The organism is Paenibacillus sp. AGC31, from assembly GCF_057334655.1.
Map to the genome: position 1 here is coordinate 1 of NZ_JBHFJH010000027.1, position 57,671 is coordinate 57,671.

The 57,671-nt window shown below is 45.5% G+C and carries 44 protein-coding genes (1 of these 44 running past the window's edge); 29 read left to right on the forward strand and 15 right to left on the reverse strand.

All coding sequences use genetic code 11. The features are described from left to right. Nucleotides 1-319: IS3 family transposase (locus ACE04G_RS11825; protein ID WP_486094461.1), on the reverse strand; the 319-nt coding region annotated here is incomplete at its 3' end. A gap of 164 nt (nt 320-483) precedes the next feature. Next, entirely contained in the window at nt 484-804 is a 321-nt protein-coding gene (locus ACE04G_RS11830) for a transposase (RefSeq protein ID WP_486094462.1), read from the reverse strand. An 842-nt stretch (nt 805-1,646) separates the two neighbouring features. Between ACE04G_RS11830 and ACE04G_RS11835 the strand changes: the two genes are divergently transcribed. The 5 genes from ACE04G_RS11835 (at nt 1,647) to ACE04G_RS11855 (ending at nt 5,653) form a co-directional block, all read left to right on the forward strand. Continuing rightward, complete coding sequence (locus ACE04G_RS11835; RefSeq protein ID WP_449004277.1) at nt 1,647-1,976, forward strand: hypothetical protein; 330 nt, start codon at nt 1,647-1,649, stop codon at nt 1,974-1,976. 34 nt (nt 1,977-2,010) lie between these two features. Next, nucleotides 2,011-2,247 carry a hypothetical protein gene (locus ACE04G_RS11840; RefSeq protein WP_449004276.1) on the forward strand — a complete coding sequence of 79 codons (237 nt, stop codon included), beginning with the start codon at nt 2,011-2,013 and terminating at the stop codon, nt 2,245-2,247. A 123-nt stretch (nt 2,248-2,370) separates the two neighbouring features. Further along, on the forward strand, nt 2,371-3,489 hold the full coding sequence (locus ACE04G_RS11845; RefSeq protein WP_449004275.1) for an IS110 family RNA-guided transposase: 1,119 nt from the start codon (nt 2,371-2,373) through the stop codon (nt 3,487-3,489). Nucleotides 3,490-3,989: 500 nt separating this feature from the next. Continuing rightward, nucleotides 3,990-4,733, forward strand: coding sequence for an NAD(P)-binding domain-containing protein (locus ACE04G_RS11850; RefSeq protein ID WP_449004274.1), 744 nt, complete (start codon nt 3,990-3,992; stop codon nt 4,731-4,733). Nucleotides 4,734-5,305: 572 nt separating this feature from the next. After that, nucleotides 5,306-5,653, forward strand: coding sequence for a hypothetical protein (locus ACE04G_RS11855; RefSeq protein WP_449004272.1), 348 nt, complete (start codon nt 5,306-5,308; stop codon nt 5,651-5,653). A 118-nt stretch (nt 5,654-5,771) separates the two neighbouring features. On the opposite strand, the gene ACE04G_RS11860 is transcribed toward ACE04G_RS11855, so the two are convergent. Both ACE04G_RS11860 and lacZ read right to left on the reverse strand, forming a co-directional pair. After that, nucleotides 5,772-6,458: a hypothetical protein gene (locus ACE04G_RS11860; protein WP_486094463.1), complete on the reverse strand. Its 687-nt coding sequence runs from the start codon at nt 6,456-6,458 to the stop codon at nt 5,772-5,774. Between the two features lie 151 nt (nt 6,459-6,609). Beyond that, nucleotides 6,610-9,729: a beta-galactosidase, LacZ type gene (lacZ, locus tag ACE04G_RS11865; protein WP_449004270.1), complete on the reverse strand. Its 3,120-nt coding sequence runs from the start codon at nt 9,727-9,729 to the stop codon at nt 6,610-6,612. 81 nt (nt 9,730-9,810) lie between these two features. Here lacZ and ACE04G_RS11870 point away from each other — a divergent pair, with 81 nt between their 5' ends. From ACE04G_RS11870 to ACE04G_RS11935, 14 genes are all read left to right on the forward strand, one after another. Beyond that, nucleotides 9,811-10,689 carry an AraC family transcriptional regulator gene (locus ACE04G_RS11870; protein WP_405131608.1) on the forward strand — a complete coding sequence of 293 codons (879 nt, stop codon included), beginning with the start codon at nt 9,811-9,813 and terminating at the stop codon, nt 10,687-10,689. A gap of 240 nt (nt 10,690-10,929) precedes the next feature. Continuing rightward, complete coding sequence (locus ACE04G_RS11875) at nt 10,930-11,865, forward strand: helix-turn-helix domain-containing protein (protein ID WP_449004269.1); 936 nt, start codon at nt 10,930-10,932, stop codon at nt 11,863-11,865. 27 nt (nt 11,866-11,892) lie between these two features. Next, complete coding sequence (locus ACE04G_RS11880; protein ID WP_221819146.1) at nt 11,893-12,381, forward strand: DinB family protein; 489 nt, start codon at nt 11,893-11,895, stop codon at nt 12,379-12,381. Nucleotides 12,382-12,572: 191 nt separating this feature from the next. Beyond that, entirely contained in the window at nt 12,573-12,860 is a 288-nt protein-coding gene (locus ACE04G_RS11885) for a hypothetical protein (RefSeq protein ID WP_101314123.1), read from the forward strand. 333 nt (nt 12,861-13,193) lie between these two features. Beyond that, the gene (locus ACE04G_RS11890; protein WP_221819147.1) at nt 13,194-13,397 is read left to right on the forward strand and encodes a hypothetical protein; all 204 of its coding nucleotides are present in this window, start codon (nt 13,194-13,196) and stop codon (nt 13,395-13,397) included. A gap of 946 nt (nt 13,398-14,343) precedes the next feature. Beyond that, the gene (locus ACE04G_RS11895; protein ID WP_221819148.1) at nt 14,344-14,865 is read left to right on the forward strand and encodes a GNAT family N-acetyltransferase; all 522 of its coding nucleotides are present in this window, start codon (nt 14,344-14,346) and stop codon (nt 14,863-14,865) included. A 436-nt stretch (nt 14,866-15,301) separates the two neighbouring features. After that, nucleotides 15,302-16,147 (forward strand): rhamnulose-1-phosphate aldolase, encoded by an 846-nt coding sequence (gene rhaD, locus ACE04G_RS11900; RefSeq protein WP_221819149.1) that lies wholly within the window; start codon nt 15,302-15,304, stop codon nt 16,145-16,147. Between the two features lie 278 nt (nt 16,148-16,425). Continuing rightward, nucleotides 16,426-18,243 carry an APC family permease gene (locus ACE04G_RS11905; RefSeq protein ID WP_036669004.1) on the forward strand — a complete coding sequence of 606 codons (1,818 nt, stop codon included), beginning with the start codon at nt 16,426-16,428 and terminating at the stop codon, nt 18,241-18,243. Nucleotides 18,244-18,586: 343 nt separating this feature from the next. Then, complete coding sequence (locus ACE04G_RS11910) at nt 18,587-19,552, forward strand: carbohydrate ABC transporter permease (RefSeq protein ID WP_221819150.1); 966 nt, start codon at nt 18,587-18,589, stop codon at nt 19,550-19,552. Then, a complete protein-coding gene (locus ACE04G_RS11915; RefSeq protein WP_221819151.1) occupies nt 19,549-20,370 on the forward strand; it encodes a carbohydrate ABC transporter permease in 822 nt (273 codons plus the stop codon). The genes ACE04G_RS11910 and ACE04G_RS11915 overlap by 4 nt, the downstream gene beginning before the upstream one ends. Nucleotides 20,371-20,729: 359 nt before the next feature. Further along, nucleotides 20,730-22,103 carry an ABC transporter substrate-binding protein gene (locus ACE04G_RS11920; protein WP_221819152.1) on the forward strand — a complete coding sequence of 458 codons (1,374 nt, stop codon included), beginning with the start codon at nt 20,730-20,732 and terminating at the stop codon, nt 22,101-22,103. Nucleotides 22,104-22,294: 191 nt separating this feature from the next. Beyond that, nucleotides 22,295-23,449, forward strand: a complete 1,155-nt coding sequence (locus ACE04G_RS11925) for a copper amine oxidase N-terminal domain-containing protein (protein ID WP_221819153.1) — start codon at nt 22,295-22,297, stop codon at nt 23,447-23,449. A 571-nt stretch (nt 23,450-24,020) separates the two neighbouring features. Next, nucleotides 24,021-29,177 carry a 5'-nucleotidase C-terminal domain-containing protein gene (locus ACE04G_RS11930; RefSeq protein ID WP_449004266.1) on the forward strand — a complete coding sequence of 1,719 codons (5,157 nt, stop codon included), beginning with the start codon at nt 24,021-24,023 and terminating at the stop codon, nt 29,175-29,177. 296 nt (nt 29,178-29,473) lie between these two features. Next, nucleotides 29,474-29,686, forward strand: coding sequence for an immunity 17 family protein (locus ACE04G_RS11935; RefSeq protein ID WP_076216916.1), 213 nt, complete (start codon nt 29,474-29,476; stop codon nt 29,684-29,686). Between the two features lie 253 nt (nt 29,687-29,939). Here ACE04G_RS11935 and ACE04G_RS11940 read toward each other — a convergent pair whose 3' ends face one another. Together ACE04G_RS11940 and ACE04G_RS11945 are read right to left on the reverse strand one after the other, a co-directional pair. Next, nucleotides 29,940-32,528: a glycine betaine ABC transporter substrate-binding protein gene (locus tag ACE04G_RS11940; RefSeq protein WP_221819155.1), complete on the reverse strand. Its 2,589-nt coding sequence runs from the start codon at nt 32,526-32,528 to the stop codon at nt 29,940-29,942. Continuing rightward, complete coding sequence (locus ACE04G_RS11945) at nt 32,494-33,723, reverse strand: quaternary amine ABC transporter ATP-binding protein (protein WP_105597692.1); 1,230 nt, start codon at nt 33,721-33,723, stop codon at nt 32,494-32,496. The genes ACE04G_RS11940 and ACE04G_RS11945 overlap by 35 nt, the downstream gene beginning before the upstream one ends. Nucleotides 33,724-34,224: 501 nt before the next feature. Here ACE04G_RS11945 and ACE04G_RS11950 point away from each other — a divergent pair. Further along, on the forward strand, nt 34,225-34,800 hold the full coding sequence (locus tag ACE04G_RS11950) for a GbsR/MarR family transcriptional regulator (RefSeq protein WP_221819156.1): 576 nt from the start codon (nt 34,225-34,227) through the stop codon (nt 34,798-34,800). Between the two features lie 127 nt (nt 34,801-34,927). On the opposite strand, the gene ACE04G_RS11955 is transcribed toward ACE04G_RS11950, so the two are convergent. Next, entirely contained in the window at nt 34,928-36,559 is a 1,632-nt protein-coding gene (locus tag ACE04G_RS11955) for an AraC family transcriptional regulator (RefSeq protein ID WP_449004265.1), read from the reverse strand. Between the two features lie 185 nt (nt 36,560-36,744). Next, nucleotides 36,745-38,031, reverse strand: a complete 1,287-nt coding sequence (locus tag ACE04G_RS11960) for a DUF5050 domain-containing protein (RefSeq protein ID WP_221819158.1) — start codon at nt 38,029-38,031, stop codon at nt 36,745-36,747. 269 nt (nt 38,032-38,300) lie between these two features. Here ACE04G_RS11960 and ACE04G_RS11965 point away from each other — a divergent pair, with 269 nt between their 5' ends. Beyond that, the gene (locus ACE04G_RS11965) at nt 38,301-39,287 is read left to right on the forward strand and encodes a Gfo/Idh/MocA family protein (protein ID WP_221819337.1); all 987 of its coding nucleotides are present in this window, start codon (nt 38,301-38,303) and stop codon (nt 39,285-39,287) included. 3 nt (nt 39,288-39,290) lie between these two features. Here ACE04G_RS11965 and ACE04G_RS11970 read toward each other — a convergent pair whose 3' ends face one another. From ACE04G_RS11970 to ACE04G_RS11980, 3 genes are all read right to left on the reverse strand, one after another. Next, nucleotides 39,291-40,085, reverse strand: coding sequence for a MurR/RpiR family transcriptional regulator (locus tag ACE04G_RS11970; protein WP_260632583.1), 795 nt, complete (start codon nt 40,083-40,085; stop codon nt 39,291-39,293). Between the two features lie 137 nt (nt 40,086-40,222). After that, nucleotides 40,223-41,056: an ABC transporter permease subunit gene (locus tag ACE04G_RS11975; protein ID WP_339307285.1), complete on the reverse strand. Its 834-nt coding sequence runs from the start codon at nt 41,054-41,056 to the stop codon at nt 40,223-40,225. Next, on the reverse strand, nt 41,049-41,954 hold the full coding sequence (locus tag ACE04G_RS11980) for an ABC transporter ATP-binding protein (protein ID WP_339307287.1): 906 nt from the start codon (nt 41,952-41,954) through the stop codon (nt 41,049-41,051). Before ACE04G_RS11980 ends, ACE04G_RS11975 begins: the two co-directional genes overlap by 8 nt. Before the next feature lie 445 nt (nt 41,955-42,399). Between ACE04G_RS11980 and ACE04G_RS11985 the strand changes: the two genes are divergently transcribed. Together ACE04G_RS11985 and ACE04G_RS11990 are read left to right on the forward strand one after the other, a co-directional pair. Next, nucleotides 42,400-44,235 (forward strand): HSP90 family protein, encoded by a 1,836-nt coding sequence (locus ACE04G_RS11985; protein ID WP_339307289.1) that lies wholly within the window; start codon nt 42,400-42,402, stop codon nt 44,233-44,235. After that, entirely contained in the window at nt 44,235-45,284 is a 1,050-nt protein-coding gene (locus ACE04G_RS11990) for a hypothetical protein (RefSeq protein WP_339182761.1), read from the forward strand. Before ACE04G_RS11985 ends, ACE04G_RS11990 begins: the two co-directional genes overlap by 1 nt. A 152-nt stretch (nt 45,285-45,436) precedes the next feature. Here the strand turns inward: ACE04G_RS11990 and ACE04G_RS11995 are convergent, their stop codons facing one another. The 4 genes from ACE04G_RS11995 to ACE04G_RS12010 all read right to left on the reverse strand — a co-directional run bounded on the left by ACE04G_RS11995 (nt 45,437) and on the right by ACE04G_RS12010 (nt 50,101). Further along, nucleotides 45,437-47,644: a serine hydrolase domain-containing protein gene (locus ACE04G_RS11995; RefSeq protein WP_449004264.1), complete on the reverse strand. Its 2,208-nt coding sequence runs from the start codon at nt 47,642-47,644 to the stop codon at nt 45,437-45,439. Nucleotides 47,645-47,694: 50 nt separating this feature from the next. Next, nucleotides 47,695-48,465, reverse strand: a complete 771-nt coding sequence (locus ACE04G_RS12000) for a DUF3169 family protein (RefSeq protein WP_221819165.1) — start codon at nt 48,463-48,465, stop codon at nt 47,695-47,697. A 1-nt stretch (nt 48,466) separates the two neighbouring features. Continuing rightward, on the reverse strand, nt 48,467-48,676 hold the full coding sequence (locus ACE04G_RS12005; RefSeq protein WP_449004263.1) for a helix-turn-helix transcriptional regulator: 210 nt from the start codon (nt 48,674-48,676) through the stop codon (nt 48,467-48,469). Between the two features lie 174 nt (nt 48,677-48,850). Then, nucleotides 48,851-50,101, reverse strand: a complete 1,251-nt coding sequence (locus ACE04G_RS12010; protein ID WP_449004262.1) for an MFS transporter — start codon at nt 50,099-50,101, stop codon at nt 48,851-48,853. A 123-nt stretch (nt 50,102-50,224) separates the two neighbouring features. Between ACE04G_RS12010 and ACE04G_RS12015 the strand changes: the two genes are divergently transcribed. The 6 genes from ACE04G_RS12015 to ACE04G_RS12040 form a co-directional block, all read left to right on the forward strand. Further along, the gene (locus ACE04G_RS12015; RefSeq protein ID WP_449004261.1) at nt 50,225-52,108 is read left to right on the forward strand and encodes an ABC transporter substrate-binding protein; all 1,884 of its coding nucleotides are present in this window, start codon (nt 50,225-50,227) and stop codon (nt 52,106-52,108) included. A 163-nt stretch (nt 52,109-52,271) separates the two neighbouring features. Further along, complete coding sequence (locus ACE04G_RS12020) at nt 52,272-53,471, forward strand: outer membrane lipoprotein-sorting protein (RefSeq protein ID WP_449004260.1); 1,200 nt, start codon at nt 52,272-52,274, stop codon at nt 53,469-53,471. Nucleotides 53,472-53,863: 392 nt separating this feature from the next. Continuing rightward, nucleotides 53,864-55,051: an alanine racemase gene (gene alr, locus ACE04G_RS12025; RefSeq protein ID WP_449004259.1), complete on the forward strand. Its 1,188-nt coding sequence runs from the start codon at nt 53,864-53,866 to the stop codon at nt 55,049-55,051. Between the two features lie 260 nt (nt 55,052-55,311). Next, the gene (locus tag ACE04G_RS12030; protein ID WP_017690037.1) at nt 55,312-55,593 is read left to right on the forward strand and encodes a CopG family ribbon-helix-helix protein; all 282 of its coding nucleotides are present in this window, start codon (nt 55,312-55,314) and stop codon (nt 55,591-55,593) included. Between the two features lie 3 nt (nt 55,594-55,596). Further along, nucleotides 55,597-55,947 (forward strand): type II toxin-antitoxin system PemK/MazF family toxin, encoded by a 351-nt coding sequence (locus tag ACE04G_RS12035; RefSeq protein ID WP_024630714.1) that lies wholly within the window; start codon nt 55,597-55,599, stop codon nt 55,945-55,947. Nucleotides 55,948-56,182: 235 nt separating this feature from the next. Further along, nucleotides 56,183-57,671 carry the 5' portion of an alpha-galactosidase gene (locus tag ACE04G_RS12040; protein ID WP_339182779.1) on the forward strand. Its footprint extends 701 nt past the window's final position, so 1,489 of the gene's 2,190 nt are visible here — the first part of the coding sequence; it begins with the start codon at nt 56,183-56,185; its stop codon lies off the right edge, out of view.

The following is a 57,671-nucleotide window of genomic DNA, read 5'->3' on the forward strand; positions in this document are numbered from 1 at the left end:
AAGCTACAATTTCGTTGTTGAACAAGTCTTGAATGACAGACAGATAAACGAATGTGTTTCCATCCGAAATATAAGTAATATCCGTCACCATTTTTTGCTGGGGGGCTGTGGCATGAAATTTGCGCTTCAGGCGATTCGGATAAATCACAGATGGCGTATAGCTGGACTTCTTCCGCTTCTTACGAATGACCGATTGGATCGATAGTTCCCGCATGATTCGCCATACTTTCTTGTGATTAACGTTCAGACCAGCCTCCCAGAGCGCCGTTGTCATGCGAGGATAACCAAACTCTCGGTTTGCAAAATGAATAGCCATCATGTGTTCTTTGATCTCACGATCACGGTCTTGTCTTGCGTCTCGCTGCGGCTGTGTTGCTCGCCATTTGTAATAACTGGAACGGGGTATTCCTGTAATCGATAATAGGCGTGTAATGCTATGCGAGCAGCGCAATTCGTCAATGATATCGTAGTTCTCCCGTTGGCTCAGCGCTTCTCCTTTACTAGATTTGGATACCGCTTTTTTAAATAATCCACCTGTGCTTGAAGGTAGTCACGTTCTTCTTCTACACTGCTAAAGGCAGTACGGGGACGTCCTTTCATTGGATTCGGAACATTGTTTTTTCGCTCATCGAACGATTCCCCGTTTTTCCACTTTTTCACCCACACCTTCAGTTGTGAACAGTTTCGAATTCCTTCGCGTTCAGCTACCACTTTATAACTTGAAGACCCTTCGACATAGGATCTAACCGCATTCAATTTAAATTCTTCGGTATACGTCTGAAATGTTTGTCCTTTTTTGATCATAAAAATATCCCCTCCAAGTGTCACCTGAACCCTCATGATAACATGAAGGTTTTTTTGAGTGTCTATTTAAAGGGGATAATACCAATAATAGGTGGTAGTTTAGTTTTTTTATAATAAAGAAGGTGCATTATTATGGATAATGAACAACGATTAAGCGATTTAGAGAAAAGAATGGACTCAAAAGAGAAAAAATGGAGGATAATTAAAATATCCTTATTGTCATCTTTGTCATATGCCTCTTAAAAGAGTGAGTTTAAATAATTACATTACATTGGAATTGACAAAGGCTCCGACAATCACTAGATGGAGTTTATATAAAGGTAGGAGTAGATTATTCACTTTACGCCATACTTTCCACTGGCTTTTAGTGAACCGTTAAAATTATCAAAATCAGATTTCTGAAACAAATATCGAGTTGACTAGTACAGAATAGTAATAGAAATACCCTGCACTTTGCAAAAATTTTCTGACCATCGGAAAAAGTTTCGTAATAGAGAATGGCTGTACCGTATGGCCAGAATTAATTGAGTAGAATGGAGGGTTAATTTTATAAATTATTAAGGATTTATTAGAGTGGATCAATATGATTAAAGCGAGTATCGTTGCTCTTGAAAAGGTTGTGCGTTATGCATTGCAAAACGCTAAAGAACGAATAGTAGACTGATATCCAGAGACATCGTAAAAGTGACTCCCGTTGACATGATGCTAACGGGAGTCACTTTTACTATATAATATATTCATATATGATTAGTTTAAATTGGGGGTTTTATGAGTTATGTTCTCTATCTATTGAATTATAGACATAACTTTTGGAGGTTATCATTATGAAACATATAAAATGAATGGTGACTCCAGCAACGACATTAACAGTAATCAATAATGAGGATTTCGCAGGTACTACAAATACGCATCGGTTTGATATTCCGGCAGGATTGGGTTATGTGAAAGTGAGTTTTAAAAACACGGGTTCGAAACACTTCACGTTTACGATCAATGAAGGATCTACTAGTGGAACCAAGATAACGTCCGGCAGTGTCCCAGCAGATGGAAAAGAGCATACATACTATAGTGATAAAGCGTTGTCGACGGGTTGGTATTATGTGAGTACCTCTTCTGCGCAAGGGATGTCTGGCACATTAGATGTTTCTCTGGGAACTGATGCTTATAAATGATTCGGGAATTTACTCTAAAGGAGGAGGAAATGATTTGAGAAAGGGTACAAAGTGGACATTGTTGATTCTGGGTTTGATGCTCGCTGCAATTTTTATCAACTTTATTATGAATCTATATAGCTTTGCTTATGCACTGATTACCGTGCTTTTACTTGCCTTTATGGGATGGGGTTTCTTAGCAAAGTTAAAGAACGACGTTCGTCAGCATGAAGACCATCATAGAAGAGAGCACCAATCTGCGATCGATGACATTGATCGATACACCAGGTAATAACTAACTAGCTATGATGAACGTAACCGCAAAAATAGCCCTCCATATTGCTTCACATCGTAGGTTAAAATGGAAAGTAAGAATCACCATTTCAGAGCTACACAGCAAAGGAGAGCTATCCCTATGAAGTCTACCACAAAATTCATCGGTTTAGATGTATCCAAAGAAAAAATTTCTGTCGCTATTGCTGACGAGGGTCAAGACAAGCCGCGGTATTACGGAACCATTGCTCATACGCCTGCTGCCTTACGCAAGCTCATCAAAGAACTGGGTCCGGCGAGCTCCCTGTCGTTTTGTTATGAGGCTGGTCCTACAGGTTATGAAACCTACCGCTGGATCGAATCCATGGGAGCCACCTGTGTCGTCATTGCCCCTTCACTCATCCCGAAACGCTCCGGCGATCATGTGAAAACAGATTTACGAGATGCCGAGCAAATGGCACGTCTATTCCGTGCAGGCGAACTTACGCCGATTTACGTTCCAGCACGTGAAGATGAGGCATTGCGTGAATTGGTTCGTGCACGCGAATCGGCGAAAGAAGATGCTCACCGGGCCCGTCAACGTGTACTCAAGTTCTTACTGCGCCACCAGATCCATCCACCGGAGAATATCAAACGTCGCTGGACGAAAAAATATCGCGTATGGCTTGGACAACTGACGTTCCCGCATGCACCCATGCAGATCGCGTTTACAGAGTATCTTCATGCCATGGAAGAGATTGAGCAACGCATCGGTCGACTGGAAAAAGCCTTGATTGAAGAGGAGGCGACCAGTTCCAAAGCCGATTTGATTCAGATTTTACAGTCTCTGCGTGGTATTGGGTTTCTTACAGCGGTCACGCTTGCTGCGGAGATCGGTTCCTTTGCTCGGTTCCGTTCCCCTGCTCAGCTCATGGCTTACTTAGGTCTGGTTCCACGTGAGCATTCGTCTGGAGCCCGTACCCAACGTGGCTCGCTCACCAAAGCAGGAAATGGACGATTGCGTCGCACCTTGATTGAATCGTCATGGAGTTACCGCCATCGGCCTGCGATTAAAGGGGACTTGGCCCGCCGTTTGGAAGGTCTGCCTGCGGACATACAGCTTATTTCATGGAAAGCCCAGGAAAGGCTGCATCGAAAATTTCGCCGTTTAGTTTATGGATTGAACAAGCACAAAAATGTCGCGGTCACCGCAGTGGCCAGGGAACTGACCGGGTTTATTTGGGCAGTTGCCCGAACATTAGAGCTACCGAACGCTCAGTAATCTGTTTTTCATCTTGAAGAGACGGATGGTTTAAAAGGAAAAAGGGAAAAATCGAAGCCTTAGGCCCGGGAGTTCATGGAAGGTTCAGGAGAGAATGTACGAGATTCGTTTGCACTAGGCTTGTAAGGGGCTGAACGTGCGTGGCTAGCTTGTAACCGCTCTCCTTGACGAAGGCATACCATGTGGTAACCAACCCACGGATAGCAGCGTGCCAACCGTCGCTCGCATATGGACTCCCGCGCTTAGGGCTTCGGAGAAAAGCAGCTTTTTGTGCTGGGCTTGACAAAAACGTTCATAGCAACGAAAAAAAGAACATATCTTACTTAGGATCAAAGTTACGTTACATGCAACCTACGCTGCAATGAGTAAAGGCTCCCATGAGGGAGTCTTTTTAATGTTGATGTTTTCTTCTATTGCTAAACAGACAGTTGTTAAGTAAAATAAACATATGAACAAGTGATCATATATTAATACATAAAACGATATTGGGGATGATACATATGTACGATGTATTGGTTATCGGAGCTGGGCAAGCAGGTTTGGCAGCAGGTTACTATCTTCAGAGGTCGGGGTTAACCTTTTTAATCGTTGACGCTGCCTCAACTGTTGGGGAATCTTGGCGTAAACGGTACGATTCCTTGCGTCTTTGTACCCCACGAATGTATGATGGGTTACCTGGAATGCCGCTTAGTGGAAATGAAAATAGCCTGCCAAGCAAAGATGAAATTGCAGATTATTTTGAAAACTATGCTAAACAAATGGAGCTTCCAATAAAGTTAAACTGTGAAATCTCCCGTCTCACGAAGCAAGATGAGGTGTACTATGCTGAAACCAATGATGGAATAATTGAAGCGCGCAATATTATCGTTGCCACGGGGCCTTTCCAGACCAAGAATGTTCCTCATTTTACGAAATCATTATCCGAGAGTGTAATTCAGCTTCATTCATCAGAGTATAAAAATATCTCTCAATTGCTTCCTGGAACAACAGTAGTTGTAGGCGGAGGCAATTCAGGTGCTCAAATCGCTGTAGAGTTAACATCAGATGAACAACAAACCGTATACATATCCATAGCTCGAAATATTACCTTTAGGCCTTTGCATATTCTGAAACGAAGTATATTCTGGTATTTTGAAAAGCTCGGAATATTACGTGCAAGTGCAGATCGTATGGTTGGAAAATGGTTGCGAAATCAGCCTGAATACGTCTATGGCTACGAGTTTAAAGAATTGATGACCCAGTGAAAAGTTAACATGCGCTCACGTGCCATTAATGCAATAGATGACCGCATCCTATATGAGGATGGTAGTGAGACACGAATAGACAATATTATCTGGGTGACTGGGTTTAAGCGAAATGATAGTTGGATCGATATCAATACTGCTTTGGATTCCCAAGGTGTAATTATACACGAGAGAGGTGTATCACCGGTTGCTGGACTGTACTTTGTAGGGCTACCTTGGCAAACATCACGGGGTTCAGCACTGTTGGGATGGGTTAAATACGATGCTCAGAAAATCGTTAGTCATATCAAAGGTAAGTCACATTAAACTATATAAATTGAACTAATCATTTACACGATAACGGAGAGGACAGAAAAAACCTGGAAAAGCAAAGCGTTCGCCTTTATCCCCGGATTTTCCCCTTCGGAAAAGGAATCAAAAAAATCTGGGGATAACAGCGATTGGAAGGTTATTCTGTCATCGTAGTGTCTGTGTAAATAACTTTAGTTCAACTTATATAGATTAGATATCAGGAATGATTAGCGAATATCATAACTCACATTTTTGGGTATATTCCTAAAAGGAGGGATTTTATGAAACTATTTAAATTACCATTGATTCTTTGTATTATATTAATTGTATCTATTTTGTCAGCTTGTGGTGCGGATGATAGGTTACACGGAAAGAGCGATAACTGGGATGTTTCTCTACAGAGATCAACAGGGAGCTATAGTATTACTTATATAGGTGATGAAAAGCGTATAAAAGATTTTGTGTTTGACCTTACCGGCAATAATATAGAACAACAGGGGAAAGCGCTTGAAGAACAAGGGGTACCATTCAGTATGTCGGGAACGGTTACTGAGGCGGAGAAAACGAAAGACCCAATTACCTTTAGAATGAGTTGGAACAATCAGAGCGAGATTGTAACTTTTGAGTAACTCTCGCATTCGGGAGGTGTTCATCATTGGTTTGGTGGCAATTACTGAATCACTCCTATAGTACTTATCACACGTCAGGCCGTTCCTTCATGGAGCGGCCTTTTTGCACAATCGCATCTCATTTCTCAACAGTTATTTTGAAAATCGAGTGATCATGATCCTGTACGCTGAAGCGATATTCCAATCCGTTGCGAACCGTCCTTCCATCAAAATCAGGCTGATTCACATCGCGATCCAATAGTCCGATATCCTGGATGACATCTTGTGCATCGTTATACGAGTACTCACTATTGGTTGTGAGAATGAGTGTGGCGATAGCAGTCAAAAGAATTCCACCTGTTGGTTTACGCGTATCACCAGTTCTGTATAACCTGACTTCCTGTATGCTCTCATCTGCATTCACTGCACCAACCAAGCGCAATTCGTCATTAAATACATACTCGAAAGAGCCAGTGCCCTGCTCGGAAGAGTCCAGTAAATTCAAGCGGGTAATACTCAAACCATGCAGTCGGTATTTGCCTACAGCGCCATTAAACTTGTTTTTAAATTCATCGGCAGTCATGTGGAAGCCAGAGAGTTTAATCTGGGATGAAGGGGTCTGATCTATTTCAGACTGAGTAGAGTTCGAAGATAAAGTCAGCGTCCCATACAAACCTATTAAAGCAATCGCAAAACAGGCCGTCGTTAGAAAAATATATCTGATCGGCAACCTATTACCTTTGCGAATAGATAAGATCATCAGAATAAGAAATCCCACAAAAGTAATAAAGCCAAGAATGAAGAGAGTGGTAAACAGATATTGCAAATTCTCACCTCGTAATAGAGTAATAGCTGGAAAAAATCTTTCTTGCACCTCATTCATTATAATGTTCCCATGGAAAACTTCAAACTCTCACTACCCACTGCCCCAACAAAAAAAGCACTGCCGGCATACTGCCAGCAGTGCTTGCTTGGTGTTATACAGGTCTTACCGTAAAGGTGAAGTGATACGCGCGGTTGGCTGGCAAGGTGTATTCAGCGTGGGTACGTGCTCCCCAGCTGTCATCTCCGCCAACACCCATTTGTTTGTAATTGATGCGAGCGACAGTCTGCGTGCTTTGAGGTAATTTGTACACATGGTCGTTTGCTTCCAGTTCCTCCGGTGTCCACGGCAACGCATTAATTTCAAATGGTATGGTGGCTTCAACATGAAGGCCAAGCTGACCATCCGCTGACGTAATTTCAGCAAAGCGTACATCCATTTTGTTACCACACTCTTGTGGTTTCAGATATGGAACAAATTGATCTCGAACCGCACCTGTGTAATAACCGAGACGTGCACTGGTCAGACGGTCTGCGTAGTTGTCATGCGGTCCTCTGCCGAACCAGGATATCGTATCCAGACTGTTATTCAGTTGCATCAGCATACCGAATTCCGGTAGATCAGGTAAGTCTACGCCTGGAATAAGGGTTTGACTGATTTCCAATATACCATCCACATCAATTCGGTATGTGATGGACAGCGTACATCCCGGATGTTGAACCCACGTATAATCGGTCGTCACGAGAATGCCTTGCTCGTCTGCATGGTGCTCGAAGCGAATTAATCTGTTGGTAGCGTGAGCATCTCTCCAGAACGCAGAACGCTCATTCAAGCGGTTCCCCAGATCATTGTCTGTCATGGCTCTCCAGAAATTTGGCCGAACAGGTGCGAGCAATTGTTCCTGATTGTTGATTTGATAGGACGTTAACGCGCCAGTGGCTGGATTGAAGCTCAAGTTGGCTTGGCCTGTAGTCACTTTCAATTCATCTTGCAGATCCTGTACCTGCAGCGCATTGCCTTGCCCTTGGTGTACCGGTTGGATTGGACGTAATCGCGGAGATACCACGAATTGATCCCAAGCAATCTCATGACCTACTCCTGCCCATTTGGTTGCCACTTTGGTAACCAGAGATACAGTCAGCACTGCTTCCTGGAACAGATCGGACGATGGCGTGTAAGGGATGCGGACTTCAGCCGATTCACCAGGAGGTACCGCGATGTCCAACGTGCCATTCTCTACAGACTTTCCATCGTGTGTTACTGTCCATACGAGCGAATATTCGCTCAGATCCGTGAACAGGAACTGGTTTCGGATGCGCAGCAGGCCGTCTTTGACATCAACGGTTTCCATACGAACGTTCTGATAACATTTCTTCACTTCTTCCAGCTTCGGTGTAACCGTCTTATCGGCCAGAATCAGTCCGTTCCCGCAGAAATTGCCATCATGAGGGGATTCACCGAAATCGCCGCCATAAGCATAATATTCTACACCATCTGCCGTAGTGGTACGAATGGACTGATCGACCCAGTCCCAGATGAAAGCACCCTGCAACACATCATATTTATCGAACAACTCCCAATACAGATGCAGACCTCCACAGGAGTTACCCATGGCATGGCTGTATTCGCAGATAATATAAGGTTTCTTCGGACCCTTCATGCGCGCGTATTGCTCCACATCTTGTGGGCTGATATACATTGTCGATTCAATATCACTTGCCGAATCAGAAGGGCGATAATGGAAGGTGCCTTCATAATGAACGAGACGGGTTGGATCGACTTGTTTCAGATAATCGTACATGGCGATGAAGTTATCGCCGCCGAAGGATTCATTACCCAGAGACCAGATAATAACAGACGGATGGTTTTTGTCCCGCTGGAACATCGAGTTACAGCGATCTATTACATTACTACGCCATTCCGGTTTACTCGCGGGAATATTGTTTTCATTCATTTCCTTTTGCCCATAGTACCAAGTACCGTGGGTTTCCAGATTCGTTTCGTCAATGACATAGAGGCCGTATTCATCACACAGTTCGTACCAGAGTGACTGATTCGGATAATGGGATGTACGCACCGCGTTAACGTTATAGGACTTCATCAGCTCGATGTCACGGATCATGTCTTCCCGCCCAATAGCCCGACCGGTATCCGGTGAAAATTCATGACGATTGACGCCTTTGAACACAATGCGTTTACCGTTGATTTGCATCAGGCCGTCCTTCAGTTCAAACTTGCGGAATCCGATCCGGCTGCGAACAGCCTCCAGTGTTTCACCCGATTCATTCTGAATGGACAGCACAAGTGTATATAGATGAGGGGTCTCGGCGCTCCATAGAAGCGGATTGATAACCTCTGCTGACAACTGGAATGAAAGTTCATCCACACCCTGGAAAGTAACGGCCGCAGTAAGGGGTTGCTTCAGTACAGTCTGCTGCTGTGCATCATAGAGCTGCGCCTGAACGGACAATCCGCTAGGGGGCTGCGCGGCATTATGGTTAAATAACTTCAGGTCCAGAAGTAGCTCCGCATCCTGATACGCGTCATCCAGTTCAGTACGAACAAAGAAATCGGCGATCTGAACTGGTGAAGGTGAATGCAAATATACACCACGGAAGATTCCGCTTAACCGCCAGAAATCCTGATTCTCCAGCCAGCTTGCATCACACCAGCGATATACCTCTACAGCGAGCTTGTTCTCACCTTCGGTCAGATACGGAGTGATATCAAATTCTGCTGGTGTGAACGTGTCTTCGCTATAACCGACCAGCTCCCCGTTCACCCATACATAAAAGGCCGATTCAACACCCTCAAAGTGCAGCAGGACAGGCCGGTCTTTCCAGTCTGCAGGAACAGTAAACGTACGGATATATGAACCCACAGGATTATAGGTTGTTGGTGCAAATGGTGGCTTCAGTTCAGGCTCACGCTCGACCCACGGATACGTCATATTTGTATATTGGGGATAATCGTAACCTTGCAACTGCCAGTTGGAAGGAACGGCGATCTCATCCCATTCACTGGCATCATAGTTGTTCTCATAAAAGGATGTAATCCGTTGCTCCGGTGTTTCCGCAAAGGCAAACTTCCACTGACCATTCAGTGATTCGTACCATGGCGATGCGCTGGAATCATTGGACAATGCTTCTGCTATAGATGGAAACGCTACCATAGAAGCATGTGCGGGTAGACGGTTTACTTGAAAAGTCTCGGGATTATTGTTCCATTCCGGGTATCCATTTGCCGGAGGGGTGTGTACCAGTTTCTTTCGCATAACAGCAACTCCTTCTGAAATGTTATAATATTGTCATTATAGAATTGAATGATGACTTAGAGAATAAAGAATATTGCCCATATGTATCACAATATGAAACTAACGATGGAGAAAGTGGTGTACTGGATGGATACCCGGATTTTTTTTGGTAAAACAGAAGAAGCTGCTCGCCTGCCGATCTATATGACCACGGTCGGTTACTGGGAACACCAATATGAAACTGAGCGTCCAGAGGGATTCCCGGATTATCAGATCCACCAGATTATTCATGGTCAGGGGAGACTGATTATACAAGAGGACGAGTATATCGTTGGACCGGGTGACGTTTTCTTTCTGTATCCTGATGTCCCGCATCGATATATGCCCATCAGTGATCGGTGGGAGCTGGCTTGGGTCTCGTTTCAGGGGAGAGAGGCCAGCCAGTTATTGTCATATGCGGGGATAACCGGCTCACGCGTATGCAGACTCAGGACAGCAACGCTGCTGCGTGGCCTGGAGCAACTTCTGGTTAGAGGAGAGAATGGAGGAGATACGGATTACGCAGATTACGATGTTGAATGCTCCAAACAATTATATGCCCTTCTGCTGGATCTGAAGCCACTACTCATCGCATCAGCCAATTATAATGATGAACTGGAGCGTTTGAAGCCTGTGCTGCGTTATATCGCAGAGCATCTGGATCGTTCACTTTCCCTGAAGGAACTGGCCGATGTGGCTGTGGTCTCTCCCCAATATTTGTGCAGGCTCTTTCAGAGGGCACTCCATACTAGACCTGTATTTTACGTGAACCAGGAACGGATCAATCGAAGCAAACAACTTATGTTCAGTGAGAGAGAGCTTCGAATATATGAAGTTGCTGATCGGGTGGGTTACGAGAATGCCAGTTATTTCTGTGCGATGTTCAAAAGGCATACAGGCATGAGTCCAGAACGTTTTCGCAAACTGCACGGGCTGAATTGAAAGTCTGAATGCTGGTATTCATTTTGAATTTTGATCTGTTATTCATCCTAATTTCAGTTTCCATTAAGGTTGGGAAGGTAAGATAAGTCCTGTAAACCCCTTCTCGTGTTAAATAGATGTGTGACTGGCCCTATCGGATTGTCCTCCGGTAGGGCACTTTTTTTCTTCATATCTTCGGTTGGTGGTATGATAGATGAATACATAATGTGTAACCAACTCTAGTGACCGGAGGATGGAATTGTGGATCACAGCTTGCACCCGTTGTTTAAACCTATTCAGATGAATGGAACGTACCCTAACAGTTATTATGTTGAGAAAATACCTGCTGCCGGTCTGATGGCTTATGTGGCCTGTTATTGGGAATCAGGATCTCTTCCGAACACATATGCGGATGTTGCTAAGAGAGAAGGTCCAGAGCGATCGATGACAACGGTACCTGCACGGGTATTGCCGGATGGTTGCACGGACATGCTGATTACATATGACCCAGTCTGTTCAGAGCACTCCTATGCTTACTGTGGCAATTATACACAGCCGTTCGCTGTGCCTGAGCCATCCGATGATGGTTCCCCTGCTGGAGACTACACCTTTGGTGTCCGGTTCTTCCCGGGTGGAGCGCATGTCTTCCATGGCATGCCTCTGGAGTGGTTTACGGATAAGCGAATTGCACTTCAGGAATGTTGGCCGGAGAAGCTGAATGAGCTTCAGGAACGGATGGCCGAAACGAATAGTTTTGCAGAGCGAGTAGAGGTTATGAATGCGTATTTGAGTCCGCTGTCGGTGCAGGCAAGTACATCTGAGAACGATCTGATGAAAAATGTGCTGCACCGTATCTTTATAGATGGGGGACGTATGAGTGTCCAAGAGCTGGCGATGCGTGAAGTGATCAGTGAACGGCAGTTGCATCGCAAGTTCTCGGAATGGGTCGGAATCAGCCCCAAGCGATTCAGTGAGGTGGTTCGTTTTCATCGTGTGCTGAGTGATATTCATCAGGGGAACACGGCAGACTGGGCAATGCTTGCCCAGAATCATGGATTTTTTGACCAAGCCCATCTGATTCGGCAATTTCGCAAGTTTTATGGAGAGACTCCGTTGACAGCAGCCAGGGAGTATGGCAGAATGTTGTCCGATTTGTACAATAGATCTGTAGCACCTTCGGTTATACTGAAGTCGTGAGAATAAAAGATAAGGGAGACATCATATATGAATGGAACATTGCAGATTCGGGATCACTTGTTAAATGAATTGGAAACAGGCGTACGGACGGGAGCTTCGTTAATTCGCTTGATCCGTTCGGAGGAGTGGTCTTATCGTCCACAGGAGAATATGCGTTCTTTGGTGGAGCTAGTGCATCATTTTATCCAGATTACCGCATCCGATCTTGCTATTATGCAGGAAAAAGGTGAAGCTGAGGTTGGTCTGGTGGAGAATAGTCTGTCGGGGATTGAGGATATCGAGAAGCTTGAAGCAACGTTATGGAGCAATTTCGAATCCTACAAAGCCTATATCACGGGATTGAGCGAAGATGACTTTTTGAATCGTTCAACGAAAGCTTTTTATATGGAACATGGTCACTTGCAGGTTCAATGGCAGATTGAAACGGTAACGCATGTATTCCATCACCGTTCGCAGCTGTATAACTATCTCAAGCAGCAGGGCCATGAACTGAACTTTTTCATGCTGTATGCGTAATTAAACTTGTTATATTTAAAGTAAGCTTAGTTGGCTCTACCGGATGGTCCGGTGGGGCCTTTTTTGCGTACAGTCGTCTATTAATCTATAAAGTCTATCAAAATTGGACATTATGACGCTGGTAATTCACCGTTGCTTTAATAGATTTCAAGCATAGAATACCGTATCAAAGCAAAAAGGAGGTGATTTCAATGGCCATCCTTTTACCACAACAGTTTTACAATCTTCCAGCCGGCGTAGGCAAGTCCTACTATGAAAACTTGGCTGGAGGTACCAATGCCAGCGCTACAGTGAACAACTTTGGACCTTTTCCAGTATCTCTCGTGATCACACGTGTTAATGCACCAGTAGTCACTTACGTTGTTCCTGTAAACAGCAGTCTTACCATTTCGGCAGGTGGAGTTCTGGTTTTTGCCTTATTAGCTAACCTTGGAGGCGCAGCTTCCGGAACAATTCAATTCGCCGTAGGAGATTTGTAATTGGTGTGAACTTGAATGGAATGGCCTCTGTCGGACATCTTGTCGGCAGGGGTCTTCTTTTTTAAAATGGATATACATAGGTTTAAAAGGGGATTTTGAGATAATAAAAGTTAATAAATTACTTGCCGCTTCCTAATTAAAATTATAAAAGAAATAACCCGCCATAGGTTGCCGTATGTAGTGGAGATCTGGCTTCACAGAATCTAGTATTTTACAATCGATATTATAAAGTAATAGATAGAATAGGTAAATTATTCCAAATGTGTGTTATAGTATATTTGGGTGGGAAATATAATATTTTGAATTTCTATGAACAAGAGGTGGAAAACAACTATGAAAAATAGAAACATAACAGGTATTGTAGTGGCCATAATTTATTGTGTTGTTCTTTATGTTTTTTTAACTGATGCCCCCCCTGGTGAAGCTCCAAATAATCCGTTTTGGATTTATTTATTGATTCCAATTGGAGCTATTGTAATTACGTCTCTTTTTGATTATGTGATCAAGTTCGATTTCTTCAGGAAAAAGAAGAAATAGAAGTAAAGAAAAAATTTCTAAAACATTTTTTGCGGGAGTTCTGCTCTCTACATCTATCTCACGACCAGCCTTTGCTCAGGATCAGGTAGATTTACCATCTTCTTTGCCAGTGTCACAAGTGGATAAAAGCCTCTTTAGATTAGTTGAAAGCACAACCAGTAATTCTGTAACTTTTACAGATGGTTCTACATTAGTTCAATATGACAATTACTATATTGCGACCGATTCAAATGGAGAAGATGAGTTGAAAATTACAAAAGTCGATGATAGCAATTAAAGTATGAAAATCTGCAAACCGGCGAAGTGAATTATGCAATCAAAAAAGTTAGACCCATTTATGAAGATCTCAGTTACGCTCCACAGGCATTAGCAGGAGATATCATGATTATACTGGATTTATTAATACTGTTTCGAAAATTCAGACTTGCCAACCTTATGGTTGTGGTACAGTAAATGAATTGTGATCTGTTAGTAATTGTAGATTGACGTTAGTTCCAACCTAGAACCCCCTTATTAAAAGATAGAAGGGGTGAAGTTAAGAAAAGATGTAAATTGAAAGTAAGAAATGAATATTGATAAAATTGTTACTCAACTTCCTCAGCTTAAATCACCTTGATATAGCTGGGTAAACCAGAAATCCATTCTTGTAGTAGACAAAAAACAGCCCATTTACACACCTTTCTTTTTTATGGTTGATCCACACTTCCATGATACCAAACAAGAGAAGTGTTTTTTTGTCACTAGAAACAGTACTGTTTAAATCTTCTTAGGCCCACAAGGGGGTTGACTCATTATTTTAAGTGCGAAAGTTGAGTAAATAATAAATGCGTATTACCTTTAAACTTTAACAGTGCCTTTATACAGGCTTGTTTACTTTGGCGGTCATTCGATTAATTTAAGGTATAGGCGGCACGCAGACTGGTGTTGGCATACAGGAGGTTAGTCGATGATGAACAGGACCATCTTATTTGAAACCAAACGGTTGGTATGTGGGACTTGGAACGAAGGAGATCGTGCGCTGGCGTTTGCATTGTGGGGCGATCATGAGGTTGCCAAGTGGATTAGCAGCAAGGGATTTCTGAGCGAGGATGAGGTAGAAGCGCGATTGACACAGGAGATTCAAAGGCAGAAGGAAGCGGGTGTGCAATATTGGCCCCTTTTTGAGAAAGAGTCGGAGGTGTTTGTCGGTTGCTGTGGCCTGCGTCCGTATTCTCCTGAAGAGGAGATCTATGAATTGGGGTTTCATCTAACCCGGGATCACTGGGGGAAAGGGTATGCCCAGGAAGCAGCGCGTGCGGTGATTGCGTATGCCTTTGACAAAATGAACGTGAAGGCACTGTTTGCGGGGCATCATCCGGATAATGAAGTGTCACGTCACATCTTGATCAAGCTGGGATTTGAGTATACAGGTGATGAACGCTATGAACCGACAGGGAAGATGCATCCATCGTATATGCTGCGAAAATAAGAAACCCCCGGCCAATGAAGGACAGGGATTGCGTGTTAGGCGATTGGGTGAGTCTTGATCCGAATACCATGTTGTTCTCAATCGGGCCTGTAGAAAGGACTGCCATAGGTCTATCTCCTTTTTATTGTCCAAAGAGGATATATGTTTCATGCTTTTTTTATTTCGCTTTCAGCTTCTATTAAGGTAGCAGAGGTATGATAACTCTTGTAAACCCCTTCTCGTGTTAAATAGATGTGTGACTGACCCCGCCGGGCGCCGGTGGGGTATTTTTTTGTTTTATTTTCAAATAAACAAAACTAAACAAAAACAAATAAAAGTATATTTCTGTGTTTATTATTGACTATCAAAGATAAACAAAGGTATAATGAATGTGAAATAAGGAACTTACTATGTACGTGGCAAGCCATTTGATTTTCAATATAAGGAGAGATTGATCATGAACGTGACCCTTACCAATGAAACAACGCAGGCTGCAGGTTTCCATATTCCATTTGTCCGTGAGATGGCTGAAATTACTCAACATATGTGGAAAAATGGCTGGGATGAGCGCAATGGTGGTAATGTCAGCTATCTGCTGGAGGAAGAGGAAGTAGCCAAATATATCGATATCCAGCATGTGATTCGCAAGATCAAACCCGCGTTTTCGGTGCAAGAGCTGGCAGGCAAGTATTTTATCGTGACAGCATCGGGTAAATATTTCAAAAATGTACTCGCTGATCCCGAAAGCAACCTGGGGTTGCTGCGTGTATCGCAAGATGGTCAGGAGCTGGAAGTGCTCTGGGGATTGGAGTCGGGGGCGAATCCAACAAGTGAATTACCTACGCATTTCATGAGCCATATTGAACGTCTGAAATTGGACCCGAACCACCGTGTTGTTATGCACAATCATGCGACTCATGTGCTGGCGATGACGTTTATCCACGAATTGGATGAGGCAAAATTCACGAAGACCCTCTGGCAGATGTGCACGGAGTGTGTGGTTGTATTCCCGGATGGGATCGGCATTATTCCTTGGATGATCCCTGGATCGAATGAGATTGGGCGCGAAACGGCTAAGAAAATGAAAGAATACCACGCGGTGATCTGGCCGCAACATGGCATCTTCGGAACGGGCACAACGATTGACGAGGCTTTTGGTCTGATTGAAACCATCGAGAAGGCAGCCCAAGTGTATATGCTGGTTGCTGGTCACGAGATCCGGCAGAGAATTACAGATGAGCAGCTGACCACACTGGCACAAGCGTTTGGTGTTACTCCTCGTCCCGGCATTCTGGGTAGTTAAAGGATGTTTTATTGCAATATAGTCAACGCATAAATCAAGGAAGTGGTCTTTGGTTCATTGAACCAAAGGCCATTTCCTTTTTTTTGGCGAACAATCGTCATTTTGGTTCAAAAAAGTTCAAATTGCTGAACAAGAATGGCTTTGTTATCGATTATTGAATCGTAGAATGCATTATCACGCGCTGGCGAATTTCGGGTGAAATGACGTATTGTCAATGGCTCTGCGATTTTGCATAATAACAATGCTTCACAGATGAGAGACGGAAGGAAGTTATGATCATGCTTGGCAAAATGAAGAGAATCTTAATAGGCAAGCCCATGAAATCGGCTGAACTGGATGGAGAAAAATTGGGGAAATGGAAGGCACTCGCCATCCTGTCCTCGGATGCCCTATCGTCCGTTGCCTACGGTACGGAACAGATTTTGCTGGTGCTCGTTGCGGCCGGATTCGCCGCCCTGTGGTACTCCGTTCCGATTTCCATCGCCGTGCTGGGATTACTCGTCATTTTAATTTTTTCATATCGCCAGACGATATTTGCTTATCCAACAGGGGGCGGCGCTTATATCGTAGCCAAGGATAACCTGGGTACAACATCCAGTCTGATTGCCGGAGGATCTCTGCTGGTCGATTATATTTTGACCGTTGCGGTAAGTTCGTCGGCAGGGACGGATGCGATTACGTCGGCTTTTCCTATGCTGCATGACTACAGTGTTGTGATTGCACTCATTATGATAGTTTTTCTAACGATTATGAATTTGCGGGGAGTAACGGAGTCAGCGTCTGTGCTGGCGATCCCGATCTATCTGTTTATTTTTTCAATTGCGGTTCTGATTATTTCGGGCGGAATCAAATTTCTTGCCGGGGGGATGGAAGCAGCTGCACCTGAATTCGGAACAAGTCTATCCCATGTGAGTATGTTTCTATTATTGAAAGCATTCAGCTCCGGTTGTTCGGCCTTGACTGGCGTGGAAGCGGTAAGTAACGCGATCCCGAACTTCAAGCAGCCTGCCGAGAAAAATGCCGCAGGTACGTTACTGCTCATGGGTTGTATATTGGGAGCCATGTTCATCGGCATCACCTTACTGGCTTATGGGTACGGAGTGAAGCCTGATCCCAAAGCAACGGTCATTTCCCAGATTGCTGAAGCAACATTTGGCAGGGGCACGATGTATTTTATCATCCAGGGTGTAACGGCACTGATCCTGTTCCTGGCAGCCAACACAGCTTATTCGGCTTTTCCGCTGTTATCCTTCATGATGGCAAAGGATAAATACATGCCGCATGCATTTATGGTCAGAGGAGACCGGCTTGGCTTCTCGAATGGTATTATTTTTCTCAGTGTGATGTCTGCGCTTCTGGTGGTTGGGTTCAAAGGAAATACGGAAAGCCTGATTCCGCTCTATGCGGTAGGGGTGTTCATTCCATTTACCCTGTCACAGCTCGGTATGATGATTCGCTGGATCAAAGTGAAGCCGTCTGGCTGGCAGATGAAGTTGCTGGTCAATACTGTCGGTATGCTGACTACATTATCGATTACCCTGATCTTTATTTTCACCAAGTTCACGCAGACATGGGTCATCTTTATCTTTTTGCCACTCGTTGTTTATGTGTTCATGCGTATTCACCGTCATTATTGCAACATCGCAGATGAGCTGCGGATTGATATTCAGGTCGATAAGCCAGCCAAGAAAGGCAATACGATAGTCATTCCTGTTGCGGGCATTACCCGGGTTGTCATGAATACGATCAGTTACGCCCAGACGATGTCGGATCACGTGGTCGCACTCTACATTGGCTTCGATGATGAGGCCATACGCAAGATGGAGCAGAAGTGGGAAGAGTGGAATCCAGGTGTTCGTCTGGTCGTGATCAAATCGAGGTATCGTAGCATTATGGGGCCGCTCAAGAAATTCATTGATACCGTAGAGTGGAAAACGGCCGAGACCGATCACATCACCATTCTAATTCCACAATTCATCACCAAGCACTGGTGGCAAAATGTACTGCACAACCAGACCAGCTTCATGATCCGGGCCTATCTGATCAATTACAAAGACGTGATTGTCACCACGGTGCCATATCATCTTAATCGTTAACTCGAACGGTTAATCGCTTCACCGGGGTTGGAAGATTTACAGATTATTGTAAAATGAGTCGCGTTTTTTAATAGACAAACGTTCATATTCCATTTACACATCAAACCGCAGGGACATCTCCAAACAGGGGAGTTCTTGCGGTTTTTTGTCATGAAATCCGGTCTGGATACCGCTTTCGAATGGATACACATTTGCGTAAAGCCCCTTGTCTATGATTAACGTTACGTTGATTCAGAAAAGATTTTGTTGTGACATTCGACTCTTACACTAGATAACGTGGTGCTGAAGTTGATGTAACATTTCACACACACTGAATGCGTGAATCAAGGGGGAAGAAAATCCGATGAGTGAGCTTGATAACCGGATCAGCTTGCCCGCCGCCGCCAAACGGCGCGTATCCGGTACGAGTGAGCGTCGTACAGCCTCGCTGCGTGTGCAGCGAATGCGGGAGAATATGCTGGCCTATGGTTTCCTGGCACCATCGCTGCTTTTGTTTGCAGTGTTTCTGTTTTACCCGATGTTTAAGTCTGTTTATCTCAGTCTGCATTCCACAGATCCGACGGGGCAGATTGCGGCTTATGTAGGACTGTATAATTTCAAGGCCGTGTTCCAATCAGGACTGTTTATGCAAGGGATGAAAGTGACGTTACTATTTGTGCTATTTACAGTGCCTACGGGTATGTTGGCTGCTCTGATTTTGGCTGCACTGACTCACAACCGGTTCAAGGGAATGCGTGTGTTCCAATTTGTATTTTCTCTGCCCGTGGTGTTATCCGTCGGTTCGTCAGCGGTGATCTGGAAGTTTCTATTCCATCCGACCCTGGGCATGCTGAATTATCTGCTTGGCAAAGTAGGTATTGATCCAATTCCTTGGCTTACCAGCCCGGATTGGGCGTTAATCTCGATCTCCATCATGACAATCTGGATGAATCTTGGGTTCAACTACATTATTCTATCCAGTGGTTTGGCGGGCATCCCGGATGAGATCTATGAAAGTGCCAAGATTGACGGCGCAGGTCCAGTACTTACTTTTCGCAAAATCTCAATGCCGCTCCTGTCACCAACATTATTTTTTGTTACGGTCGTATCGATCATTGGCGCTTTTCAATCGTTCGGTCAGATCAACATTCTAACCCGGGGTGGCCCAATGGACAGTACGAATGTTTTTGTCTATTCCATCTATCAGGAAGCCTTCGTTAATTTCCGCTTTGGTACAGGTAGTGCACAAGCCCTGATCCTGTTCGTGGTAATTATGCTGCTGACCCTGATCCAATTCAAATGGGTAGAAAGGAAAGTGCATTACCAATGAGTGCGACATGGACCAAAACGCTGTTGTATGTATTACTGACGATCTGTGCAGCACTTGTACTGTATCCGGTGATGTACACCTTTTTCATGGCCGTCATGACGCCGGAAGATGCGAGCGCTTATCCGCCGCATATCATTCCAAATTCCATCGTTTTGTCCAACTTTAGCGAAGTATTTGATATCGTTCCGATCGGCCGATTTATCGGCAATACCTTCCTTGTCGCTGGCCTAACGACGCTTGGTCAATTGATTACAGCGAGTATGGCAGCCTATGCTTTTGCGAAAATGCAGTTCAAAGGCAAAAACGTCATCTTCAGCATGTTTGTCGCAACCATGATGATTCCATGGGAAGTGACGATGATCCCCAACTATCTGACAGTTCGCAGCTGGGGCTGGCTGGATAGTTACCAGGGGCTTACCGTGCCGTTTCTGGCAACGGCGTTTGGTACATTCCTGCTAAGACAGTTCTTCATGCAGCTACCCAAGGAATTGTTCGAGGCGGCGAGGATCGACGGTTGTGGTCATATTCGCTATTTCATATCGCATGTCTTGCCTTTGTCCCGTCCGGCACTTGGAACACTGGCAATCTATTCATTCCTTAGCATGTACAATTCGTATCTCTGGCCGCTGCTGGTGACAAACACACCGGAAATGAGAACCGCACAGATCGGAATCTCGATGCTGGAGTTCCAGGAATCCACAGCGTGGAATCTGGTATTTGCCGGAACAGCCATGGTCATTCTACCATCCTTACTGTTATTGATCTTCGGGTTGAAACAGCTTGTCCGCGGAATGGCCGCAGGCGCGCTGAAGGGGTGAGAGGGGTAAGGTTTCCAACTATTAAATTGAAATTGAAGTGGAAGTGGAAGTTTTAAAGGTTTTGGATTAAACATTGTATCTTCGTACAAGGTCTACGGTTTGGTTATCAGGAGCGAATAAACAAGGCTCGTGTCTTGAAATAAGATCTTAAGAGAGAAACCACGGTAGTAGTGGAGGGGACGAAATCGATTCTGAAGAAGCAAAGCGTTTGCCTTTATACACGGATTTTCCCCTCTAAAAGGGGATATAAAAAAATCCGGGGATAACAGCAATCAGAAGAACGATTCGTAACCGTAACGGCCACGCCGTGTCAATCTCCAGATTTATTCTGAAGCGAGCCATATAAAAGGAGAGCGATTATGAACAGATTTCGGTTGAAAAAAAGAGGTACATTTGCATTAATGCTGGCTGCACTCATGTTGGTCATTTCAGCTTGCGGAACAAAAGCTGAAACAAGCAGTCCGGCAAGTGGAGCACCAGCAGAAGCGGCCGCAGCTGAAACAACACAATTGACGTGGTGGCATTCCATGTCTGGCGCTGGGGAGAAAGCCATTAACCAACTCGCTTCCGACTTTAACGCTAGCCACCCCGACATTCAGGTGAAACCCATCTATCAAGGGAAGTACGATGAGAGCTTGAACAAACTCAAAGCATCCATGGGCTCAGACAGCGGTCCAGACATTATCCAGGTCTACGAGATCGGTAGCAAGTTCATGATTGATTCGGGCATGATTACGCCAGTACAACAGTTCATCGACAAGGATCAGTTTGACCTGTCCCAACTGGAGCCAAACATCATAAGATATTACACCATCGATGGCAAATTGAACGCGATGCCGTTTAACACATCGAACCCGATCCTGTACTACAACAAGGATATGTTCAAAGCTGCAGGTCTGGACCCGGAGAACCCGCCAAAGACGTATGAAGAGTTTGAGCAAGCGGCAAAAGCATTGGCGAAAGACGGTAAGCCAGGTGCATCCATGGCGATCTACGGCTGGTTCATGGAACAATTCTTTGCGAACCAGAATGCAGATTATGTAAACAATGGAAACGGAAGAACTGAGGCAGCAACAGAGTCTCTGCTGAACTCCGAAGCTGGAGTGAAGACATTAACGTGGTGGAAAAAGATGATTGACGAGAAAACCCTCTCCAATCTGGGACGTAGCACAGACGATACAACAGCAGCATTTACCGCTCAGCAAATCGGTATGACCCTGGATTCTACGGCTGGCCTGCGTAAAATCGTAGAAGGTTCAGGTGGCAAGTTTGAACTGGGAACAGGCTTCCTGCCTCGTCCAGCGGATGCCAAAGAAGGCGGCGTTGTGGTGGGTGGAGCAAGCTTGTACATCATGAACAACAAATCCGAAGCACAACAGCAAGCGGCATGGGAGTTCATCAAGTACTTGGCTACACCAGAGGTACAAGCGAACTGGAGTGTTGCGACAGGATACTTCCCTATTACGACAGCAGCCTACAATGAGCAAGTATTAAAGGATAATATGGCGAAGTACCCGCAATTCCAGACAGCAGTCGATCAATTGCACGCTTCTGCGGATTCGACAGCAACATCCGGGGCATTAATGGGTGTATTCCCGGAAGCGAGACAACTTGTCGAAGGAGCGATTGAAACCGTCCTGAATGGACAAGGTACACCACAGGAAGCATTGGATACAGCAGCTAAACAAATTACAGACAAGATTGCGCAATATAATAGTACGGTGAAGAAATAATTTAATTCATATCAGTGTTGAATGCAGTGATTAAGCTGCATTCAATTTTTTTATTTTACTTTACTAAAAAGAAAGACTAACATTTTTTGTTAATGATTCCGAAAATAGAAGTAGGAAGCCAAAAAGGTATCCCAATAAATAGAATCATGGAGAGAAATAGACATAATAAAAATAAGAAGGAGTACAAGTGAATGAAAAGAGTAACGGTTCTAATGATGGCATTTATGTTGTTGTTTGTTTCAAGTGTTTATGCGGAGGAACTTAAAGTTAAAGATATTGAACTCATCCCTAATACTACAGTTTCGGTCGGTGGTAAGATTAATCTTAATATAGTTGTTGTGTATGATGACGAAAATTCAATACATAGCGATAACGATCCATACTACAGAAGAAATACAGGTCTTACAAAAACAGATTATACGATCAGTGAACCTCATATACTTCAAGTGCTGAGCACTGGGATGGTAAAGGTAATAGGTGTAGGTTCTTCAACAATTACTGTTAAAGTCGAAAATGTTGAAAGATCAGTTACTATTTCAGGTAGCTTGGATGAAGCAATTGATGGAGGATACATAAAAAATGGTGTGACTCTTGTTCCGATGAAAGAGGTATTCAAGGCACTGGGAGGGAGTGTTAGTTACATTGCTCAACAGGACGCCTTCGAGATTAAAGTTGGTTCTACGAAACTAACTCTCCCGAAAACGGGAACAAAAGCAACGTTAAATGGAGAGCCATTAACTCTCAAGTCCCCGCTGCTTGTTCAAAATGGCGTAACTTTGTTTCCTGCTTCTGTTCTCTCAGATGCTCTGGGTGGAACTGTGACTTATAACTCTAAAGCTAAGCAGATGCAAGTATCCATTGGTAAAGGTAAAATGACTATTAATATTGAACAACCTCAAAAACAAAACAGTGTAACAGGAACAACTCCAACAAAAGGGAAACTTTATGCTGTGCCAGCTACTGGAGATATGAAAGGGTGGAGCATTCTCAAGGGTCATCCTTACGAAAAAAGCATCCGTGTGTACTTCAAAATCAATGGGTCAAATGTACAAATATATACTAAGGATATAAGGAAGGTAGATCTGAATAAAAAAGTAACATGGACCGATTTAGAGGGGAAAAAACACACAAATACGGTAAAACAGTTGTATACTGTTTTTGGGGAATTAAGTAATGAATATACTAGTGACATACTATATAAAATGTTTGGAAAAACATATTCAGACTGGATCGGGTCAACTTCACTGAATGCAGATCGATACGTTGACCAGTACTTGGAGCAACAAGGATTAATTGAACCCTATGGAAGTAATATTACTTTGACACCAGACACAGAAGTGTATTGAAAACCGTCTGTAACATTTCGAAAAAGTGAAATTAGTATCATTTTTCATATTTTATATTATCCCACAAGAAAGTCTCTGAGAGTAATTGGAGATGTTCTTGTGGTTTTTTTTAACATTCTATTAACTCATACTGATTTTGCGCTTAATAGTTCTCTTTTATACTCAGTTAATGTGGTGATCTAAATTGATCCGTACATATCGTTTTATCATGTGAAAATGCATGTCTCAAGACTCAGTTTTTAGTGGGTTTAAAGAAATGAGTACTGTCACTAAATGTCGAATTCGTATATATATTCATTGTGAATGTTAATTTAATTGACGTTAAATAATCGTATATCTAACACTTATATAACTTTAATAGGCTTAATAACGTGTTTTTAGTTAAAAGTTAGTACTATTTATTCATTATTATAGAGATTTGCTTAGGGGATGTGATATAAGTGTTCTTTTTTCTTTCATAGATAAGAATTATTGTTTACACGAGTCTGTTATTCAGTTATCTTATATTTGAACTAATGTACATGCTGGATGAACAAATGATTGCCAAGTTGAAAACATGGGGGTAGGACGAATGAACAACAAGCAAGTGAAACGTTGGGCACAAGGGTTTCTGGTTTTCGTTCTTGTCGTTACAGGTGCGGCACCAATAGGTGGATTAAGTAGCACCGCATATGCTGATGAGGAAAGTGTAGTAGCGGAAGAGCAGCACACAAGTGATCAGGAGACATCCATACCGGATGCTGTCCCAACTGAAGAATCGTCAGACCTAGAGTCACCGAATAACGAAGATGATGATATGGATGAAACTAAAAGTGAGGAACCAGCTGAGACGGATAATGCAGAAGTGCAGGAAGCAGAAGGGACTTTAATCATATCCATTGCTGATGCACGAGTACTTGCGCCAAATACAAATGTAACCGTTTCAGGTGTCGTAACGTACAGTGAACTCTCCGGAGAATTCACGAATTATTATATCCAAGACGAAGAGGCTGGCATTGTAGTCCGAGCGAAAAATCAAGTTGACGTGGGGGATCGCATTGAAGTGTATGGTCCAATTACTCACTACAGCGGACTCGTCCAGATTGAGAAGGATAAGTCAGGTTTTACCGAAGGATACATGAAGGTCACTGAGCAAAATGTAACACTCCCCGGACCCAAAAATATGGTGTCCACAGACTTTGTCAGACCAGCAGACCAAAGTAACAAAGGTCCTGGCGAAAAGTATGAGGGAATGTTTGTCGAAGTAAGAGATATTCAGGTAACACGGGGCAGTAGTTCGACGTTTTACGCTACGGATAGCCATGGTGCTGAGATGACGATTTACGCCAAAAACTCTCCTACCGCGCTAACTGTCGGCAAAACCTACGAATATGTGCAAGGTGTTCTGACCTTCAACAGTAATTACGGATTAGAGCTTTTGCCTAGAACAGCCGCAGATGTTGTAGAAAATAGCCTGTCTGTGATGGCAAGTGTTCCATCTGGCGGGATTCCCCGAAACAATGAAGTCACATTAACCTCTCCAGCCAAGGATGCAATTGTACATTACACAACGGACAATACAGAGCCTACTTCTTCTTCCACCGTGTATAGTAGTCCAATAGTGATTGATCAAGACATCGTAATCAAAGCCGTTGCCATTCTTAATGGACAATCCAGTGCAGTGTACACCTTTACTTATCAAGTACTTCCTGATAAAGAAAACGTGCGTATCCATGATATTCAGGGCGCAGGACATACCTCTGTTTTTAACGGATACGATGTTAAGGATATCGAAGGTATAGTTACCTCCGTCAGTACAAGCAGTTTTTACATGCAAGAGCTTCCGGATGAGATGGACGGTGATCATCGGAAATCCGAAGCCATTCAGGTTTATAAACCGAGTCATGGAGTTATCGTCGGCAACCAGGTGAAGGTATCCGGCAAAGTTACGGAATATGGGGCGGTTAACGAATTAACCACCACGCAAATTACGGCGAGTACCATTGTAAGAGTGTTAGAAAAAGTCGATCTACCTGTACCTGTGAAGTTGGGTGTCAATGGACGAATCATTCCAACAGTCATTGACTCGGACTCTTTTGTAGAATTTAATCCCGAGACGGATGCTATAGATTTCTATGAAAGTCTGGAAGGCATGCGTGTTGAACTGGAAAAGCCTGAAATTATAGGTCCTTACTCCAGTCAACCGGGTCTGGCCGTTGTTGTGGATAATGGTGAGAATAATTCACTTCGCACACCTAACGGTGGTGTTATTCTGACCGATAACAAGAAAGATATGAATGAGAGTGATCTCAATCCGCAGCGTCTATTTATCGGCAAGAAACCTTCCAAAGCAGTAAAAACAGGCGATAAGTTGGATGGGAATGTAATCGGAGTAATGACATACTCTAGCGGCAATTTCAAGGTGAGTCCTGAAGGGGATTTACCAGCAGTTATCCCGGGAGAAACGAAACAAGCGACTACTTCCATTGAACAAGCGGCAGATAAACTGACCATTGCTACGTTTAATGTGGAGAACTTCAGCAAAAAAGATGCAACACGAGCCAATAAAATCGGTAAAATCATCGTGGATAATCTGAACACGCCAGACATCATTGGCATCATGGAAGTTCAGGATAACGATGGCGATGCTGACACGGGCACAACAGCGTCCAATGAGAGTTTTCAGACGCTAATTGATGCAATCAAAACGAACAACGGACCAACATATCGATATAGTGAGATTTCTCCGGAAAATAACAAGGATGGCGGGGCACCTGGTGCCAATATTCGTGTAGGGTTCCTTTATCAGCCGAACCGTATATCGTTGGCTAATGGTATCGGAAAAGGAAATGCTACGACAGCGATCACAGTCAAAGCTGACGGCAGTCTCTCCAATAATCCGGGTCGTATTGCACCGGAGGACGAGGCATTCGCCAGCTCTCGCAAACCGCTCGCAGCGGAATTCGAATTCAATGGTGAACGTGTAGTGGTGATTGCCAATCACTTCAATTCCAAAGGTGGGGACCTGAAACCTTTTGGAAGTATACAGCCTGCAACTCGAAGCAGTGAAGTTCAACGTGCGAAGCAAGCTGCATTGGTAAATGGGTTTGTGAAAGAGTTACTGAACAAAGACCCTGAGGTAAATGTCGCTGTACTCGGTGATTTCAATGACTTCCAATTCTCAAATACCTTGAACATTGTTGAAGGTAATGAACTGGACAATCTGGTAAACGAACTACCAGAGAATCAACGGTATTCCTACATCTATGATGGAAACTCTCAGACACTGGATCACATTCTGGTGAGTAAAAATCTAACTGAGACAGCAACCATCGAAGTGGTACATGTGAATGCCGATTTTGAGACAGCGGATGGACGGGTGAGCGACCATGATCCACTACTCGCACAATTAAGTATTGGAGATCCAGTGGAAGAAGGGGACTTCAACCTGCGCGTTCTTCACACGAATGATACGCATGCGCATCTGGATAACATCCCGCGCCGAGTAACGGCAATTAAGGAAGCTCGCAATGATAACACTTTGGTGCTGGATGCAGGGGACGTTTTCTCAGGCACATTGTACTTCAATCTGTTTAACGGTCTGGCTGATCTGGAGTTCATGAACATGATTGGATATGATGCCATGACTTTTGGTAACCATGAGTTTGATAAAGGTCCAAGCGTACTGAAAGCATTTATTGAGAAAGCAGAGTTCCCGTTTGTGAGTGCTAATATTGATTATTCAAAGGATGCGAGTTTGAGCGGTTTGTACAACAATAGCATCGGTAACCCGGCTGATAAAGCCGAAATCTATCCGGCGATTATTACGGAAGTGAAGGGTGAGCGAGTCGGTATTTTCGGACTGACGACACCGGACACGGTATCTCTTTCTTCACCAGGAGATGACTTGAAGTTTGCGGATTACAAGGCAAGTGCACAAGCAACTGTACAGATGCTGCAAAATGAAGGTATCAATAAAATCATTGCTTTGACTCACCTTGGCTACTCAGAGGATCTGAAATTGGCTGAAGCTGTAGAAGGGATCGATATTGTGGTAGGTGGTCATTCACACACCATTCTGAAGGAACCGATTGTTGTAGGCAGCCAGGATGAGCCGACATTGGTTGTGCAAACTGGGGAGTATGATGTCTCTCTTGGTCAATTGGATGTTACGTTTGATGAAGCAGGTATTTTGAAGAAGTGGAACGGCAAATTGCTAAGTCTGGATGCGAAAGATGCTGCCAACCAATTCATCTATGCTGATGATGTGGAAGCTGCAAACAAGTTGCAGGAATATGCGCCTCAGCTGGAACAATTCAAGAAAACGGTTATAGGTAAAACAAATGTCTTCCTGGATGGAGAACGTGGCGCTGTGCGGAAACAGGAAACCAATTTAGGAAACCTGATGACAGACGGTATGCTGGAGAAAGTGAAATCCATTGTGCAGGAAAACGACGTCAAAGGATACGTGGCGATCCAGAACGGCGGTGGCATTCGCGCTTCATTCCAGACAGGTGATATTACGCTGGGCAATCTCCTGACTGTGATGCCATTCGGTAATAACCTGTCTGCGTTGAAAATGACAGGCAAGGAAATTACAGCCGCACTGGAAAATGGTGTTAGTGGTGTGGAAACGGGAGAAGGACGTTTTCCGCAAGTAGCGGGTATGCGTTTCTACTACGATTCCACGAAACCAGGCGAGAAAATTGATGCAACGACCAATACCGTGACCCAAGTGGGTCAACGTGTGGTCAAAGTTCAGATTAAGAATGCAGATGGAACATACACGGATATTGATCCGAACGGATACTATATCGTCGCTACCAATTCATTCATGGCTAACGGTGGAGACTTCTATCGTGCTATGAGAACGGCAAAAGATGATAATCGATTCTACGAATTAAATCTGGTCGATTATGAAGTCTTCCATGAACATCTGGACCGTGTAGGTACAGTTGATCAAAAGACAGAAGGACGCAGTACCGATCTAAAAGGCACGCCACTCCCTGGGGACGGAAATGGAAGCAATCCTGGTAATGGTGGCGGGAATAATGGAAGTAATCCGGGCAGTGGTAACAGTGGTGGAGGATCTACAACACCTACTCCGACTGTAACTCCAACCACACCGACTACACCAACCAATCCTACAAACCCAACTACGCCAACCGTTCCGGGTAATGGAGGAAATCCTAATCCAACTACTCCGGTCGTAGACCTGAAGGACATCGGAAATCACTGGGCAGCTGCTGCCATTGGACAGGCCATTTCCCGGGGAATTGTGAACGGATATCAGGATGGTAATTTCCGTCCGAATGCACCAGCCACACGTGCCGAATTCATTGTTATGTTGGGAAGAGCATTTGAACTTCCAGCCAGCAACAAAGCATTGACCTTTAAGGATGCTGCTGGAATACCTGCATGGCCACAATCCTTTATTGCACAGGCAGTGGATCAAGGGATCATTAGTGGGTATACGGATGATACGTTCCGTTCATCGGGCAAAGTATCGCGGGTAGAGATGACAGTTATGCTCGTCAGAGCACTCGGCCTCCCGGTACAGTCGAATCCGACACTGAGTTTTGCGGATGCAGATAAAGTACCTGCATGGGCTGTTCCATATATCGCTGCTGCATATGATGCAGGACTGGTAAAGGGAACCGGCAAAAATAGGTTTAATCCCCTCGCTGAAGCAACACGTGCTGAAGTGGTAACCTTGTTATTGGCGGCAAGCGAGTTACAAAAGCAATAAAACGCAAGATACCAACGGTTTAGAACAGCTTGCAGAATTCCATCTGCAAGCTGTTTTTTTTACTAGGGCGTGTCTGAAAACTCCGAAGGAAGTAGATTTTGCCGAATTTTCGTTCAAAGCAAGGAAGTTTTCTGCAGGCGTGCCGGGGCACGTCAAGTGAAAGTGACGCAGCAGGGGGCGAAAAGGCGGTGAAAGATGCACTTCAGCGAGTTTTGAGATACGCCCAATTAATGCCTGTTAATTTTCACCAAGCGAAGGTATAGTAGACAGGATTATATTGAAGGAGTGTTGACGACATGCAAGAACAACCCGTTTTAATCGCGCTATTTGCCATAGCGGCAGGAATTTTTAGTTTGCTCGGTGGTATCAACAATTGGGATTGGTTTATGAAGAGTTTCAGAGCAGGGATTTTTGTGAAGACTATTGGAAGACAGGGCGCAAGAGTGGTATATGGTATTCTCGGTGTTGTCATGATTGTCATTGGTGTACTACTGTTACTGATCGGATAGATATTGGAAATAAACGAACTCACCAAGTATCATCTACATACGATGTTCATGAGCGAAGGCGAAGTAAGAGGATATGTGAGAAGAGTCAAATGGAAAAAGCGTGTGAAAGCGTAAATTAGCAGTATGCAGTATGGCCAGGATAGAATATCAAATCAAATAGCATGCCTGAAAAAATCATAGTCAAAACAAAAAGACCACCGAAAAATTTCGGTGGTCTTTTTACCAAATTCAGGTTTATCCATCTCAATCTGGTTTAATTATCTTTTAAGTCTTCTACAGAGTTGATATCCATATACGTTGGAACAACCAGACCCTGCTTGACTCCAGTCATACTGACAGCGATATCTTCGATCTTGTCTCCATATGTTTTCCAGTAGTCTCCATGTGTAAGCGGGAGCCATACGGCTGGAGAAGCATCGATATCACCTGCTGCCAAGCCTGCCCACATGGGTCCAGCTTCAACTTGTAGTGCTTTGACGGTGTAACCGAGATCTGTCTCCAGCACATACTTCATCAGGTTGGTACTCGCAATTTCAGAGTCCCATGCAACATAACCGAGACGCAAATTGTCACCTTTAACAGGGGTTAACCCTTTGGTCCACTCTTCAATTTGGTCCGGATGTTTTTCTGCATAAGTCTTGGCAGCTTCTTCAGGCGAAACGCCCTTTTGAATGTCTACCATGATTTCACTCATTTGATCCGCAGTCCAATTAAAACGAGAGAAGAACTCATAGGCAACGGGATGATCTTCTTTGATTCCCTTACGTCCAACCGTGTGAACTTCCTCTGCATCGCCGAAAATCAAGTCGGGGTCGTCCAGATACTTCAGATCATACTGATTGAACATCCAGTGTGGAGTCCAACCCGTAACGATGATTGGTTCTTCATTTTTATAAGCTTTGTCCAGCGATGCAGTCATCGCGGCTCCAGAGCCTTCAATCAGATTCCAGTTAGACAAATCATAATGCTTAATGGCGTTTGCAGTGGCCTTCATCAGACCTGCACCTGGATCAATACCAACAATCTGGTGATTAACCTCTTCGCCCACATTAGCACTTGCCGATGGAGTGGAAGAAGCGGCACCTGTCTCCAGATCTGCAATCGAATTGACTTCAGTCATGTAACTAGGAACCACGAGTCCTGTACGTACACCTGTCATATTGGCCCCCAGATCGTCTACCTGGTCTTTGTAACGTTCCCAGTAGTCAGCGTGTGTCAATGGCAGCCAAGCTGCTGGAGAGGCATCTACGTCGCCTGAGGCAACACCCGTCCACATTGGTCCGGCTTCGACTTGCAGAGCGTTAACTTTATAACCCAATTCGTTTTCCATCACATATTTCAGCAAGTTCGTACTTGCGATTTCGGAATCCCAAGCCACATAGCTTAGTTTGAATGCATCACCGTTCACTGGAGTCAGACCTTTGGTCCACTCAGCAATCTGATCGGCATGTTTCTCAGCATAAGCTTTAGCTGCTTCTTCTGCGGATGTGCCACCCTGGATAGCAGTCATCATTTCACCCATTTCATCCGAGGTCCATTGGAAACGGGACAGGAATTCAAACGCAACAGGGTGATCTTCTTTCAGACCTTTACGGGCGATGGTATGAATTTCTTCAGCATCACCGAAAGATTTCTCAGGGTCTTCCAGATATTTTAGATCATATTTGTTGAACATCCAGTGTGGAGTCCAACCTGTAATAATGATTGGATCTTCATTTTTGATCGCTTTGTCCAGCGTGGCCGTCATGGCTGCACCAGAGCCTTCAATCAGAGTCCAGTCAGTCAATTTATAGTCTTCGATCGCTTTTGCAGCGGACTTCATGATACCAGCCCCTGGATCGATACCAATAATCTGATAGTTCACTTCTTGACCTACAGCATTGGCTGCTGAATTGTTGCCACCAGCGGAAGTTGTGCCACCAACGAAGTATTGTGAGAAACCAGCTACAAGCACAAGGAATGTTGCCGCAGCAGTGATCCATGCTTTTTGCTTTGATGTAATGCTTGAGTTCTTTTTGCGACCTGGCATAAAAACATTTTGTGTAAAACGGTCCAGAACAATCGCGAGTACAACAACGGCCAGACCGGCTTCAAAACCTTTACCGATTTGCAGTTGTGTTACGGCACGATAGACTTCCGCACCAATACCTTGTGCACCAATCATGGATGCAATAACAACCATGGACAGTGACAGCATGATGGTCTGATTAATACCGGACATCACGGTAGGCAAAGCGAGTGGAAGTTGTACTTTGAACAACTTTTGCATGGAAGTTGAGCCGAATGCATCAGCTGCTTCAACCAATTCGCCAGATACCTGTCTGATACCCAGGTGAGTCAGACGAATCGTTGGCGGAATCGCAAATATAACAGACGCGATAACACCTGGAACGACACCTAGACTAAAGAATGTAACCGCAGGCAGCAAGTAGACAAATGCAGGCATCGTCTGCATGAAGTCAAGCAGCGGTGTAATGATCCGCGCCGCAGTTTTACTGTATGCGAGCCAGATTCCGACAGGTACACCAAGCAGGATCGAAACCAATCCTGAAGTGATAACCAGACCGAGTGTGTCCATCGATTGGGACCAGTATCCCAAGTTATCTACGAGCAAGAACCCGATAACCGTAAATAGTGTCAGTGGGAGTCGTCCTACGAGGAACGCAAGAACACCCAATATGGCAATGAACAGGAGTGGATGGGGCAGCAAGAACAGCCCGGAGAAATATCCGACAACCGCTTGAATAACGGTGGAAATTACATTAAACAATCCGGAGAGCGAGGAGCTCATCCAGTCAACTATGGATTCAATCCACGACGCTAGTGGTATTTTGGGAATCATTCACAAGTTCCTCCTTTACTGCAACTTCACCGCTAAGTGCACCCAGCAGGGCACCGCGGACGATAACACCTTGCAGACGGCCATTCTCACCAACAACAGCGAGAGGCACATGGGCTGAACTTACAATTTCGAACAATTCATGAATCAGGGTCTCAGGCGACACAGTAGGCCCGTCCGTGATCAGAATGTCTTTTAATACTTTGTTTTCACGCATCGCACGAGAAGCGTCTTCTGCTGTAATGACACCAAGCAGCTTCTTCGAACGGTCAATGACAAACAGGTTGGAAACGCCACTTTCGCGCATTAATTCGAGGGCAACACGAGGTCCGCGGTCAAGCGTGATTGTTTCAGGGCGACGCATTACGTGAGATGCTGTAAGGACCTTGGACAGATCCACGTCTTCGACGAAGCGGGCCACATATGAGTTGGCCGGTTGAATCATGATTTCTTCCGGTGTACCGATCTGCACAACTGCGCCGTCTTTCATGAGGGCAATACGATCGCCGATGCGCAGCGCTTCGTCCAAGTCATGGGTAATGAAAATAATCGTCTTTTTCATTTTATCCTGAAGCTCGATCAACTCATCCTGCATATCACGACGAATCAATGGATCAAGTGCACTGAAAGCTTCATCCATCAGTAGTACTTCCGGGTCATTGGCAAGTGCACGCGCCAAGCCGACACGTTGCTGCATCCCGCCACTGAGTTCATCTGGCATTTTGTCTTCCCAGCCCTTAAGGCCAACCAGCTCAAGTGAGGTTTTTGCCTTCTCCCGGCGTACTTCCTTATCTACTTTTTGTATTTCCAATCCATACTCCACATTATCAAGAACGGTACGGTGCGGGAATAACGCAAACTTCTGGAAGACCATGCTAATCGTTTTCCGGCGCACTTCGCGCAATTGTTCTTTGTTCATCTTGCGTAGATCCTTACCATGGACCAGAATTTCTCCGGATGTTGGTTCAATCAGACGATTGAACATCCGAACCAGTGTGGATTTACCACTCCCGGACAGTCCCATAATAACGAAAATCTCGCCTTCCTTAATGTCCATGTTGACCCGGTTGACACCAACCGTTATCTGTTTTTCTTTGGCCAACTTTTCTTTACCCCAACCTTGCTCCAGTAATTGCAGACCTTGCTCGGTTTGGGGTCCAAACAATTTACTTACGTTTTTCACTTCAAGTATGGTCATGTTTTCACCCCTTCTGATGTGTTGTGCACTTCGAACGGCTTTCAGCATCCATAAGCCCATACACTTATGCGCCCAGCCACGAAATCCGGTAGTTGTTGCTTCGCTTCCCGTCTTTCTGGGTAACGAGTTTAATACTAACAATACTTAACCAGTATATCAACCGAATAAACAGTACATAATGTTTGTACAGTAAAAACTGTACAAAGTTTTTCGTCCAAATACTCCGTCATTCTCCTTATTCTGGCTAATAAGGCAGCTTTACATTTGACATTGCTTTTCCTACAATAGAAAATGAGCTGAATTGAAGCTGAATTTTTTGGTTAAAAGATAGTCATAGGCAATTGTAGCCTGGTAAAGTTCCCATTTTCATACATTGGGTGAATGAAAGCCCTCTGGCATATATGATGTCCGGCCGAGAGCTTTCCCATGTAAGCAGGACTTTTAAAGTGTTGCAATGATTTCGCCAAAGACTGTGGAATGTTCAGAATGGAGGTTGCAAGCATGGGCTTGGACCATTTACAAGAGGAACAGCAGGCAACCGTGCTGAAGATTCGTAAACGCGTCATTGAAGCTATTGGACGTAATATGGATCTTTACGGCGTTACGCTGTCAACGGGACACTTATATGGATTGCTATTTTTTGCAGACAAACCAATGACCCTTGACGATATGGGACGGGAAATGGAAATGAGCAAAACGAGTATGAGTACAGGTGTACGAACACTGCTGGATTTGAAAATGGTAAATAAAGTGTGGAGCAAGGGCTCCAGAAAAGACCTATATGAAGTCGAATATGACTGGCATCAGACGTTTACGGATTATTTTGCAATTAAGTGGAGAAAAGCCGTGGAGAGTAACCTTCAGGTTCTACGCAAATCAATTGATGAACTGAATCGATTAGTCGAAGATCTGGATGAAGAGGCGGATGCTGAACTTATCCACATCCTGATGGAAGACAAACACAAAGTTTTGCAAGCGGAAGCATATTACAAATGGTTGGATCGGTTAATTGATACCATGGAAGATGAAGAGATATACAAGTTGGTTCCGAAGGAAGAGATTAAGGAACATTCATAATTACATGCAAAGGGCCCTTTCCGTTATAGGAGAGGGCCCTTTGGTCTGTGCAATATCTTACTGATTTATAATGAAGGAACACGATGTAAAAGATAATCTTGCCCATCGTATCAACCTATGTTCACATCTAATGTCCGATCAGACCTGCCTGAGGAAAGACTACAGATTGCTGAGCAATCTGTTTCAGTTCGTTCAGAATCTGCAACCGGCCAGCCGGGGTCCAGCATAACCGTTGCCAGTTCGAAATATCGTGAACGTTACCATACAATACAGCAGGGGATCGATTCCATGAAGCCGTTTGTTTCATGCGTCGGAACAGCTTTTCATTGGCAGGCTGAAGCGAAGCACGATGGATCAACAGGTAATCTGTGTCCAGCACCGGGATACTATCCGCAACATACTCATTTCTGGAGCTTTCGGGAGATACAAGCTCAGCGGGCTGAAGTCCCAATTCAGCATACAACAAGTGATTTAATGGATGCTCGCCAGTCCCTTGTAAGCGAATGAACTGATTCGTAACCTCCATCAGAGCCAACCTGTTTTGTCCGAAATAGGGTTGCAGGTTCAGGCTTGCTTCAAGCTTGCGAAACGCAAGTTCTTTGAAATTCAGTAACGCTTGTTTCTCACGTCCGACCAGTTCGGCGATGCGAATATGGTTCTCTTTCCAGTCATCAGTGGACTCCAAGATGATTGTAGGTGCAATACTTTTCAGGCGATCGTAATAAGGCTTGTGGTAAAAGTCACCGATGATCAAGTCTGGCTTCGCCTGCCGAAGTTGGTCTAATTGTCTGGTTAATCGGCGTTCTTGTTCATATTCATCCGATTCTCGGTCAAACACACTTTGATCTTCCAGCACAGCTACCGGGCGCAGTCCAAGCGAGGCCAAGTTCTCATGGAATCCCATAATGGATGCCGTAGCTACGCGAAGTTGATCTCTTTTCATATATACGCTGGGAGCAATCCCCAAGGTTTGTTTGAATTTGCGGCTAAAATAATATTCATTGCCATACCCGACAGATACCGCGACGTCTTTGAGGACACAGGATTCCTCTGTCAGCTGTTTTTTTGCTTCGTTTATACGTAAACGATTCAGGTAATCGGTCGGTGACATGCCTTTGGCCTTCTTGAAACTGCGTGAATAAGAGCTGGGGGCGAGTCCAGCAATCTTGGCAAGCTGATCCATGCTGATTCCTTCACTCATGTAACGTCGCATATACATAATACTGCGTTCCAAGGCAGGGTCCACTTTCTCATGATTGGCTTCCAGCCGGTTCTCTGAGAGAAATTGCAACAGTTCATGCAGCTGGCTATGTATGCTGATAAAGTGATCCGGTTGCAGACCGCGATAGGTTTCATACAGTTGTTCCAAACGTAATACAGCCTGCTGCTCATGACGAACCAGCAACCTGCCTGTCTGCCAATCCAGCGGGAAGGCGGGTGAAGAGGTCATTTTCCATTCACCGCGCACTTGCTGCAAACAAACCGTATCCATGCTTAGTAATATACATTCGGTCATATTCGAGCGTGCAGCGGCCTCAATGGCTGTTCCTGGCTTCAGTACGAATAAGCTACCGGCTTGCGCCGTATAGACTGTATCATTCAGGACCAGAACACCGTCTCCTTGCAAAATAAGACAGAGCATGGGCCGTGACACCGTCTTGCCTTGCACACGGAAATTCTCCCCACGACGCACACGGCACATGGAGGAGAGGAGCGGTAGAGATGAGGTTTCAGCAATGAAGGGAAACTGTTCAGTCATACGGACCATCCTTTTGTCTTATTTTCTTAATGATAACAATTATCATTCTCATATGGAAGATGTTTTTGAAAAATAGTTTTCGACAACCAAAAAAGGACTACCAGGAGCCATGATGGCTGCAAGGTAATCCTTTTTGTTACGGACATGTCCGTTGTATGGGCTATACGCCTGAATCAACATATATGTTAGTACGGTGTCACCAATAGAATATTGTCGAGGAAAACGTCACTCATTACTTTTTTCCCTGTTCCACCCGTTTGCACGTGATACAAGCGATATTGATCTTTGGCATTGATGTAGAAGAGGCCCGCAACATCATCTCTGATATGGAATGCATCCCATTCGTCCCCGGTAAGTTTCGTTACCTTGAGAGCTGTATTAACCGAATAGAGTCCGTTGTTGCCAGAGATGTATGCAGCCGTAGATGTACCATTGGTCAACTGATTCGCCACATAAGTTACATTTGTCAGGTTCAGGTTGGCAGACTTGGTCACTTTGTTGCCCGAGACCGTTTTGGCATAAGCCTTTTTGTCTGCATCGATAAGGACAACTTTGTCTGTACCTAAGGCACTTACTTCACGAACGCTTTTGTTATGAAGCTGAAGTGTTTTGGCTGAAGTTGTTAACGCAAACGCTTTGCCTTTGGCATAATTGTAATCCTTATTGCTGTCGAGAACGATTCCTTTGTTATACACGTAAAGATTGTTTCCCCAACCACCGGAATATACAGCATTCACATCCAGTTTGGCTTTGGGATTAACCGAAGTTGCTTTGCCAGTGTTGTAGTTCACCTTATACATGACAACAGCATTGGTAGAATAGAAATCCTCGTAGGGGTCTGTATTTACCATCAGTTGCAGTTCGTTTTTGGATTGATTTGTAAAATAACGTCCTTCTACTGCACCTGCGGCAATCCGCTGCACAGCGCCAGAACCGTTGGACGTTTTGGACACAATCCACGTATTTCCATTAACCAACGCATTATAGTAGGCACGCCCTTTGGTTACCAGGAGGAATGGGAAGTCGGTATCAGCCTTGTCAGCAATCTTGGTGACAGCTGAAGCGTCACTATTGCCATTCGCGCGATAAATGGTACCTGTAGCATCCAGATAATAGATGAATCCGTTATCCGTATAATAGCTGAGTACATCCGTAGCAAATGTCTCTGCCGCATCGCTGGACCCGTCATTCGGAACCCGAAGCAGTGTTGTGGAAGAAGCAGTCTGCGTGTAGTAGAGATAAGAGCCTGCCGCGTGCAAGTCCACACCTTGAAAATCAATTAATACTTCTGTTGTATTGCTGCCATCCGCGGATACTTTGTACAAAACGCCGTCGGATTCATAATACACTGTGGATTGGCTAAGTGAAGCTGCCTGGGCTGAGGTTCCACCTCCCAATGTCACTGCTGCAATGAGTGTAAATAACAGCAATGTACAGATGGTGCGTTGTAAGTATGTATGCCTTGTTTTCATTCGTTCATCGTCCCCTTCGTTCTTCTATATGTATGTCGTTAATTCCTTATGTTATATCGGTAAACTATGGAAGATATGTTAGATCTCAAACATGAAAAAAAGAAGAGGATGAAATTGAATTTCACACCTGTCCAAACCTGAAATCGAATTGCGCATGATGCTGCCATTCCCCTCCCAAAGCGTTCTCCGCCTGACATGATCGTGATAACATTACACTCAACCAGAGCAGAGGCCAACTGACAATCCAACGACAGGAGCGAAAAGATATGATGAATATAGCAACGATTGGTACAGGGTCCATTGTGGATGCCATTTTATCTGCGATTAATGAACTGGATGATGTTACGTGTACAGCGATGTACTCCCGGAAGAGAGAGACAGCACAGGAGCTTGCGGGTAAGTATGGGGTCAGTACCATCTATACGGACCTGGAATCCCTATTTTCAGATACAAATGTAGATCTCGTATATATTGCTTCACCAAACAGCATGCATTACGAACAGGCCTATCAGGCACTTCAACATGGCAAACATGTTGTCTGCGAAAAACCGTTCACGTCCACGCTTCAGGAAGCAGAAACGCTGATTGCACTTGCAAAAGAAAAGAATCTGTTGCTGTTTGAAGCCATCTCCAACATTCATCTGCCCAATATTAAAGTCATACAGGGGCAACTACCAAAGCTTGGTCCGATCAGACTCATCCAGTGTAACTACAGTCAATACTCGCGCAAATACAATGATCTGCTTGCAGGGGAGACGCCGAACGTATTCAATCCACAATTCTCTGGTGGAGCGCTGATGGATATCAATATTTATAATCTGCATCTGGTCATGAATCTGTTTGGCAGTCCGAATGCCGTATCGTATACCGCGAACCAGCATGCAAACGGCATTGATACGTCAGGTGTTGTGGTTCTCCAATATGCGGAGTTTATTGCGGAATGTGTAGGTGCCAAAGACACAAACAGTATGAACTTTGTGCTCATTCAGGGTGAGAAAGGTTATCTTCAGGTTGTGGGAGGAGCAAACGGTTGCCGGGAGATCAAGCTTCAGATCGGGAACGAGCCTGCTGCGGCGTATAATGCCCAGAGCCAATCCAATTGGCTGTACTATGAGTGGGAAGCGTTCAGGGACATCCATGCAAATGGGGATTACAAAAGGTGTTACGAATTGCTCGAACACAGCCAGTCTGTGATGAGTGTACTTATGAGTGCGCGTAAGGATGCCGGGATCGTATTTGCAGCGGACCAACGTTAATCGTTAATACGTATCGCTAATGCTGCCCATGTATAACATGTCGAAAAGATAGAGTACCGAGACCATCGAAGACATTTTGGATAGCCTTAATTGTTCATTGTATCCGTAAGCCAGTAACGTTTCATCACAATGTCTGGACAGGGTTGAATGGTTGTTGCCCGTGACTGCGATGACTTTCATCTGTTTGTTGCTCAGCACTTTGGCAGCTTCAATCATGGATTGGTTCTCACCTGTGTGTGATATAACAAAAGACAGCGTCAGGTTATTGGGGTTCATCGTGTTCAAATAATGCATGTTGGGACTATTGTGAGCAATCGCAGATATGCCGAGTTCATTCCATTTGGCACAAGCCTGTTGAGCCAGATAATAATTCATATCACTGCCATAGACATCAATGCGTACGGATTCTTTGACCCAGTTCGCGATTCGTAACAAAACAGGAGCGTTTAACATCCGGCGTGTATCTTCCAGCGCCTGCTGGTACAGGTAAGGAACCGAGTCGATGGCAGCCAGCACGTTCCCTTGTTCTGCAATTGCATGATCCTGCGTCTGCAACCGGGAAGGTATCTGTTGATATTCAAGAGCAAGCTTGAGCTGAAAGTCTGGGTACCCCTTGGTACCCAGCTTTTTGCATAAGCGAACAATGGTGGATGAGCTTGTATAGGTCTGCTGAGCCAGTTCATGGGCTGTAGAATCAAATACAACTTCGGGATTGTTCAGGATATGGTTCACAATATGTTTCTCCTGTGCCGTCAATTGTGAAGCATATTTTAATTTTTGAAGTAGTTTGGATTCCATACAGTTGTTCCATTCCTCTCTAGAATCATCCCATAACATATATCTCCACATCATAACCCGCGTATATTTATTTCTCAATCTGTATAGCGGAGCGACAGTGTAAATCTGTTGAATTTCCTCGCTACACTCCACATCATTTAGATCTGACTTTCCGCCAGTTGTTGACGACTATTCCATAGCGTGACGAAACGAAGGAGAACCACACTAATCAGCATAAGCACTGCTCCAATCATGAGTAACATCCAAGGACCAATCAGCAGCATGCCACTGGCTTGACCAGCGACTAAGGCAATGAGGGGAAGGACAATTAATCCGCCGAGTTGATACGCTTCCTGGAACCCACGGACCTTGGCCGAGATCAAGACGTTCAATAAAATGACCATAAGACTACAAGCGGGAACAACCCACACCACAAGTATGATCCAGTTCAGATTGGGAAACATCAACGTTCCAAACATGGGGTACATCAGAATATTGGCAATGATTCCGTAGATCAGGAAAGTAACCCAGGATAATAGAATGGAAGGGATCAGGGTAGCTAGCACTTTGCCTTTAAAAAGAGTGCTCATACTGATCGGTGTGAATAACAACCCTTCCAGCGTCTTGCGTTCCTTCTCACCAGCGAAACTATTGGCCGTCAGAATGCTGGAGGCCATCACCGGAATGATGAGAAACAAGGGAGCGAACATATACATGGCCAAGTAATAGACAATACGATGATTATCTGTAGGCATGGAAGCAAGCTGAGGAATCTGTCCACTTTGGGTTAACGCATCCAATGATTCAAGCAGAAAGCTGATGTTGCCCAGTGAACGAAGTTCCATTCTGGAGGCCGCCCACAGGAGGGCAGAGGGCATAATGATTCCGATAATCAGTGGGACAATCAACATGGGCAACCAGAGCTGAACACTGGCGGTGACGGACCGGATATCTTTACGTACCAGTGCACGTATGGCTTGGCGGTTATTCATGGTGGTGTGCCTCCCTTATGGCAAAATAGATACTTTCCAGATCACTGCCCGTGATGCGGGCCTGATAGACTTGACCATGCTCCGTTAATTGCTTTAACAACAGTGGAATGTCCTCACGGGATCGAAGCTGAAACGTCGCTTTATGTGCGGAGATTATCTCAGGCGTAAAGTCGGTTGTCGTGTGCCATCCATCGGGCATGTCGGCTTCTACTTCGAGCTTCGGAGTGGACAGGTACCGGCTAACAATCTCCTGTTCCGTGCCTTCCTCAACGATACGCCCCTTTTCCATGAAAATATAATGATCACAGACGGCTGACAGCTGGGACAGCACATGGGATGAGACCAGAATAGTCATCTTTTCTTCCTTATTTAACTGACGGATAATGCGCAGCACCATCTGAATTCCATCCGGATCAAGGCCATTGGTGGGCTCATCCAGAAACAGGATGGAAGGACGGTGCAAGAGTACTCGTGCAAGGCCCAAGCGTTTCTTCATGCCTGTGCTATAGGTGCCGACTTTTCGATGCTGATAATCCTGCAACTCAAACAGAGTTACAAGCTCGTCGATTCGTTTCTTGGCATGCTTCAGGCCAAAAACATCTGCGAAGAAAGTCAGATTGTCACGCCCGCTCATATTTTCATATAATCCACTTTGTTCGGTAAGAGTGCCACACATGGCCAGTACTTTCTCCGCCTCACAAGCGGCGTCCAATCCGTTAATGGTTACCTGTCCACCGGAAGCGCCTAAGACCCCATTCATGATACGGATCAGTGTGGTTTTGCCCGAACCGTTGGGTCCAATCAACCCGGTGACACTGCCTTGTTTAACTGTGAAACTGACATCATGCAGTGCTTGATGCACCTTGAATTGCTTGGATATGTTACGTACTTCGATCATGCATATTCACCGTCCGATCTGAGTTTGGAGATTATACGTGCGGTAGGCTGATATCGTTCAAATGGACGACAAAAAAGATATTTTCCTCCTTCAATAGTCCCGAATGTAGGATGCACATTTACCCTGAAGTCTGCCTGAAATCGGGTCTCAGGTTTGTTTTCACTCTGCCTTGTAACATGTATCCTTATTTTAGGGTAGAACATCCGTTTCATTGCTATTCATAACGTGGTAATGAAAGATGAGGCCATACGTCTCATGAATGCCTGAAATATGCCTATAACGCCGGTCTTGGTTATCCAGGGCCGGCTTGACGTGATGTTTTGGCGTGCCTGTCACGGGGAACGTCTGTTTCTAACGATTACATAATGAATTCGTCTAACACATCCATATGAATACATCGTATGGGTACATATTGTGTTTGGACGTAGAGGAAGGTGAGTGAGTCATGACAGCATCCAATGAATATCGTTTTCAAGTGAATCTGAGTGGGATGATCCAGATTTTATCCAACCATCTATATAGCAGTCCTAAAGTGTTCTTGCGAGAACTGATGCAGAATGCGACGGATGCGATTACCGCACGAACGGAGGCGGAGTCAGGGTATCAGGGTGAAGTGCGTGTTGAACTGACGGGAACAGGTGAGCAATTGACCATGATGGTGGAGGACAACGGCATCGGCTTGACTGAAGCTGACATCCATGAATTCCTGGCCATGATTGGACAATCCTCGAAGAGGGGGCAGCAAGCTCTGCTGGATGGAGAGACGTCCTTTATCGGACGTTTTGGGATCGGGTTGTTATCCTGTTTCATGGTGAGTCATGAAATCGTCATGCTGACGCAATCCGCGAAGGGCGGCCCTTCGATGGAGTGGCGGGGCAAGCCGGATGGCACCTATACGATTCGACAGTTGGATACACAGCTGTCCCCGGGCACGAAAGTATATCTGCGCTGCACACCAGACGCGGCTCACTACTTTGAAGCAGATTATGTGAAAGAGGCCCTGTTCTATTATGGAGCGTTATTACCGTATCCGGTCACGCTGTATCATGACGGCGCGCAACATGTGGTGAATAGCGAGACACCGATCTGGCTGATGGACCCTGCACTCGCACGTTCACGCAGATCAGAGGTATTGGCATTTGGTGAACGTCTGCTTGGTGAGCAGTTCCAAGACTTCATTCCGTTGACGACAGCTTCAGGCCGTACCGGAGGTATTGCTTTTGTACTGCCACACGCGGTTAATCTGAATGCCAAGCGTTCTCACCGGGTTTACCTGAAGCGAATGCTGATTTCGGAGAAGGCTGAGAACATTTTGCCAGAGTGGGCTTTCTTCGTGAAATGTCTGATCTGGACAGATGAGCTTCAACCGACGGCATCACGGGAACATTTTTATGAAAATGAGAAGTTGGAGGAAGTTCGCTCCGAACTCGGAGACGCACTTCGCAAGGGACTGGCCGATATGGCTGAGAGCCAGACGGAACGGCTGCAGAAGCTGATTCGCCTGCATGCTCTGTCCATGAAGGCACTGGCTGTACAGGATCAAGCATTCTACGCGATGATTCATCGCTGGCTGCCTTTTGAGAGTACGAGGGGGCACCGTGAACTTGGTGAGCTGATCGATGAAGGAGAGACATTGTATTTCACGTCCTCTGTTGATGAGTACCGTCAGATTCATCATGTAGCTTCCGCACAATCGATGCTGGTAATTAACGGTGGTTATATCTATGACAGCGATTTGATGGCGACACTGCCGATGACCGTGCAAAACGTGCACACGGAGCGGTTACAGTCGGATCAGGTTTCGATGAGTTTCACCGATGTGCCACCCGCTGAGCGTAATCAGTATTATGATGCGTTGCGACTGGCCGATTCTGCCTTACAGCGCTTCCGTTGTCGAGCTGAGGTGAAAGGGTTTAAGCCATCGGATCTGCCGGTGTTGTTCACGTTGTCTCAGGAATCCTCAACACTTCGTGCGCTTGAAAAAGCAAGCGAGGAGAGCACGGAATTGTTCTCGTCTGTTCTGGGTTCATTGTCTTCTGGCATGAGTTCAGCAGGGTACTCAACCTTGTATTTGAACGTGAGTAATCCAATCATTCAGCGGGTACTGACATCACCGGATGATCAGATGACACCGATTGCCATCGAAATGTTATACGTCAATGCGCTGATGATGGGGCATTATGCCATGAGCAAGCAGGAGCTTGAAGTGTTAAATCAGGGCATTGTTCGTTTTATTGATTGGGGTTTGCGTGCAAATACGGACCGTAAGGGGGATGCTTGATGAAGACAGAGATGGATTTTGAAGAACTGATGGACGAGGCCTATGGCTTGCCCAATGGTCCGGCGAAGCTCGGTATGCTGGAGGAAGCAGCAAGAGTTGCTGATGTGAACGGCATGGAGGAAGAGGCATACGAAGCAAGATCGGAGATTGTGGAGACAGCAACATTTTGCGGTTATCCGATGAAAGCACTGATCGCTTTTTCCTGGCAGCTGGGCAAGTTCGACCAACAGCCCGAAGAATATGATGAAGAAACGTTAATGTGGTCGTACAAATGGATATTGGGCAAGATGCCCGACTTCCCGGAAATATCACGCGAGAAGATCCTGGAGCTGTTGGAGGATTTCGGACGGCGTTTCAAGTCCTACGGTTACAGCGAACGCTCTTACTGGTATTATCGGTTCCGGATCTTTATGGATTTTGGGGAGCTGGAGGAAGCGGGACGCAGTTATGATCGATTCAGAACGATGGATCGTGACTTCATGAGTGACTGCGAAGCCTGTGAGCAGGATGAGATTATGCGTTATTTCTTGTTAAAAGGAGACGATGAGAAGGTGTTGGAGGTGGCACAGCCTATCCTGAAAGGGCGTATGAGCTGTGCAGAGATTCCGCATCTGACTTTGTCTGAAATTTTGATGCCGTTATATCGGTTGGGACGGACTGCGGAAGCAGATAAACATCAGACCAAGGGATATCGCATGATTAAAGGCCAGAACGATTTTGTGCAGAGTTTTGCGGAGCAGATGGATTATCTCACACGTATGAATCCGGAAAAAGGCATTGATGTGCTGGAGGAAACACTGGTGTTCGCTGCCGATCATGAAGATCCTTACGCCAAAATGTTTTTCTATGCCAGAGCAGCATCGTTGCTTCGCCGCTGGGTGGAAGAATCTCCAGAATACCGATTGCGTCTGCCAGCGTCCTTCCCGTATGAAGGTGACCCAGGCGACCTGCTCAAGCTGGCCGATTACTTTGCGGAGTATGCTCAGACCGCTGCAGCCAAGTTTGATCAGCGCAACGGGAACCACCATGTATCTTCGTTGATCGAATAGAGACGGATATAACTGAGTAACAGATCGCTATAATAAGTTATGAAAAGTAACGAAACAGGCTTGTTCGAGAAGGATCGTACCCTTCTGAACAAGCCTGTTTTTTCTTGCATCATAAGCATAATCAATCTAATCGGTATGAAGATGTTTTATTTTTATTGTGCTGAAGTCGCAGAAGGGACCGGCGCTGGTACTGGAACCGGTGCAGTTTCAGATGTCTCCTCTGCAGCTTCGGCTTCTTCAGCAGGTTCCGCTTGCGGCTGCTGAGCAGCCATCAGTTCAGCGACGATTTGATCTGTTGGTTGGGTAAGCAGCGCATACATGATCGCAGCCTCTTCCTGACGAATCAGAGGTTTGCGGGAAAGGAAATCAACGGATCCATCTTCCAGCACTTTTACCTCAGGTCCATGGATACCAAGCTTCGCCATCATCTGAACGGCTGGTACAGCCCATGGGTCCGTGTGTCCCGCAAGTTTGACATCCGTGAACAGTTCACTAGGATATTGCAGTTGCAGAATTCTCCACATCATGACCATGGCTTCCTGTCGGATAATCACTTGATCCGGCTTAAACTGCTGTTCGTCCTTGCCAGTAATCATACCCATTTCATATCCAAGTTGAATATATCCGGCTGCTGCATGGTCGGCCCAATCAGTGCCTGCAGGAGGTGTTGTTTTGCTGGGCTTCAATCCACTCAGTTTAAGCGTGTTCTCAATAAATTCAGCTCGTGTCACAGCTGATTTCGGTTGGAAAGACTTGTTAGCATCATTCTCATAATATCCAAGAGATTGTATGGCATAGATTGCTTCAGCATAAGGACTGTTCTCACGAACATCCCGGAAGCCCATAGGCTTTTGTCCTTTTTTCTCATAACCCATTGGGTTGAGGTAAGGTTCTTTCATATAGATGGTTCCATCAGCATTTTTCTTGAATGCTGTGAATTGACCGGTCAATTCATCTTTGAAGAGATTATCTTCCACTTGAATCAGGTTGCGTTGACCCAGAAAAACGTCCGAAATGCTCAATTGTCCTGGCTCTGTGCCAGCATTTTTCAGGGAACTGACGATCGTGCTAATTCGCAGATCCGCATACAATCCGGTGAAGCGTTGCAGCTCAGCTGCGGATTGCGGCGTGTATTCCGTGAACTGTACAGGCTCTGCATATTGCGGGAAGAAATTCTGAATGAATGCCGGGTAGAACAGATTACGAAGTGCTCCATTTTGATTATACGTCAGGAAAACGCCTGTATTTTGCTCGGGAATAAGGAAGAGATAAGAGCTGAATCCATTCAGGTCGCCTCCTTTTGTAATAACTTTTGGACTACTCCCTGCACCGGGAAGCTGAAATGCAGCTTCGAATCCATAGGTGGTGTTTGGTAACAGTGGGTGAATGGAAGAACGGTACTGTTCCATGCTTTTCACCGTGGATTCCTTGAGAATCCGCTCGTTGTCCTTCACGCCATCATTCAGGAAAGCGATCATGAACTTCCCAATGTCTTCTGCGGTAGACAACATGCCGCCTTGAGGCATAGGTGTTGGAGCGATGGTGTACAGATCAAGCGGGTTGTGTGCCGCATCATAGCCAGTAGCCAGCTGCTTTTGGAACTTTTTGTCCAGCATGAAACTGCTGTTATCCATTCCCAACGGTTTGAAGATATGTTGTTGCATGTAGGATTCAAAGGGCTCGCCACTTACATTCTCGACAATCATGCCGAGCAGCAAAAACGAGAAGTTATCGTACATATAGGCGCTACCAGGCTCTCGAACGACAGGAGGCATATGTTGCTTTGCGTAATCCTCCATCGCTATGTACTTGTCGAAATCAGTATGGATGTCTTCCTGCTGCGGATCACGAATCTCGAATCCGGTCGTGTGGGTGAGCAGGTTCTCCACAGTTACAGGTTTGTCAAAAGGATTATCGAATTCGAGCCCTTTCACATAGGTCTGAAAATCAGCTTGCAGATCAACCTTGCCTTGCTCCACCAGCTGCATTACAGCTGCTGATGTAAACGTTTTGGAGACAGAGGCTACACGGAAAGCAGTTTTTTTCGGATCGATCGCTGTTTTGCTCTCCACATCAGAGAAGCCATATCCCTTTTCTGCCAGAACTTTGCCATCCTTCACAACAACAACGGAGGCTCCAACATAATGGGGCTTTGCCTCAGGTGAATCGAAGAATGAATCCAGAAATGCTGTAGCCGATTCGGTTGTCAGCGCTTTCGTCTTTCCTTGTTCAGCAGCTACTGGAGTCGCGGTCTCCGCCTGTACTGCGGGTACCGACAGACTGAGAGACAGGACCACAGCCATAAAAGCTCCTGTTAGGGAGGTGAACCTGAAACGGGTCTTTCGTTTGGATAAATGCATGCAAACACTCCTTTATGAAAATATTTACAAAATAGTTACCTACCCATGTATTACTGATTACTCGCCCGATAGGTTTCACGATAATAGATTCCAATGTTGGCAATCCAGATCACAGAGATCACTACAATCGGGAATGGAGCAAAGGTAAAGAGCATCGAATATAGAACCATAGAGACCATTCCAACACCAAGAAGTACATTCATCATCTGAAAAGAACGATAGGCTGCGCGATAGACAATCCATTTCTCGCCTTCATCCAGCTTCTCAAAATGATCCTTCTTCATGTTGCGCGAGTTCAGATCCAGAGTACGCTCAGGATAATAATGGTTGTATCGCTTCACAGTCAGAGTTTGCACGACCACGACGATGATAATAGAGATACATGAAGCAACGAGATTCAAGAGGTTGAACAGTTCTGGAGAATTCGGCATGGTTCGGTTGGATGCATACAAGGATAAGGCAAGTGCTGCCCAGGTAAACGTAAGAATAACGCTGAATCCGCTGAGAATCATCGCTTTTCCGAGGGAACGTTCTGCTGGAGAGATGAGTGAATCGGAATCTCCATAAGCATCATCTTCCATGGGAGGGACAGATGGCGTGCGGGAGAGACTGAAAATGTTCCACACCGTCATAACTACTACAAGAGCCGCCAGTATTGCGAATAAAAGATCATAGTCATAGTACACGGACAGCGTCCAGTTCAAGTCAGAAGGGAGTTTACTGACTCCGCTAGCTCCAAGAAAACCAACTACAGCGCCACCTGCTGCATACAAGGGAAGACGCAACCGCTTTTTGATGGACGAGGATGATGAATTTTTCATTTTAATCTCCACCTTTCAGTTCAAAGATTTTTTCGACAGGTTCACGAAATACATGTGCTATTTTTAGCGCCAGAACGACCGACGGAGAGTAATCTCCACGCTCTATCAGGGCAATGGTTTGACGGGATGCACCAATGAGTTTGGCCAGTTCTGCTTGGGATAGCCGGTCTCTGGCTCGTAACTCCCGAACGTGATTGTATAATCCTTCCACTTGCTCACCTCCATGAACCTAATGTACATGATACTTGACTAAATGTAAACTATAATATACAAAATGTTAAAGATCATTTACTTATAAACGTTGATAATGGACATGAAAAAGAGAGCCTTCTGGGCTCCCTTGGATGATTATTTTGTTGTCGGAAAAGTTGCCAGAAAAGTGAAATCAAGATGCATCTGCACACGGCAGAGGTTGATTCTGTTTCTCAGCCTTCCGAAGTATCATTCGGAAAAAGACGAGCGCTCCAAGCCCCATCAGGATATACAGACCAGCCATCGCATAGGAGGGCAGAAAGGCTCCAATGGTTAACCCGAGACTGCCGAGGAGGGCAGCGGCGTTGTAACTCATCCCGTCAGCAGCCATATAGGCAGCACGGTCCGAATCTGGAATCATACCCGCGAGCATGACCTGACGAACAGGGGCGTACATCAACTCTCCAATGGTTAGCAATATAGCGGATGAGATGAGTAACCAGGCCCAGTTGCTGAAAGCCAGTACGGTGAAACCTGCGGTATAGAGGAGCATACCGACAGTCATAATAGATCGGGACTGGAAGCGACCTATCCATCTGGAGAATGGAATGGCAACCAAGGCGACCAGTACGGTGTTAATGACCATGATCAGGCTGAACATATGCAGACCTGAGATATCTGAGCCGAACAGTTGGGCGGTGAATTCATTTTTTAGACGAACAGCAATGTATTTATCCAACTGAAATTCCAGGGAGACTGCAAGTACAGTAGCCGTGAAAAATATCATGAAACGTTTGTCCTGAAAGACCGCCCAATACGTTTTCAGTATGTTCCTCTGGATGGGAGCATCGCCATAACCAAGTACACGTTTATCCATTGTTTCACGAATCATAAAGATCAAAATAAACAGGGTAACCAGGCTTTCAAGGCATACCAGACTGAACAATAGGAAACGAAATGATTCGAAAAATAGCCCGCCCATCAGTGCACCAAAAGTTACAGCAACGTTTGTTGTCCAATATTGCAATCCATATACATAGTGGCGTTCATGTTCACTGCTTACATCAACAATCATGGCATTAGCAATCGGCACGGTGATCCCTGAACTGAGACTGCTGAGCAGAAACATGAGACAAGTGACAATGATTGAATCCATCCACGGCGAATTGGCGATGGCCAAGCCGAGTAGAGCCATGACCTGGAGACTTTGTGCGATCACCATTAACTTCTTCCGTCCAATCCGGTCAGACCAATATCCTGCCCACAATCCCACAATCATGGAAGCTACAATATTGACCGTCAGCAATAACCCCGCCAAACCTGCGCCAATCTGAATACTCAGATAGATCGCCATGAATGGAATGATGGACTTCTGGGTCAGATCGGTGAAAAAATCAGTAATGATACGTATCCTGATGTTAGGGTGCAGATCGGCGTATTTCATAAGTCGTTTTTCTTCCTTCCCACTGGTCATGTTGATGTTACTGAGTATAATGGAGGAAAACCTGAAGAAAAACTGTAGAAGCATCCGGATGGATTTCGTATTTTAGCAGAAGGTAGGGCATATATGGACATATCAGAACATTACATTCAACTGCGATTAAACTTTCCACATGTGCATGATGAACAAGAAGAACATACAACAGTAGGTGAACTGGCCGATCTATTATGTTGTACCATGCGCAATATGAACCTCATTATGAACAAATTCAAGGAGAATGGATGGGTCAGGTGGAACCCGCAGCGCGGAAGAGGCAAAAAATCGATGCTGGTATTTTGTGTCCCGTTGCTTGAAGTGGCGCGTGAACGATTTGACCATCTTCTGGATGGGAACAGGATGGAGGACGCCTATGAACTGGCTGCCGCCTTGCCAATTACGATGAGAGAACATCTGATGCAGCAAATGGAGCATCAATTCGGTCTGCGTTCGAATAAATTGGACAGAGGACGAGTGGATACATTGCGGATTCCGCAGAATACACCTTTTAAGACTCTCGATCCAACGCAGACAGGGATGTGGGGAGAAGTTTTCATCATTGCAGAAGTCTTTGATCGTTTGGTCTGTTATCATGCTGAACGCCAAGTATGCGAGCCAAGTCTGGCTATAGCATGGGAGAGTCAGGTAGATGGAAGGGAATGGACCTTTTATCTGCACAAAGGCATACCTTTTCATCATGGAAGGATACTGGATGCAGAGGACGTCAAGTTTACCTTTGATCGCATCATCTCTGACAAGAGTAACCCATGCAGGCCTCTGTTTGGTTCCATTGAGAGCATAGAAGTGTATGACCAGTTGACTGTACGTTTTGTGTTGAATAAGCCCAACTTCATGTTCCCGGATCTAATGAGCAGTATGGCTGCATCTATCCTGCCTAGAGATGTGGAGATGAACCCGCTTCATCCAATTGGAACAGGACCTTATCGATTGACTCGTCATGATTCGAAGCTGCTCGTGCTAGAGGTTTTTCTTGCCTATTTCAGAGGACGGGCTTATGTGGATCGCGTTGAAGTGTGGCAGCTCCCCCACTCGGGACGAGCGGAGTCCATCATCAAACATGATTTATTTCCGGATGTACAACCTCGTGCTGTACAGCATGAGATACAGGGCGGTGTATATATGACGTTTAATATGCAAAAGGAAGGGCCCCAGCATGATGTGAATTTTCGCCGGGCTGTTCAACAGCTATTGAATGCGTATGAGCTGTCGCAAGCGCTCGGAAGCACGAATACGCAGCCTGCTTATAGTCTGATTCGAGGACGAGTACAGCCACCTTTAAAGGTGGCTCCAGATCAAGGGGAGCCATGGAAACAGCAATCGGAACAACCGGATGGTTCTTTCATATCTGTACCAGTCCTTTCCGTGGAGACCTCACTGGGGCGGGCCTCAGCATTATTGCGTTGCAGCTCTTACCAAGGGGAGAGTTTAAGCCTGTGGGTGGAAGAAGGAGAGAAGATGGAGGCGGATATGGTCTGGTTTGCAGAGAGAAGTAAACAGATTGGCCTACATATCAACATTATGCCGGGAGATCCGGTCCATGCAGTCTATCAAGATGGGTTCGGGGATTGTGATCTGATCTATACAGGAGAAGTCTTCAATGATCATGTCGTGCTGAGTCTCGTGACGATGTACACCTTCCAGAATACGTTATTCCTGATTGCGATGAATGATCACTGGAGACATGAACTGGAACAGGAATGTGGACGAGTGGTCATGATCCAGGAACCTGCGGAGCGGTTGAGTAGATTGATTGGGCTAGAAGATCGACTGATTCAGGAGGCGTTGCTTCTGCCCACATACAGCTTCAAGGAAGAACACGCCCATCATGATTCGCTGCGAGATTACCGTCTTGCGGGGTATGGTCTGCCTGATCTGCGCAGATTGTGGGTGAAGAGAAGCCCTGGTGCTGAGGAAGAGGACACGAGTTATCCGGTGTATATTCCGTTGTGGTAGGACTATGCGAGCGTAGCAATGCCGTATTAACGGACTTCACCGATTGCTTGTCAAACTAGTCCGCATATATCGAACAAGTCCCTCATAACATGTACTAATCAAGTAGGGGTTCTGCTGCAAGCACAATCCTGAAGTGAAAACATGTGCTAAAGGGGATGATGTCATGCGCCGAATATCATGGATGCTTGCCATGGTATTGGTCTTATCGGTCTTGCTTGCCGCCTGCGGGAAGAAGGATGCGGCAGCTGTGGTCAAAGATCTGAACGAAGTCGTAGGAGAGATGGAAAGTTACCAGGGGGCAGGCGTGATGACGCTGCATACCGGAGATACGCCGCAGCAGTACAAGGTCGAGGTATGGCATCAGAAGCCTTCCTATTATCGTATTGCGTTAACGAATGCCAAAAAGGATGTAACACAGATTGTACTGCGTAACGATGAAGGTGTGTTTGTTCTGACGCCGAGCCAGAACAAAAGCTTCCGTTTTCAGAGCAATTGGCCAGATAATCAGGGACAGGTATATCTCTATGAAACATTGATTCGGAGCATTACGGGAGATACAACCCGTCAGTTTGCCGACGAGAAGGAGAGCTATGTTTTTGATGTAGCTGCCAATTATAATACACACGCACTTGTCAGACAGAAAATCTGGCTGAACAAAAGTGATTATGCACCTAAACAGGTGGAGGTATCCGACTCTAATGCCAATGTTGTGGTTGATGTGAAATTCGACTCCTTCAAATTCGGGACTGAATTTGAAAAAGATGCCTTTGATATGCAGCGTAACATGACTGCTGCTACAGAAAAAGGCGGCCAAACAGGAACGGATTCTGGTGTGGCTCCTGCGGAGCAAACAGGTGAGGACGGCAGTAAAGAACCTGCCAATCCTCAGACTGCGCCCGAACCTGACGGAACTGTCAGTGATGGACAGACAGGTGTGAGTGGTGACACAGAGCAGCAAGGTACAGAAGGTGCTGCAACAGGTCAGGAAGGCGAAGAGCCGACACTTGCAGAACCGGAAGGGGCAGACAGCTTCGGCGTGATTCAGCCGACCTATGCGCCGGAAGGCGTGCAGCTCAAGGACGATCAGATTCTGGAAGAAGCGGGAGACTATTCGGTTATGCTTCGTTATGAAGGAACATATAATTACACGATATTCGAAGCCAGACCACAGGATCGAGCTGTATCACTTGCTCCATCCAGTGTAGTAGATCTTGGATTCACACTGGGGATGATCAGCGGAGATGCATTGAAGACTCTGACATGGATGACAGATGGCATAGAATATCGGATCACCAGTGCCGACCTGCCTCAGAACGAAATGGCACGCATTGCAACATCGATGCAGGAAGAGTCAGGCAAATGATTTTTGAACAAATGAACGAATAGTAGCATAAACATAAGGAATGCTAAGAAGCATCGGAGACCTGTTCTCCGGTGCTTTGTTTTGATGTAAGACAGGTATTCATCTGGCGCCGTTTTTCTTACTCGATACACCCAATAATGCAAAACGCGCTTCTACGCAGAGGGAACCGGGTAAATAATCGATATAAGCAGATTTTGCGGGTGGAAAATGGAATTTTGCCCTGCTAATCTCGCTTATCGGTCTTCTTCTGTGTTCGCATTTGTTCTTCAAAAGGCGCACCTTACATCTGTTTTTGAATGCGAAACTTCGGTTCATTTGACAGTCACATGCTGGAGCATTACGATGGAGTCTGACGTGAGCCGGATTAAGATGATTAGAGAAGGTGACTTAACGTGCAAGGACAATATCGGCCGACCCAAGCGGAGATCAATTTGGATCATTTGTGTACTAACGTAGAAGCTTTCCGCGAGGCATTGCCTCAGGGCATGAAATTCCTCGCCTGTGTGAAGGCCAATGCCTATGGACATGGAGCGGTGGAGACGGCTAGGGAACTGGAACGAGTGGGTGTGGATTACTTAAGTGTGGCTTTTCTTGACGAAGCTCTGGAACTGCGACAACATGGGATTACGATTCCAATCCTGGTACTGGGATATACGCCGCCTGAAGGGATCGCTGTTGCATGGCAACATGATGTGACCGTCACACTGTTCAGCAGGGAAGTGCTTGACGCCATTCGACATCTGGATGCGAGCACATTCGCTAACCAACTGAAGGTTCATATAAAAATCGACAGCGGCATGGGCCGATTAGGTCTGTTGCCTGGCGATGAGGCATTGGCTTTCATTCAGGAAGTAGCTTCGCTCAATCAGGTGATGCTGGAAGGTATGTTTACCCATTTTGCCAGAGCAGATGAAGAAGACAAAACCTATACACTGGAGCAGTATAGACGGTTCCAAAGCGTAGTTCATGCGCTCAGGGATCAGGGATGTTCCATCCCGATTATACATACGGCGAACAGCGCCGCTGCCATTGATACACCGGAATTGTCCTATGACATGGTACGTGTGGGAATAAGCCTGTACGGACTGTATCCTTCGGCTGAGGTGAATCATCAGGTGGTGAAGCTGTCCCCGGTATTGACGCTGAAGACAAAAGCGGTTCTGGTCAAAACACTGCCACCCCATTGGGGGATCAGTTACGGAACCCGTTATTTTACGCAAGGGTATGAACGAATAGCGACCCTGCCGATCGGATATGCAGACGGATTCTCCAGAATGCTGACAGGTAAAGCACAAGTGCTTGTACGCGGCCGCCGCGTCCCTGTCGTCGGTACGATCTGCATGGATCAGTGTATGGTGTCGTTACAATCTTTCGCGGAAGAGGCGGAAGAAATTCAAGTCGGCGAAGAGGTTGTCCTTATCGGTCATCAGTCTGGTGGCGTAATAACCGCAGACGAGGTGGCATCCCAGCTCGGTACGATTGCTTATGAAGTGATCTGCATGATGGCGCACCGCATTCCACGGGTATATACCCGCGGGGATGCAGTAGTCGCCAGAATCAATCCACTTTTGACATCCTGATAGGTAAACTGGACGTCATTACCAATAAACTTTTTTTCAGAACAGAAGGAAAACTGTCGGAGCATCTCGAATTATGTATGACAGTAAGGATTTAATTCCTGAATTGAGATGTTTGGTCTGTACGAATATTGTTCCCCGTGTTTATAATGGAGTACAGCATACTTGATATACTCGGGGCATATATATTCCTTTGTATAAAAGTTCTGGAAAAACGTAATACTGGTTCACAATGGCGAAAGGTTTGTGGGGGTGGAAGAAAGGTGGCCAACTTGCAGAACACGAAGCGGATCATGATCAGTTTACCTGATTATCTTTTGCAGGAAGTGGATGGCATCGTAGCGCTGGAGAATTCCAACCGCAGCGAATTGATTAGGCAGGCTATGAAGCTGTATTTAACGGAGCGTAAGAAACGTTACATCCGTGAAACGATGCAGCGAGGGTACATGGAGATGGCAAAAATTAATCTGACCATGGCATCCGAAGCCTTTCATGCGGAGGAAGATGCGGACAGCACTCTGGACCGCTTAGTTAGCGGGGTGTAGACATTGATCGTAAAACGTGGTGACGTTTTTTTTGCGGATCTTTCTCCCGTTGTCGGTTCCGAGCAAGGTGGAGTCAGGCCGGTTCTGGTGATCCAGAATGATATCGGCAACCGGTTCAGTCCAACTTGTATTGTGGCGGCTATCACCGCCCAAATCCAGAAGGCAAAGCTGCCAACGCATGTTGAAATTGATGCGGCGGCACACGGCTTTGACCGGGACTCGGTTATTTTGCTCGAACAAATACGGACGATTGATAAACAGAGGCTGACTGACAAGATTACCCATCTGGACGAGGAGACCATGAAACTGGTCAACGAAGCCTTACAGATCAGCCTTGGTTTAATCGATTTTTAAGGCAGCAACCAGCGTCTTGTACGCTGCCCTGCCGTCCGTTGGCAATGGATGTTCCTGTAAGGGAACACACTGAATTCAGACTGTAACCAAAAGAGCGTATGACATCCTTCGGGCTGTTATGCGCTCTTTTGATTAAAGCTTGATGAAAGCGTAGAACATTGGCGATCTTTTCGCTATAATGAAACCTGAGAAACCGTTTACCCGAAAGACCTATATATAGAAGTGGAGGAGACATATGAGCATTTACATCAATCAAGAGAAACTTCAGTTTCATTTACAGACCCGCGAGGCCAGTTACGTATTCCAGGTACTGCCCTCAGGATATTTGGTGCATTTGTATTATGGCAAAAAATTACGCGACACCGATCTGAGCTGGTTGCATGTGCGGACAGAACGAGCGTCCTTTAGCCCCAACCCGGTGCCAGAGGATCGTACGATCTCATTCGATACGTTGCCAGTGGAATTGCCAGTGTATGGCACGAGTGATTTCCGTAATCCGGCTATCCAACTGGAACTTGAGAATGGCTCGACGGTTTCGGAGTTTACGTATACAGGCCATCGATTGGTCAAAGGAAAGACAGCGCTTACTGGTTTGCCAGCAACGTATGTTGAATCCGATGAAGAAGCAGAGACGCTGGTTATTGAGTTGGAAGACCGCGTTGCGGGTATCAAAATCGAGCTTTCCTATACAGCCTTTACGGCATTTAATGCGATTACACGCTCCATGCGTATCGTTAATGAGAGCGCTACCTCAGTGAATGTGGCGCGTGCGCTCAGTTCATCTGTTGATTTTCCGCATGCAGATTATGAATTGTTGCAGTTGTCAGGTGCATGGACACGGGAACGTGATATTGTTCGCAGACCGCTTGCGTCAGGCCTGCAAGGGATTGAGAGCCGTCGCGGTTCAAGCAGTCACCAACAGAATCCTTTTATTGCACTGATGACACCAGGCACGGATGAAGACCAAGGTGAAGTTTATGGATTCAGTCTCGTCTATAGTGGTAGCTTCACTGCACAGGCTGAAGTGGATCAGTTCCACACCACCCGTGTGTCACTCGGAATCAATCCGTTCGAGTTCAGCTGGAAGCTGGAGCCGCAAGAAACGTTCCAGACACCTGAGACGGTTATGGTGTACTCGGCTGCAGGTTTGGACGGCATGTCACAGTCCTACCACGAATTGTATCGGGAGCGTCTTGCGCGTGGTAAGTTCCGCAATGCGGAACGTCCGGTTCTGGTCAATAACTGGGAAGCAACCTACTTTGGATTCAATGCAGACAAGATTGAGCAGATCGCTCGCGCCGGACAGAAGCTGGGTATTGAGCTGTTTGTCTTGGATGATGGCTGGTTTGGACATCGGGACAGTGACAACTCCTCGCTGGGCGACTGGATTGTAGATAAAAACAAATTGCCACAGGGACTGGATGATCTGGCTAACCGCGTAACAGGTCTGGATATGCAGTTTGGATTGTGGTTTGAGCCTGAGATGATCTCACCAGACAGTGAGCTGTATCGTGCGCACCCGGACTGGTGTCTGCATGTGCCTGATCGTCGCCGGACAGAAGGGCGTCAACAATTGGTACTCGACTTCTCTCGTCAGGATGTACGTGATGAGATTGTGCGCATGTTAACAGACGTACTTGGTTCTGCACCAATCACTTATGTGAAATGGGACATGAACCGGAATATGACGGAAGTGGGTTCCGCATTGCTTCCGGCAGACAGAC

Coding starts and splice junctions, on each gene's coding strand:
- ACE04G_RS11985 (WP_339307289.1), top strand. CDS start 42,400: ATGACAGCATCCAATGAATATCGTTTTCAAGTGAATCTGAGTGGGATG.
- ACE04G_RS11925 (WP_221819153.1), top strand. CDS start 22,295: ATGAAAAGAGTAACGGTTCTAATGATGGCATTTATGTTGTTGTTTGTT.
- ACE04G_RS11945 (WP_105597692.1), bottom strand. CDS start 33,723: ATGACCATACTTGAAGTGAAAAACGTAAGTAAATTGTTTGGACCCCAA.
- ACE04G_RS11910 (WP_221819150.1), top strand. CDS start 18,587: ATGAGTGAGCTTGATAACCGGATCAGCTTGCCCGCCGCCGCCAAACGG.
- ACE04G_RS12000 (WP_221819165.1), bottom strand. CDS start 48,465: ATGAAAAATTCATCATCCTCGTCCATCAAAAAGCGGTTGCGTCTTCCC.
- rhaD (WP_221819149.1), top strand. CDS start 15,302: ATGAACGTGACCCTTACCAATGAAACAACGCAGGCTGCAGGTTTCCAT.
- ACE04G_RS12020 (WP_449004260.1), top strand. CDS start 52,272: ATGCGCCGAATATCATGGATGCTTGCCATGGTATTGGTCTTATCGGTC.
- ACE04G_RS11950 (WP_221819156.1), top strand. CDS start 34,225: ATGGGCTTGGACCATTTACAAGAGGAACAGCAGGCAACCGTGCTGAAG.
- ACE04G_RS12010 (WP_449004262.1), bottom strand. CDS start 50,101: ATGAAATACGCCGATCTGCACCCTAACATCAGGATACGTATCATTACT.
- ACE04G_RS11970 (WP_260632583.1), bottom strand. CDS start 40,085: ATGGAATCCAAACTACTTCAAAAATTAAAATATGCTTCACAATTGACG.
- ACE04G_RS11930 (WP_449004266.1), top strand. CDS start 24,021: ATGAACAACAAGCAAGTGAAACGTTGGGCACAAGGGTTTCTGGTTTTC.
- ACE04G_RS11915 (WP_221819151.1), top strand. CDS start 19,549: ATGAGTGCGACATGGACCAAAACGCTGTTGTATGTATTACTGACGATC.
- lacZ (WP_449004270.1), bottom strand. CDS start 9,729: ATGCGAAAGAAACTGGTACACACCCCTCCGGCAAATGGATACCCGGAA.
- ACE04G_RS11920 (WP_221819152.1), top strand. CDS start 20,730: ATGAACAGATTTCGGTTGAAAAAAAGAGGTACATTTGCATTAATGCTG.
- ACE04G_RS11960 (WP_221819158.1), bottom strand. CDS start 38,031: ATGAAAACAAGGCATACATACTTACAACGCACCATCTGTACATTGCTG.
- ACE04G_RS11965 (WP_221819337.1), top strand. CDS start 38,301: ATGAATATAGCAACGATTGGTACAGGGTCCATTGTGGATGCCATTTTA.
- ACE04G_RS11830 (WP_486094462.1), bottom strand. CDS start 804: ATGATCAAAAAAGGACAAACATTTCAGACGTATACCGAAGAATTTAAA.
- ACE04G_RS11880 (WP_221819146.1), top strand. CDS start 11,893: ATGAATGGAACATTGCAGATTCGGGATCACTTGTTAAATGAATTGGAA.
- ACE04G_RS11895 (WP_221819148.1), top strand. CDS start 14,344: ATGATGAACAGGACCATCTTATTTGAAACCAAACGGTTGGTATGTGGG.
- ACE04G_RS11905 (WP_036669004.1), top strand. CDS start 16,426: ATGCTTGGCAAAATGAAGAGAATCTTAATAGGCAAGCCCATGAAATCG.
- ACE04G_RS11890 (WP_221819147.1), top strand. CDS start 13,194: ATGAAAAATAGAAACATAACAGGTATTGTAGTGGCCATAATTTATTGT.
- ACE04G_RS11855 (WP_449004272.1), top strand. CDS start 5,306: ATGAAACTATTTAAATTACCATTGATTCTTTGTATTATATTAATTGTA.
- ACE04G_RS11940 (WP_221819155.1), bottom strand. CDS start 32,528: ATGATTCCCAAAATACCACTAGCGTCGTGGATTGAATCCATAGTTGAC.
- ACE04G_RS11845 (WP_449004275.1), top strand. CDS start 2,371: ATGAAGTCTACCACAAAATTCATCGGTTTAGATGTATCCAAAGAAAAA.
- ACE04G_RS11955 (WP_449004265.1), bottom strand. CDS start 36,559: ATGACTGAACAGTTTCCCTTCATTGCTGAAACCTCATCTCTACCGCTC.
- ACE04G_RS11975 (WP_339307285.1), bottom strand. CDS start 41,056: ATGAATAACCGCCAAGCCATACGTGCACTGGTACGTAAAGATATCCGG.
- ACE04G_RS12015 (WP_449004261.1), top strand. CDS start 50,225: ATGGACATATCAGAACATTACATTCAACTGCGATTAAACTTTCCACAT.
- ACE04G_RS11995 (WP_449004264.1), bottom strand. CDS start 47,644: ATGCATTTATCCAAACGAAAGACCCGTTTCAGGTTCACCTCCCTAACA.
- ACE04G_RS11935 (WP_076216916.1), top strand. CDS start 29,474: ATGCAAGAACAACCCGTTTTAATCGCGCTATTTGCCATAGCGGCAGGA.
- ACE04G_RS11980 (WP_339307287.1), bottom strand. CDS start 41,954: ATGATCGAAGTACGTAACATATCCAAGCAATTCAAGGTGCATCAAGCA.
- ACE04G_RS11850 (WP_449004274.1), top strand. CDS start 3,990: ATGTACGATGTATTGGTTATCGGAGCTGGGCAAGCAGGTTTGGCAGCA.
- ACE04G_RS11870 (WP_405131608.1), top strand. CDS start 9,811: ATGTATCACAATATGAAACTAACGATGGAGAAAGTGGTGTACTGGATG.
- ACE04G_RS11990 (WP_339182761.1), top strand. CDS start 44,235: ATGAAGACAGAGATGGATTTTGAAGAACTGATGGACGAGGCCTATGGC.
- ACE04G_RS11885 (WP_101314123.1), top strand. CDS start 12,573: ATGGCCATCCTTTTACCACAACAGTTTTACAATCTTCCAGCCGGCGTA.
- ACE04G_RS11835 (WP_449004277.1), top strand. CDS start 1,647: ATGGTGACTCCAGCAACGACATTAACAGTAATCAATAATGAGGATTTC.